The following is a 57,671-nucleotide window of genomic DNA, read 5'->3' as shown; positions in this document are numbered from 1 at the left end:
TGTTATTCATGACGCGAATGTTTTGCGAACTACCGACGGTGAGGGGCTAATTGAGGAATTAACGGTTAAAGACTTAAAAAAACTGGATGCAGGCTCATGGTTTTCTCCCGCGTATGCCGGTGAAAAAATCCCTTTATTGACTGAAGTTTTAAAACAGGCCAGTGGAAAAATAGGAATGATAATTGAGATGAAATCCCCTGAAAATCAGCCTGGCATGACAGAGATTCTCGCAGACTTATTAAACTCTTACAAATCCGAAAGCCAGATAAAAGTCCAATCTTTCCATATTAATGAAATGAAAAAATTTCACAAGTTGGCTCCCCAGATTCCTGCAGGCCTGCTGCTGAGCAAACACCTGGACTTGTTTCATTTGGCATCCTACCGCGATTTTGCCTCTTTTCTATCTGTTCACCATCTCCTCCTTTCCAAGTCCTTCATTAATCAAGCTGAACTATTCGGTTATGAGATCTATTCGTGGACAATCAGCAAACAATACCAATTTGCAGACATGCAGCGGCTTGGTGTTCATGGCATAATTTCCGATGATGAGAAGAGAATCCCGGATTCAATCATGTACGTGCTCATTACCCCCTTTTTAAAGGGACAGGATTTAATTAGAACACTTCTGGCATAACAGCCAAAGCATTCCACTGCTGCAGCCAAATAAAAAAAACGATGGGCATCACCCATCGTTTTCTTAATGAATTAATCATATTTTGCAATGACAGACTGAAGCTTTTGCTGCATATAAGGTATATCTGCATTTGTAACAGTGAAACGGACAAATGTTTCATCCATTTCTAATGCTTCTGCCAGGAATCCGCCAATCCCTCTCGCTTTACGGTCTACTTGCATCATAACCTCGGTCTCTCCGTTTGAAAGTGGAAAAAAGACCACTTCCAGTTCATCAAGTTTTCCTCTGAAAGGGCCGGTGACTGGAACAAATTCAAACTCCTGGATAAACGGAAGTCTTCTGCGAAGTCGGCGCGGAGCCTGTTCACACTCTGCTTCCCTCAAACGGAATCCCATACTTGAAACAGCGTTCAATACAGAATCCATCAGCGGAGTAGCAGCAACACGAATATAATCCTTATCTGCAGGATCCACCGCGTTTTTTATATCCAGTCCTGTCGTCATCCATATTTTCGTTTTGCCAAAAGACAAAGGTGTGTCAGCTGGAAGGTTAAAGGTAAAAGGAATTTCCTTTCGTTCATTGGCTGCCAGGGTAAAAGAATGAGCAAGCCTAAAACGGTCAATCAGACCGGAGACTGTATATTTTTTATCATCTGATTCTTTAATATAAGCAGTATTCAATGAAAGGTATATATCATTAATTTTCTGTTCGGTGCTGCCCCCTGTAATCTCAACCACGCCTCTGAGAGCTTCTCCCGGAACCGCTGAATCCTTTTCAAGTTTCGTATCCACTTTTGCTGATCCAATTCCCACACTTGCCAAAACCTTATTGAAAAATGACATATGCCTCTCTCCCTGTTTCCTTTTTTAATTTGACTGCCATATATAAATACAAAGCACTTATTCACTTAGATATACTTGCTTATTAACAACAAAGTTTCACTTTTTGTGGTGGCAGCACAGGTTTTTTTCGGAAATGCTGCGTCCCCTGCGTAAAATGGGTGTTTTGAAATATGTATGTGTAAGAAGTTCCTGCTGCTCCGCAAAAAAATGACGAGCACCTTTCCTCGCCATTTTTCTATATCAGTCATCTTCAACTTCCTCATCAATGATGCACTTTTGCAGCAGGTACTCAAACGTGATATCTGCAAGTTCATCCAATTCTCCTTCAGTAGGCACATATCCCCTTTTTGCAAGCTCATGAAAGAAAAACTCAGCAATTTCTTCTGTATCTATTACGACTTCTATTTCCTTCACAGCAACGCCCCCTTTGTACAGAATGTATGAAGTACTCCCTGGATTCATGCAGAACAAGCCATATTCTTTATTTTATTTTCAATGCATTTTTCTTCAGTCAGGACATACATATAGGATATACAACAATCCATATTATAGAAATTGAGGAGGCAGCGACATGTCCAGCATATCCAGACTAGCCCTACTAATTAAAGAAGATGTCAATCTTGAAGAAAGCTCCATAATAAATCTTTATAGCAATCTATTAAATGCCTGGTTCAAGCTTGTCATATGGTTTGGCATCCCATTTTTACTGTATCTCCTGGTCACCTGGCTCTAAAAACCGCTGGGACTTCAGTAACTTCTTTTTAGACAGTGCTCTTATCATCATTGTTGGCAATATGCTTCAGCTTTCTGAGTATAACCCGCATGATATGCTTATACTCATCATCGTGAAACATTTCATAAAGAATACGATAATCATTGTATATATCAAGCAAGCCATCAATCAGAACTTTTCTTTCTTTTATCCCATCAAGCAATTCCTTTTCTGCCTTGCGGAATGAATGTGCCGTTTCCCTTAATTCAGGAAGCTTTTCTTTTTTATTGATCATATAGAGGAGCCCCAGCTTTTGAATAAATGCATCAGCACTTTCAGCATCAGCAACGAGTGTCAGCTCTTCTTCCCCTGCTTCCAGCCATTCCCCGTCATTAATCCTTGAAAGCTCATAAATAACATCTTCCCATGCATCTTCTTTGTATCTCCAAATTTCCGTCCTGAAGCCTACGATTTTGAAAAGATCCGAACCATACCCCTTAACATGGACAAGGTCCCCAAAAAAGTATTTATATTCGATGTCAATATGCTCCTTTTCCATAATCTCACCTTCATATTCAGACAGCATTTGAAGGCTGGATTCCATATATAGACCTTCACTTTTATTGACTTCATAGACATACATATCATCTAGCCATTTTACATCTGTTACTTTTCCGACTGTACCATAAATAGTGATCACGACTGTATCACCGATTTTGTACTTGGGTTTTTTCTTTTTGCTCATTTCCTCCATCCTCTCAATGACTGAGTCGTGAGTAGTGAATACAATAGTATATGCACTTTTTATGAAAATCGTCCGTACGTTCATCACAAACAGCCATCTCAAAATAAAAAACACTCCTGTGCCGGAGTGTTTCAATGTGTTCATTCAGCTTTCGGATAGTACATACAGCTGCCAGGCTTCATCGAATATAGACATGGTCTCCAGATAGCTTCCGTTCAGTTCAAGATAAGAGCTGACCTCATCATAATCATAGGCGGTTTTTGGAAAGCTGTGGTCTTCATATGCGTCATTGGCAAAACGGCTGATGTTATCTTTTGGTGCAGGATGTCTGTATTTTATTAAAAAGTGATAGAAAGTTTTTGACATATTAACGCCTTCCTTTTTATTCTGTCGTTCAATAATTTATTTTCTACTATAATCGAATTGTGCCAAGCTCGTCTACTTATACATATCAAAAACAGCCCGCAATCTGCGGGCTGTCCCTTTGCTCACTTATCATAGGAAGAGAAATCAAAATAATTTCGCTTCAGCAACCTTGGCTGCTCCATCAATTTTTCGTAATTTATTTCTTTTCCGATCTTCTTTACATCAATTAAAAATAACTGGTCCTCAATCGACTTAACAAGCTCATCTGACTGGTAAACCATATCACAATCGCTGCAGGTAATGGAGGGTGTCTCATTTATTTGGATGGCTCTTGTTCCATCAGGGAGCTCCCAATAAACCGTTTCACTGCTTTCACTAATATTTTGGCTGTCACACCAGGCACATTTATTTCCCATTCCTGTCCTCCTATTCCTTGGCAGCTGCAGCTTCTGAACCCGCCTCTGCTGCAGGGTTCTGCTTTGTCTGCTGGGCCTTGAATTTCTTTTCCTTTAATTCATCCCTTTTGCCCCGCTTATCTTTCAACGAAATGTGCTCTGGATCGCTGTCATATTTTTCGCGGCGATCTAGCCTTGCCAAGCCTTCAGGCACCAGGTTGAACTGCTGATCATTCATTAGCGCAGCAATGCCCACATTTGATTTTTTCTCATCCATGTCAGGATAGATTTCTTTAAAGTAGCCTTCTGCACGGCCTGGAACATAGTTTTCAGGTTCAGGATACGTGGTGATTACACCTTCGAAATTGCGGAGGACCACTTTGTCTGCACTTTGTGAGATCAAATAATTCGGTTGCAGTGAAATCTTTCCGCCTCCGCCAGGCGCATCGACCACAAATGTCGGAACAGCATAGCCCGATGTATGTCCCCTTAATCCTTCAATAATTTCAAGCCCTTTCGAAACCGGAGCGCGGAAATGGCCAATGCCTTCAGAAAGATCACATTGGTAAATGTAATAAGGGCGTACCCGGATTTTAACAAGATCATGCATTAGTCTTTTCATTATTGGAACGCTGTCGTTTATGCCTGCCAAAATAACGGATTGATTCCCCACCGGCACACCGGCATTTGCCAGCATCTCACATGCTCTCTTAGAATCCTCGGTAATTTCAATGGAAGTATTAAAATGTGTATTTAGCCACACAGGATGATACTTTTTCAGGATATTGCATAAATTCTCGGTGATCCGCTGAGGAAATACAACTGGAGCTCTCGTGCCGATTCTGATGATTTCCACATGGTCGATTTCACGCAAATTTTTCAGGATATATTCGAGAATATTGTCATTGATCAAAAGTCCGTCTCCTCCGGAAATGAGAACATCTCGAACCTGAGGAGCATTCCTAATATAGCTGATCGCAGCATCCAGCTGTTTTTTCGGTACACCCATGCCGATTTGTCCGGAAAATCTTCTTCTTGTACAATAACGGCAATACATGGAACATTGATTTGTTACCAAAAATAAGACACGGTCAGGGTAGCGATGTGTTAATCCCGGAACTGGGGAGTCTTCATCCTCATGCAGCGGATCTTCAAGATCATATTTAGTTTTATAGATTTCATTTGAAATAGGGACGGATTGCATCCTCACTGGACACCGGGGATCATCTGGATTCATTAATGAAGCATAATAAGGTGTAATATTTAATGGTATGGTCTTTGCAGAAATCCTGACTCCTTCCTCTTCTTCAGGTGTAAGATTAATCACCTTTTTCAAATCATCAACAGTCCGAATAGTATTCGTCAGCTGCCAGAGCCAATCATTCCATTGTTCTTCTGTGACGTCCTTCCATAGCTCAATATCTTTCCAATGCCGATCCGGTTTATATAAAAAGTTCTTCATATCTATTCCCCCTATATGAATTTCTATATAATACACATTGCAAGTTTTGTGCCAATTTAGAATATTCCGTACTATCATATGAAATCCCAACCGTATTGGCGATTATTTGCAGCTTAAGGGATACTTTTATTTCCGTTAAACAAAAAAGTGCCGATTATTCGGCACTTTTTTTCACAACTCTGTTATTCATTTCAATATTATACTTGGCCAGTTTATATTGCAGTGTCTGACGGGGCAACTCCAATAGCTTTGCGGCTTTTTTTATATTCCCGTTTGTTTCTTGAAGAGCTTTTTCAATTAACGATTTTTCCTGCCTTTCCATACTCACCCGTAATGGCTGGACTTTTACTGAAAAATCCTGTTTATTCTTTCGAAGCTGCTGTTTCATTATAACGGGCAAATCCTCTGCTCTAAGAAAATCTCCTTCACAGACATTCATCATGTACTCGATTGTATGCTTTAATTCCCTGACGTTTCCGGGCCATGTGTATTGTTTGAAAAAAGCCAGCACATCATCCCCAATTCCTGAAACTCCTTTTTTTAACACGAGATTAAATCGCTTAATAAAATGATTTGCAAGAAATTCAATATCTTCCTTTCTCTCCCTAAGAGGAAGGAGACCAAAAGTGAGAACGTTTAAGCGGTAAAATAGGTCCTTTCTCATTTGGTTCTTCTCAAGTGCTTCCACTGGATGGATATTCATGGCAGCAATCACCCGTACATTGACCAGCGAGCTCTTCGGACTTCCTACTCTTCGGACGACGCCATCCTCAAGCACTCTAAGCAATTTAGCCTGCAGCTCAATCGGCATGGCATGTATTTCATCAAGAAAGAGTGTCCCGCCATCGGCTAATTCAAATAGCCCCGGCCGGTCTACCGCTCCTGTATAGCTTCCTTTAGCAGTCCCAAAAAGAATACTTTCAAGCAAGGACTCCGGAATCGCCGCACAGTTCTGGGCAATAAATGGGCCCTCAGTTCTTGATGAAGCATGATGAAGCCCCTGAACAAAGAGCTCCTTTCCGCACCCGCTTTCCCCAAACACCAGAATGGAAGAATCGGATTTTGCCAGTTTTGCTGCTTCACTTTTAATTTTTTTCATTTCTTTATTCATTGTGAGAAGGCTATCAAGTGTATACTGTACATTATTGACAGCCGCCGTTTTTTTGACTGGCTGTTTTATTTTTTTGCGCAAATCAAGAAGGCTTTCAGAAAGAAGCTTCAATCTGGAATAGTCCTTTGCAATCTCGACAGCTCCCGCTACCTTCCCATTTACAGTTATAGGAAGAGTGGTGTTGATGGTTTCTATTTGTGCACCATAGAGGTTTACGTAGGACTGGGTCTGATTATATATCGGTGTTTCTGTTTTCATAACTTTTAATAAAGTGCTTGTCTCTTTATTTAATGAAGGAAAGACTTTCAGAACAGGTTTTCCGATTACCTCGGAAACTTCAAGACCATCGTGTTTAGCAGCTATTTCATTATAAAAAATGGTCATTCCATTCAAGTCCACTACATGAATCCCTTCATCAATGCCTTTTAATATGGCGGTCAGAACTTCTTTAGAAATACTTTGAGTTTCAATCATTAAATCCCCCCTGCTTATGTATATGACAGGGTGCCGAAAACCTGTCAGTACTATGCCGAAAATTCAGCACTTCTTTTTGAGGGTCCGTTAATCAGAATTGGCTAAATCCCTTACCCAGACATTCATATTTTCAAGTTTATCGAAAATATAGCAGTTGTTAAGAAGACGGCCCCGATAGGAATAGCCAAGCTGATGCAAAACGGCATTCATACCGAATGACTGCGCTCTGGCGATTGAGTAGGCACAGAATACGCCCTGCGATTTTAGATCTTTTTCCAATTTTTCGAGGAGTATTTTCATTAAACCATGTTTACGGTGGGATGGGAGTGTCGCACAATCTGTCAGTTCTGCGTTTTTATAAAAAAGATTGATTTCCGCTGAAGCTGCACTGACAAGGTCATCTTCATACTGAAAAGCGTAATAAATTGTGCCCTCCTGGATTGTCTTTTTAATATATGTGGGATCATGGAGAGGTGTCGGATAAATTTTAAAAACTTCACGGTATAATTCAGCCATTTTTTCAGCATCCTGCTCTGTTATTTTTATAAGCTGATATTCAGGAGGAGGCATTATGACATCCGGGTATCTTTCAAGGGCAGTTACATTTTTAACGATGCTGTCTTCAGAGATCCAGTGCCCATTAGTTCTTCTTTCATCTGAAAAATACTTGCAGAAAAAGTATTGATCAGATCCGTGGAAATACCTGTCAATAACTGCCTCGCACTGAAATCCCAATGAAAGAAGATCTAAATAATTTTCAGCTCTTCCCCTGAAGATTAATTTATCACATTTGTGTTCTTTTGCTGTTTTCTCTGCTTCATGGACCGCACCTGCCAATTCACCTGCATAATTGTCGACCCTTAATCGTTTATTGAATGGGTCCAGGTAGAATTGGGCCGTAAAGTGTTCTTTTTTTAGTGTTTTTACTGAAGCAGTATTATTCATTGCTAAGACCCCCTTCTATTAATAAATTTGCCCGGCCAAAGGGCCAGGCATTATTCTTCCTTTTTATCTTAGTCAATTTTAAAGCTGATCAGCTTCATCTCTGTCATTTCTTCAACAGCATATTTGATTCCTTCACGTCCCATACCGCTCATTTTCACACCGCCATATGGCATGTGGTCTACACGGAAGGTCGGGAAATCGTTCACCATAACCCCGCCGACATGAAGCTCTTTTGCTGCTTTGAAGGCTTTGTTCACATCCTTGGTGAATACACCGGCCTGAAGTCCAAAATCCGAATCATTCACAAGTGCCAGTGCCTCTTCAAAGCTGGTGAATGAATTAATATGAACTACTGGTGCAAATGCTTCTTCACATGAAATTTTTTCAGATTTGTCAACATTCAGCAGGACTGTCGGATACAACGTATTATCTGTAGCATTCCCGCCAAGAGCAAGCTCCGCTCCGTTTTCTACGGCACTCTTAATCCAGGTCTCTGCGCGTTCTGTGTCACTCCTGGAAATCATCGCTGAAATATCTGTATCCTCATTAAGCGGATCGCCGATTTTCAGCTTTTTGGTTTCCTCAACAAAACGCTCGGCAAATGTCTGGTACAGAGATTCATGGACATAGATGCGCTGCACGGAAATACATACCTGACCCTGGAAGGCAAAGGCCCCGGCTGCAATACGCGGGACAATTTTCTCCACTTCTGCATTTTCATCCACAACAACTGCCGAATTGGACCCTAATTCAAGCGTTACTCTCTTCAGTCCTGCATGTTCGCGGATTTGCTTGCCTACTGCCGGGCTGCCTGTAAAAGTAATCATCGATATGCGTCCATCGGCAACAAGTACATCTCCAACGGTTCCGCCACTTCCGGTTACCACATTCAGGGCTCCTGCAGGAAGTCCTGCTCTGTGAAAAATATCAGCAACTTTGTATGCCGACATTGGCGTTTGAGATGCAGGCTTTAAAACAACAGTATTGCCGGAAGCAATAGCCGGTCCCACTTTATGCGCAACCAGGTTCATAGGAAAGTTGAATGGCGTGATAGCTCCAATAATCCCCAGAGGCTCTCGTACTGTATAGGATACCCGGCCTTCGCCTCCCGGAGCCGCATCCATTGGAATTGTTTCTCCATAAAGTCTGCGCGCTTCCTGGGCAGCGAAGGTGTATGTCATGATGGTGCGGTCAACTTCTCCTCTGGCAGCCTTTATCGGCTTTGAAGCTTCGTGTGCAATAATCTTTGCGCACTCCTCTTTTTCCTCCTTCATGATGGCGACCACATTTTCCAGTATTTCCGCCCGTTTATGGGCAGGCATATCAGCCATTATTTTTCTGCATTGTTCTGCCGCATCAATCGCTGACTCCACATCGGAAGGAGCTGCCATGGCAACTTCTGCAATAACCTCCCCGCTATAAGGGCTCTTTAATGCTTTGTAATTCTCTGTTTCCCTGAACTTTCCGCTAATCCATAAATGTTGTTTCAATGGAATTCCTCCTTATGTGCAGCATTCACCTATTACTTCTTCCAATACGGAAAATCCTTCATTGAGCTGTTCATTGGTTGTAACAAGCGGACTGAGCAAACGAATAATATTGCCATATAAGCCGGCGCTCATTACGATGAGGCCGCGCTTGTGTGCCTTCGACAGGATTTCCTGAACGATTTCTTTATTTGGTTCCTTTGTTTCCTGATCTTTAACAAATTCAATGGCACACATTGCTCCTAAAGAACGTACTTCACCCACTTGCTTATATTTTAAAGGAAAACCGGAAAATTTTTCAGTGAAAAGGCTTCCGATTTCATTTGCTCTTTCTAATAATCCTTCTTCCTCAATTGTCCGAATCACTTCTAAGGCAGCTGCACACCCTAGCGGACTGCCTCCGTAAGTTCCGCCGATTTCACCGATATTCGGTGAATCCATTATATCTGCCCTTCCAGTTACAGCACTGATCGGCAATCCTGCACCGATTGATTTAGACATGGTCATAAGATCCGGCACAACATCATAATGCTCCATGGCAAACATTTTGCCTGTCCTGCCAAATCCTGTCTGCACCTCATCAGCGATAAATAGGATTCCATGTTTTTCACAAAGCTCTTTAACACCTTTTACAAAATGGGACGACGGCATGACAAAACCGCCTTCACCCTGAACAGGTTCCATAATGATAGCAGCTATTTCTTCAGGCGGCACCTCGCTCAGAAAAAACGTTTCGAATTTTTTAAGCAGGACATTATCATGGGCTTTATCCTTCAGCCCCTCGCTGCGATAATAATAAGGATAAGGCCATTTATACGTTTCCGGTGCAAATGGCCCGAATTCATATTTATACGGTTTTACTTTACTCGTTAAACTCATGGACATATAGGTACGGCCATGAAAGCCCCTTTCAAATGATATAATTCCTTTTCTGCCTGTAAATTTCCTTGCTATTTTAACCGCATTTTCAACTGCCTCTGCTCCGGTGCTTAAAAAGAAGGTTTTTTTGCTGTGATTGCCTGGTGTAATACTGTTTAGTTTCTCTGCCAGCTTGATATAAGGCTCATACATCATGACATGGAAGCACGGGTGAAGATATTGGTCAATTTGGGCATGCAGCGCTTCAATAACCCTTGGCGGACAATGTCCAACATTCAGTGTACCAATGGCCCCCGCAAAATCAAGAAACGTATTTCCATCTATATCTGTCAGAAGTGCTCCAACCCCTTTAACAGCAAATGTCTGCATCGTGTTAAATGGCCCCTTTGGAACATTCTTCTCCTTTTTAGCCAATAATTCCTTCCCTTTTGGTCCCGGCAGCTCTGTTCTTATATTAATTGATCCCATTTTTATTTCCCCTCTCCCTGATTAATACCGCACCATTCCAGTATGGCCAGAGCAATAATTTCAGCCGCATCAAAAACTTCCCCTAAAAAAATAAATTCGTTTACATCATGGGCGGCTTCCGTTACACCTGGCCCAAAGACAACAACAGGTGTATTTCCTACTTTGGATAATATGCCTCCATCCGTTCCCCAAGGTGATGCTTCAACTGCCGGCTGTTTTCCTTTTACTGTTTCAAAGGATTCAGATAATACAGCCATTAAAAGATGATCCTGCTCCAGATCACCAGGCAGCCAACGTCCGCCAAACCATTCAACTTGAGGAGGATTCCTTTTAAGCCATTCATCATGTTGGACCGCTTCCTTCAGGCAATCCTCCAGCTCTTTTTCGGCAGATTTCATCTCTTCATCCGGGGCTACCCCCATCCTTCCCTCTATGACAGCTATATCCGGCACGGAAGATGGCCATTCTCCGCTGTATATTTTTCCTATATTAATAGGAATCGGAATCGGGATATTTGAATAAAGCGGGTCTTCAATTTTAAGGTTCCTTACCTTCTCAAGCTCCTGAAGCTTTGTTATCACATAAATGGCTTTTTCAATGGCATTGATGCCCTCATATCTGGTTCCTCCGTGTGCTGAACGTCCTTTGACTGATATCCGAAACCACATTGAGCCCTGCTGTTTTGGGAACAGTTTCATATTAGTCGGTTCAGGAATGATTGCCCCATCGGCAGAATATCCCCTGAGGACTGCTGCCAATGTTCCAGCCCCGCCGCTTTCTTCTTCTATGACACTTTGAAAAATCACATCGCCTTTAAGCTTGATTCCAAGCTCAATAATGGCTTCCATGGCAAGCAGGAGCGAAACGGTGCCGCCTTTCATATCGGTTGAACCCCTGCCAAATAGCTTTCCATCTTCAACCCTGCCGCTAAATGGATCATGTTCCCAATCATTTCGGTCTCCTTCCGGAACGACATCAATATGGCCATTGAGGATGATGGACCTTCCTCCGCCTGTTCCTTTCAAAACAGCCACCACATTGGGGTTTCCGGAAAAATCCTTTCGATCTGAACAAAAGGCAGGATGCATTATCAATTGTTCCTTGCCGATTTCCCAAATATCAAGGGTTAGTCCAAGTTTGCGGCATTTTTCTATGATGATGGCCTGTGCACTGCTTTCATTTCCGCGGATGCTGCCTTCCTGGACCAGTTGCTGGAGAAGCCTTGTTCCTCTTTGCTTATTTTCTTCCAACCATTGTTTTATCTTTGCATGAGCATTCATATTCTCACTCCTTTTTATAGACCAAGGGAAATAAATCTATCAATTAATCACTCTCACATTCTCAGCAATTGTAAAACTGCAGCCAGTCTTTGCCCTAACTTCATTTATAGAGTACGGTGTAAACAAGTCAGTCAGTGTGAGTCCATGAGATGATATTTGAAAGACAGCCATCTCTGTAATAATCATGTTTACACAGCGTGCTGATGTAAGAGGAAGGGTGCACTCGTCAACAATTTTGGGGTTCCCGTACTTGTCTGTCTGGTTCATTAGGACAATAACTTTTTTGGCTTTTTGGGCAAGCTCCATTGCACCGCCCATGCCGGGAACTTTTTTTCCCGGCACAATCCAATTGGCCAAATCTCCTTTTCCGCTTACCTCCAGGGAGCCAAGAATTGTCATATCAACCCGACCTCTGCGTATCATCCCGAATGCAATGGTGCTGTCGCAATATGAAGCACCTTTTACAATTGAGACCGGGAAACCTCCTGCATTGCAGAGATTCTCATCTTCCTTCCCTTTCTCCGGACTTGGCCCCATACCTGTAATGCCATTTTCCGCATGAAACATTACATTTGTCCCGGCAGGCAAATGATTGGGGACAAGCGATGGGATTCCAATACCGAGATTTACAATCATCCCATTCTTTATTTCCTCCGCAGCACGTTTGGCAATACGATTTCTAATCTCTACTCCCATGCCCATTTCCAATTCACCCCTTTGGATGGAACGATATAATTAACGAAAACGCCCGGTGTGATAATTTCATCCGGATCCAGGCTGCCAAGCGGGACAATCTCCTCCACTTCCGCAATTGTCATATCACCAGCCATGGCGACAAGCGGGTTTGTGTTTCTGGCACTTTTGTCAAAAACTAAGTTCCCGTAAGGATCAGCTTTTTTAGCAAAAACAATCGATATATTTGCAGTCAGTGCCGTCTCGACAAGATACTTTTTTCCGCCCATAATGCATGTTTGCTTATTGCCGGTCACTATGTCGTTATCAAGTCCAATGTCTGAAAGGATGGCAGGTATTCCGACTCCTCCAGCGCGTATTCTTTCTGCCAATATCCCCTGGGGTGAAAATTCCACTTCCATCCTCCCATCTGTCATTAGTTGGCCGGCAACGGGATTTGATCCAATATGAGAAGCAATCATTTTCTTTGCCCTTCCTTGGCTTACCACCTTCCCGATCCCAATATGGGGAAAGCCTGCATCATTTCCAATAAGTGTTAAATCTTTGTATCCATTATCCAATATGCCGTCAATAAGGGTCGGAGGAGTGCCAATTCCGCCGAAGCCGCCAAACATAATGATCATGCCGTCCCGAAAATGCTTCATTGCAACATCAAGTTCAATAATCTTATTAAATGTGTTCTCCATTGTTATTCATCCTCTCCCTCAACAGGGATCAAATGATTTTCTAAGAAAACCTGCAAAGTCTTTTCAAACCTTTTTACCAGATCATCGATTTCCCTTTTGGTAATAGTCAGCGGCGGTGCAATCAATACGGCATCCCCGTCAGTACCATTTGTGCCCGCACCAGCTGGATAAATAAGCAGACCTTGGTCCTGTGCTTCCTGTATTAGTCTCTGGGTCAAACCGAAGCTTTTTGTATACGGCTCTTTTGTCAGAGGGTCCTTTACAAATTCAAGTCCGACCATCAGCCCTTTTCCCCTTACATCACCAATAAAGGAAAATTTGGATTGCAGCTTAGTCAATTTATTACTCAAATACACACCTTTGCTCTCCACTTCAGGAATGATGTTATTTTTCTCGATGTATTCAAGCACTGCCAGCGAAACTGCACATGACTGCGGATTAGCACTCAAGGTATGACCACTCATTATGCTCTTTGACCCTGCCAATATAGGTTTCATAACCTCATCGCTTACAAGGGCAGCCGCTATCGGTGCATACCCGGCTCCCATTCCTTTTCCAAGGGCCACAATATCAGGCTTTACATTCCATTGCTCGCAGGCAAGCATTGTCCCCGTTCTGCCAAACCCAGTCATAACCTCATCAGCAATAAATAAAATGTCATACCGGTCACAAATTTCTTTGATTATCCGGTAGTAATCCTTTGGAGGGGTAATAGCACCGCCTGCAGCGCCAATGACTGGTTCTGCGATAAATGCAGCAATATTCTCTGACCCTATTCGTTTAATGACAGTTTCAAGTTCATGGGCACACAAATAACCGCATTCAGGCGCTTCAAGACTGTATGGGCACCTATAGCAATAGGGCGGATGAACGACTGGAAAATCCTCAAGCAGCGGTATGAAGCGAGCCCTTCTGCCCGTATGTCCTGACATTGATAAAGCTCCCAGGGTTATGCCATGATAGCTCATCCATCTTGAGAGCACCTTTGTTTTTGTCATAATACCTTTTTCCTGCCAGTACTGAATCGCTATTTTCATAGCTGTTTCAGTTGCCTCAGACCCGCTGTTCACAAAAAAGCTCCAATTCAAATCACCAATCGCAGCCTCCGCTATTTTATGGGCAAGCTTTTCAGCTGCCCCGCTCGTAAATTGCGATCGATACACAAAAGAGACTTTCTTAGCCTGTTCATGCATTGCCTCAATGATTTCCGCCACACCATGGCCAATATTAGCTGTTATCGCACCGGATGATGCATCCAGGTATTTCTTTCCGTCCGTATCATATAGATAAACTCCCCTTCCATAATCTATGATGGGGTACTGTGCATCAAGCATCGGCTTAATTAAACTCGATTGGTTCATCAGCGTACTCCCTCCAACTATAATTGCGAAATTTGCCTGCGGCTAATCATTATCCGCCGATGGCTCATGACCTTTCACAGCAAATCTTCAATTCTACAAGGCAGATATTCTCTACCAAATGGCAATATAGTAAATTGTATGAAGTCACTTAAGAAATCTTTCATAAAAGAATTTTGCAGAGTGATCTATTTTTGCCGAAAAAAAAACAGCCGCTGGATAGCGGCTGCCCAAGAATCATTTTCCTCATTCTGTTCAATCCATATTATACTTCCAAACCTTTGTACTTTTATACCAATGCAGGTTCTCTTTCTGGTGCATGACTTGTCTTTTTGATAATATCCCTTGCAATCCAAACACCGCAGGCACCTGCTTGTGCAAGTCCCCTCGTAATTCCTGCTCCATCCCCGCCAACATAAAGCCCGCTGATTTCCGTTTCGAAACGGTCATTCAATTTCGGACGTGCAGAGTAGAATTTTGCCTCCACACCATAGAATAAAGTGTGTTCTGATGCAAGACCAGGAGATACATGATTTAAAGCCTCTGTCATTTCAATCAGGCTTTTCATTGTATTATATGGAAGGACAAGGCCCAGATCGCCAGGCACCGCTTCCTTTAAAGTTGGCTCAAGGAACCCTTCCTTAATCCTCTTTTCGGTAGATCTTCTGCCTTTTAATATATCTCCATACTTTTGAACAATGATTCCGCCGTTTGATAGGCTGTTGGCAAGCCTGGAAATCTCATGAGCATATTCATTCGGCTTATCAAACGGTTCTGAAAATGTATGGGATACAAGCAGAGCAAAGTTGGTATTAGTGCTTCCCAGCTTAGGGTCTTTGTAAGCATGGCCATTTGCAAGCATGATTCCTGAGTGGTTTTCCACTACAACATGCCCGGAAGGATTGCTGCAGAATGTCCGAACTCTTGTACCGACAGAGGTATTAAATGTGAACTTTCCTTCGTAAAGATGTTTATTAATCTCTTCCATAACAATATCCGAAGTTTCAACCCGCACTCCAATATCGACCTGGTTATTGATCATTTTCAGGCGGCGAGACTTGAGGAGGTTTGCCAACCAGACTGATCCATCTCTCCCTGGAGCCACAACTACCTTCTCCGCATGTACTTCATTTCCGGACTTAAGCTTGACTCCCATAATCCGATGGCCATCAGGGGTTCTTTCTGTTATAAGATCTTCAACCTCTGTCTTATAGGACATATCAATTTTTTTACGCAGATATTCATAAATGCTCTTTAGGATTTCAAGATTCTGCTCGGTGCCCAAATGTCTGACTTGCGCACGAAGCAGTTTAAGTCCTGCTGCATACCCGCGGCGCTCGATATCCCTCACTTCATCTGTCATTGGGTCTGTAATGCTTTCAGTCGCGCCATGCTTCAAATTGATTTCGTCTACATATTTTATCAAATCAACAACCTGGGAGTCAGGAAGATAATCGGTCATCCAGCCGCCAAACTCACTAGTTATATTGAATTTTCCATCTGAATAAGCCCCTGCTCCGCCAAATCCATTCGTGATAGAGCAAGCCGGCAGGCAGCCAGCAAATTCTTTTCTTCCTGCTGCCGGCGGGCATTTCGAAATCTTTTTCTGTAAAATCGGACAATTTCTTTTATAAATATCGTGCCCTTTATCAATTAATAAAATTTTTGCTCCAGGCATTTTCAATGTTAATTCATAACAAGTAAATATTCCAGCCGGTCCAGCACCGACCACAATCACATCATAATTCGCATTCATCGCCCTATTCCCCCAGACGCATTATTCGTTAATATCACTAACCATAGGTAACTATATCAAATTCAGAGGATGCGGTCAATATTTTTACGAACTATTATTTAGTTATATCAAAAAATGTTCGGTTTTTATAAAATTCATGTAAAATTCCGTTAATAACACCCTGCCCAATAAATAAAAGGCTGCTCATTACGAGCAGCCTTCACAAGATCCAATTATATTACCAATTTCCGCAGCAGCATGCTCCGATAATAATCAATAGAATGAACAATACGACGATCAATGCAAAACCGCCATATCCTCCTCCATAATGAGCACCAGCAACAGGATAGCCATATCCTGGATAACATTGGTCGTAGCCAGCACCGGCAACTGCACCTTTATACATCATTAATCACTCCTCAACAAGATTTCTTGGGCATTTTCAATATTAATGTATGTACGGTGAACTTGACCCGCATGTGCATATGCCTATTTTTTTCAAAAAACTCTCTAACTCCATTTTAAAACCTTCCCCCTTTGTCATTAATGGGGTACGATAAACGTAAGAGAAAAGAAGCGAGGGATTCAAACCAATGAAGAGAAGGAAGATTGGCATATATTTTATTATCATCACTTTTATATATGGTTTGTATCATTTATTTGATAGCCTTTCTAAAGTTGAAGGGGCAAATCCAACAAACGTGTATCAAAAACTGTCGTCAAAAGAGAATATCAATTACCTGATTATCGGGGACAGCATTGGCAGGGGGTCAGGTGCAACATCCAAATCATCAGCATGGTTTACAAGGCTTGAGAAGCAACTGCATAGTGAATTTGGGAGTAAAGCCAAAAGGCATTCCATCGTCCAAAGTGGGGCCACTGCCTTTGAAGGTTTATATAAACTTCAGAAATCCGAGCATTTAGGGAAAATCGATTTAACTTTTATCGTATTTGGGGAGAATGACCGCAAATATATGGATGAAAAGCAATTTTCTTATTTCTACGAAGGGCTTATCCGGAAAACAAAACAGCTATACCCTGACACAGAGATCATAACCATTACAGAAAATCCGCTGGATAACGAAGAGTTTGTTCAGGCGATTTCTTTTATTTCTAACCATTATGGCGCTAAAAACGTGGATATGAGAAACCCTTTTGAACTATCCGGATTACCAGCAGAGGAACTGACAAAAGATTTGGTCCATCCAAATGATCACGGATATAAAATCTATGCAGATACCTTAATAAAGAAAATAAGAGAGTTAGCCAGCAGTCAGGCAGAAATTGCTGAGCTTTCTGCTCCCATTCATGAAAATGCGGACATAGAAATAGCAGCCATCCCTCATGTTACAGATATATCTGGCTCATTTATTCACAAAAACGGCATTTGGGAGAGCCGCAAGGCGGGTGACAGTCTTGAATATCAGTTTAGCGGCACTTTCCTTGGGGTCGATATGATTCGCAGCGAAAAAGGCGGGAAGATGAATGTTTTCATTGATGATGTCTATATTACATCCTTATCTGCCTGGTGGCCGCTGACTAAAGGAAGATATCAATATATTGTCAGCGGTCTCGAAGACCGTCAGCATTTAGTGAAATTTATTGTGACAAATGAAAAATCAGTGAATAACAGTTCAGATGATGCCGTTATTCAAATATCCTCCATCCTCACCAGGGCAGAACAGTGAAGAATAAAAACAGAAGAAGAATGATAAAAACAGCTCGAAAAAAGCCGCGAATAATATCAGCGGCTTTTTCTCATTATTTCGCAGTAACTGTCAGTACTGTTGAAGTGCCTCTAGTAACAGCTCCTGCTGCATTTTTCTCAAGAGAAGCGACCTGGTCGCCATTAGTAATTATCATAGGTGTTATTGTGCTCTTTGCTTTTTCTTTAACCAGCTCTAAATCAAATGTGACAAGCTTATCACCTTCACTGACCTTTGAACCCTCAGAAATATGTGTCTCGAATCCTTCCCCTTTCATGGAGACCGTTTCAAGGCCAATATGGATCAAAATCTCGGCACCATTCTCAGCACGAATGCCAATAGCATGCTTGGTAGGGAACACTTGAACTACTTCACCATTTACCGGGGAAACAACCACCCCTTCCGAAGGCTCAATTGCAATTCCGTCCCCCATCATTCTTTCTGCAAATACTGGATCAGGTACCTCTTCTAAATTAACTGCCGTACCTGTCAAAGCAGCCTTAATCTCAATTGCTTTGACCGTTTCCTTTTTACCAAATAATTTCTTGAACATAAAAACACCATCCATTTCTTAATTTTCGTTATTAAATAATTTCAGATATTCACCATAGCCTTCTTCCTCCAGTTTTTCCTTAGGAATAAACTTGAGTGCAGCAGAATTAATGCAATAACGGAGCCCAGCAGGTCCCGGCCCATCATCAAAAACATGGCCAAGATGGGAATCAGCTGTTTTACTTCTCACTTCCGTTCTGACCATAAAGTGGGTGCGGTCTTCTTTTTCCTCAATTTCCTGATCCTCTATGGGCTTAGTGAAGCTGGGCCAGCCGCACCCTGCATCATATTTATCTTTTGAGCTGAAGAGAGCCTTGCCGGATACGATATCGACATAAATTCCATCTTTAAATTCATTCCAATATTCGTTCCGGAACGGCGGCTCTGTGCCATTATTCTGAGTTACTTCATATTGCATGGGATCGAGTTTCTGCTTTAATTCTTCCCTGTTTTTTGCCATTATTTTTCACCCCAGTGGTTGTTTATAAATGCCTTTCTTCCAGAGCCGGTCTGATAGGCATCGTATCTTTCCGGGTTCTTTTTGTAATAATGCTGATGATAATCTTCTGCGGGATAAAAGTCGGAAGCAGGCAAAATCTTTGTAACAATCGGTTTTCTAAATGGACCGGTTTCTTCAAGCTTTTGTTTTGATTGTTCTGCAGATTGCTTTTGTTTTTCATTGTGATAGAAAATCGCAGTCTGATAGGATTGCCCGCGATCGTAGAACTGCCCGCCTTCATCTGTTGGGTCAATCTGCTGCCAATATAATTCAAGCAGCGTTTCATATGGGAAGACCTCAGGATCATATGTGATTTGAACCGCTTCGTAATGGCCAGTTGTTTCCGAACAGACTTGCTGGTATGTCGGATTTTTCACATGACCTCCGGTATATCCGGACACTACTTCTTTAATTCCAGGCTGTTCATCGAAAGGCTTTACCATGCACCAGAAGCAGCCTCCTGCAAAGGTTGCCTTTTCGTATTGTTTTTCTGTCACTCTGCTCCACCTCTTTCCGGCACTTTTCTATCTTTTACTTTTCCCCTTAAAAAGATGATTTAAAGCTATATACATAAGATTAATGAAAAGAATGAATATATGCAAAAGAAACCTCTTCGCAGAAGAGGTTTCTGAATACTTAGATTCTTTTATTCTTTGCTCCGGCACTTAGTTTTTTCCAGCGTTTACGTTCTTCTGCTTGTGCCCGTTTATTCTGCTTTCTATCCAAATAGGCGAGTTCTTTGAGAAGCTTTTTATAGCTGTTAAGACGTGCCGCTGATATGCTTCCTTCTTCTATTAGCCTGAGTACAGCACATCCAGGCTCGTTATCATGTGTACAATCCCTGAATCTGCAATCGTGAGCTGCTTGCTCAATGTCTGTGAAGCTCTCTGAAAGTCCACTTTCGCTTTCCCACAGCTGAAGCTCTCTCATTCCTGGATTATCAATCAGGATAGCACCATCAGGAAGAAGGATGAGTTCCCTGTGAGTAGTTGTATGCTTACCTTTGTCATCACTTCTAATCTCCTGGACCCTTTGTTTGTCCGCGCCAAGAAGATAATTGGTAAGTGTGGACTTTCCAACACCTGAAGAGCCGAACAATGCGATTGTTTCTCCAGGCTCCAAAAACGGCTTAAGCAGTTCAATTCCCTTCTCTTCCATCACGCTGATAGAGATAACAGGAACACCCATGGCAACGGTCTCCACCTCAGCAAGCTTTTTCTCCGGATTCTCACAAAGGTCAGCCTTGGTAAGAACAATCACAGGAGCTGCTCCGCTTTCCCATGTTAAAAGCAAATAACGTTCCAATCTTCTTAAGTTTAGATCCTCATTAAGTGAATTAACCAGAAATATGGTGTCTACATTAGCAGCTACAATTTGTTCTTCCGTATTCACCCCTGCTGCCTTCCTTGAAAACTTGCTTTTTCGGGGAAGGACAGCATGAATAGTTCCCCGTTTTTCATCCGCTCTTTCCTTGATGACAACCCAGTCACCTACGGCAGGAAAATCCTCCCTTGATGATGCATCAAAAGAAAATTTCCCTGATACTTCACAGAGCATTTCACCCTTATCTGTCCAAATACGATACATTCTTTTATGCTCTAAAGCCACCCGGCCCATTTGATATTCTTTTTCGTCATACGCTGAAAAAGCTTCTTTAAAAAAGTGATCGAATCCAAGTCTATTAATTGTCAATGCTTGTTCCTCCATGCTTACCGAATATTTTTACATACAAAAAACCATAGGCAATCAGCCCATGGTTTGATCATGCAAAGTTCAATAAGCAGAAAAAAACAATCTGGTCCGCTCGATTAAACGAATTCCATTAGGGCTGTGCCTGAATTATTTACACTGAACGTATTGGCATAAAGTTCTCTTCTCATAGCACATCACCCGCTTTCGTTTATTTGTTTATATTATATGGAATATTGCACCAGAAGTAAAGCCCTTTATATTCCTCAGGTGGCATTCAGCCGTGGAGAAGCATATGGTATTAAAGCAGATTTTAGGAGGGGGAATTATGCCTACTGAGAGAAATCAGCAGTGGTATTTACAAAGAGCGGCAAAATATGATCGTCTGGCTCAGTACTTTAAATACATTGATGCTGCACAGCATATTGCTTATTATCATAAACATCTGCATTGCCTAAATCAGGCTTGTCAATTAATGCGTACAAATAACACGGCGCCTTTTGCGGATACCCAACAGGGACACCAGGCAAGAGTAAGGATTTTCCATGGTTCCCCTGATGCTGGTCCAATTGATATCTATATAAACGGCACGAGAATTTTAAAGGACTTCTCATATAAAGGTGTAAGCAGTTATGCAACACTTCCTGCCGGATCTCATCAGATAGACATTTATCCGGCCGGCATGGTCTCCGCACTTGTAAGCAGACCATTCATTACTGAAGCAGGTAAGGTGTATACAATTGCAGCTGTGGGGATTGAAGCAAACTTTAAGCTTGCCCTATTAGAAGATCATCCTGAAGTGTCTCCTGGGGAAACCAAAGTCAGATTTGTCCACCTGTCACACGATTCACCAGCAGTTGATATTGCCGTAAAAAACCGGGATGTGGTTTTCCCAAATATCGCATTCAGCCAGGCAAGCAAGTACATCGCTTTAACCCCAATGACTGTTGACTTAGAAGCCAGGATTGCCGGAACTCAAAATGCGGTGCTGTCCTTCCCCCGAATGCAATTTAAAACAGACCAGGCATACACTTTGCTGGCAGTAGGTTTCGTTGCCAAAGAGCCTGAACTCGAAGCAATTATCATTGCAGACTAATCCTTTCATGCTTATTAAATATCAAATAGGGAACCCTTCCAAAGCTGCGGAAGGATTTCCTTTTCTCATTTAACAGGAACAAGAAGGGTAAAACGAATATCATCCTGTTTCAGATTAAATTCATCCACTTTTACTTTAACATCACTTTTCAGCTTCATTTGCTGCAGTGACACATAGATTCTTTCTTTCTGCGGCTGAATGGTAACACCTTCCGGAAGTTTGTAGCGGTCTTTTACCAGCTTCAGGACATGTGAAACCGGAAGATTCATCTGCCCAACAGATATTGACTTTTGCTGAAGGACAACATCCCCATTATTCAAGGCTTCTGGTTCAAATGACAATTTCATTTGCAGATCCTGACTGAAGAAAGGGATTGTGCCATACAAATCAACTTCATCGTTTAGGAGGACTTTGTAATCTATTGCTCCTGTCAGCCCTTCTTTTTCAAGGTAGTGGTTAATGATTCTATTCAAATCCTCTTTGTTGGCTTTTATGTTAAAAGGAACGTAATCATCACTATTCTCTGTGATCGCTGTGTAGTTTTCGTCATCTGCCGGTATACTGATAAAAATAAACAGCACAGTTATAATGAGTGCATTAATTGCCAGCAGTGTAAAAAACAGCTTTTTCCATTTTCTATCTTTCAATCAACTTCTCTCCATTTCCTTCAGCTTTCCTTTTATACGGAATATCTTTCAGCACTTCCTCTCTGAGTATTTGATGGACCCGTCCAGCTATTAATTCATAGCCTTTATCATTTGGATGAAAATAGTCAGTAAATAAAAGATTATCATCGGTATTTTCAAATATATCATCTATTTCAACAAAATAAGTCCCTGAGTAATTTCTCAATATTTCCTGGCTAGTGTCATTCCAATCTCCAACAATAGCATTAATTTCCGTTATTTCAGAAAACCATTTTAAAAAGGGGTTATATAAGCCTATTAAAACAATTTTACTATTTGGGTTTACCTCTTTTATCGAATCTAAAACCTCAGTCAGATTTTGTTCATAGGTTTCTTTTTCCTTGGCAAAAGCTCTCAGCTTTAGGTTTGAAAAATTCTCACGGACTACTTTCATAACGTCATTGCCGCCAATGGTTATGATCACCGCGTCTGCTTTCTTCACAACATCTTTTACTTCATCTGTCCCCAGCTTCTTCAATAATTGATCGGAACGATTGCCTTTTACACCGAAATTGTAAAAAACAGCGTCTTGAACACTTTTGTCTTTTTCCAGTGACTTTTCAAGATATGGCACGTACCCTCCACGTTCAGTACTGTCTCCAACCCCCTGGGTTAAAGAGTCACCTACTGCAGCAACAGTAAGGTTTCGAGGAAAAAAATCCAATGGAATTTCTTCTTTAACTGTCAGGCGGGATTCTTTTTCAGAATGAATGATTTCGCTGTGGTTAACTGAACTGCAGGAGGCGAGAAGCAGGATGATCCAAAAGATGAGGGTGAGTTTTTTTACCATACTATCACCTGCCCATTTTTTCTCATTCATATTATAACATGCAGCACAAATTTAAAAATATTTAGCATTATCCGTGCCGTATTCAAACGCTGAAAAAAAATAGACCCTGTTCCAAGGTCTATTGCAATGCTTTAATATCATTCATAATCTTATCTAATGGAATTTCATTAAGACCAGTATAATATTTCATAACTTTTCCATTCTGATCAACAAGATAAAAATCTGTTCCATGGATTACCTGATCACCTGTTTGCGGCTTTTTCACAATGGTTTTGAAATATTCCATAGCATATTTCTCAATATCTTCCTGTTCATATCCGGTCAGAAAATGCCAATTGCTGAAATCTGCATTATAAGTAGATGCAAATTCCTTTAAAACTTCAGGTGTATCCACTTTGGGGTCTACACTGAATGAAACAAATTCAATATTTTTTATGCCTTCCTTTTCAGCCAAATCCTGAAGCTTCTTCATATTAGCTGTCATGGGCATACATACATCTTCGCAATTGGTAAAAATAAAGTCGGCTACCCAAACCTTGCCCTCAAGATCCTTTAAACCAAATTCTTTATTATCCTGGTTTGTATACGTAAAATCAGCCAGTTCCCAATTTAACGCGTCCTTTAAACCGCTCTGTCCGCATGCAGCAAGAACTGCAAGCATAAAAGCAGCAGCCATTACAGCAAAAAATTTTTTCCTCATACATTCACCTGCTTTGATTAGTTACGATGCTAATTTTAGCAAATCTTCATGAAAGAAGAAAGAAGTACTTATGACAAACTTGTGAATAGTATCTCGATCTAATGGATGATAAAAATTATTGAGTTGATTTCGTTTTATTGTTAGTCATAATTTCATAAAATGTCCTGATGAAATTTGAATAATTAAATTGCACAGCAATCCGGTGTATCCGATATTTCATCTTATTTTCGGGAGGGACATTTCTAAAGTCACCAATGCTCTGTCCAAATGCCTCCCCTTTGTCAGTTATTATTTTTACTGGTACATCCAGATACTGAAGGTCCGCCCCGTCAAGCATTGCCCACAAGGTAAATAAATCGTGCATGGGGCTTCCACTAATGCCAAGGTAGGTTTCCTTGTAAAAATTGAAATAATAATCAACCATAGGCTTAAGAATTAAGCCGACTTTATTTTGCACTTTCTGATAATAGGCATCAAGAGAGTCGATAAGTGCCGGAGTAATAATTGCAGACATCGTTACATCCAGAGGAAAGACATGAATTTTCTTCGGCGCATTAGCAAACACAACATTAGCCGCATATGGATCCCCAAAAAAGTTTGCTTCAGCCATTGGAGTCACATTGCCTGGAACATTGAAAGCCCCGCCCATAATATAAAAGTCACTGACTTTACTCATAAGTGCCGGATAAAGGATAAAGGCCGTTGCCAATGAAGAAAGTCTGCCTACATTAACGATTGTTATATTATTTTCATACTTCTCGATCAGTTCCTTAAAATCATCGAAGTTTTCAAACATGTTATTGGAGTTCTCCAGGGTAGGAATAATCGGACCGAGCCCTTCAATGCCATGAACATCCGGGTAAAACACCGGAACATCGCCGGTTAAAGGCAATACAGCTCCGCTGAATACAGGAATATTTTTTTTTCCGGTTAATTCACGAAGGTAAGCAGCATTTCGGACGGCATCCTCCCTTGAAACATTTCCATAATCCGCAACAATTCCAACGATATTGATTTCCTCTGAGAAAAAGGAAAATATAACCGCAACGAAATCGTCAATTCCGAAGTCACTAAAAAGCAAGACATTTTTCCTCTTCAACCCTACACCCCCATAATTCATTTTATTCCGGGGATAATCAAGAATGGCAAATATTTTCAAATAGGATAAAAGTCTTTAATTTTACTATTCTTAACAGTGTTTAAAGAAAAAATTGATTTCGCAAAAAAACGCATAGCCTGATTGCTATGCGTGCTTTTTATTTATCTTCCAGGTGATACATGAATCCTATTGCACCGGGTCCTGTATGTGTACTGACAATTGGAGTGGTTTCTTCTATTTCAATTTCCGCACCGGCATCCATTTCTTCAATCATCGTTTTCAGTTTAGTAGCTAAATCCAGACCTTCTGCATGCACAAGGCCTACCCCTTTTATTGTTTTCCCTTTAATATCTCCGGCAAATTGTTTAGCCAAATATTTGGCAACCTGAGTATGGCTTCTTACTTTAGCAACAGGGGTGTAAACCCCGCCTTCAAGAGATGCAATTGGTTTAATATTCAGCAAAGATCCGATCATTGCTTTCCCTTTGCCGATTCTACCGCCTTTAACGAGGTTTTCCAGTGTATCCACTACTACAAACAATTTAGTGTTAGCGCGGACGGTTTCCAGACGGCTGACAATCTCCTGAATACTTTTCTCATCCCTGGCCATTTTCGCAGCCTCCAAGACTTGAAAGGCCAGTGCTTTGGAAATAAATCTGGAATCTACCACTGTAACATTTGCATGTGACATAGCTGCCGCACTTTCAGCTGATTGAACAGTTCCACTCATTCCGCCAGTCATATGGATGGAAAGAATTTCATAGCCCTGCTCACCCAACCTGTCATATACCTCTGCAAAGACACCTGCTGGAGGCTGTGAGCTTTTTGGCAGTTCGTCAGATTCCTTCATCTTTTTCATGAATTCAGCTGGAGTAATATCTACCCGATCCAAATATGTATCCCCATTAATGTGAATTGATAAAGGAACGACTTCAATATCGAATTCTTCAATCAGTTCTTTTGATAGATCCACTGTAGAATCAGTAACAATTTTTATCCTAGCCATTAGTCCTTCACTTCCCTGCATTTACAATTAGTTCATATTATACATTTAAGCAAAATACAAATAAAGCAAAAAATATAAAGCTTTTCTTACTTAGCCTTAATTGGCTAAAAAAATGCCGGCAGGCAGCCGGCATCAATGTTGTTAAGCATTATTTTTTAATTCTGGAGTCTTAAAAATCTCTTCATAGACCGGCCATTTTAGGACTCGTTTAAGATATTCCCTGAAGGAATGATTCTTACATGTCTTTTCATTGGCATTAATGGCCGCAATAAATGTTTTCAAACGGACTTGGATCATAAAATAATAAGGGCTATCTTTTGCCAATACAGGAATTTCAGTAATTTTTACCTTCTGTCCAACAGCATTTTTGAACTCTAGGCTTTTAAATAGCAAAATATCAATCCTCTTTTTCACCCGTTTGTTACTATTATACCCCAAATACGGCTCGAAATGTGTCTGATTATGCAATCGAATTAATTTTTTTATGAAGATGCCTCTCCTGTATTCTCTTGCTTTTTTAGCTTTCTTTTATAAACAATTTTTGATAAATTGATGCTTATTTCATAAAGCAGCAGCAAAGGAATGGCCACAAGAATATCAGACATAAAGTCTGGAGGTGATATAACAACCGAAATTACGATAAGACCAAAATAGGCATATTTCCTGATTTTAGAAAGCACATACGGATTAAGGATCCCTAGTGAAGTCAGGAACATGATGACGACTGGAAGTTCAAATAAAACTCCAAAAGGCAAAGTCATATTCATGACAAAGCTGAAATATTTATCCGCAGTAAAATTGGCCTCAAACATTTCTCCCCCAAGCTCTACAAGAAAGCTTAATACAGTGGGGAAAATGACAAAATAACCAAAGCAAAGGCCTGTAATAAACAAAATAAACAATGCCGGTACATATGAAAGTGAAATCTTCCGCTCATACTCTGTCAGGGCAGGCTTGACAAATAGCCAAATCTGCAATGCCAGAACAGGTATTGTCGCTGCAATCGCAATAACTGTAGCAAGCATAAAGTAAACCCAGATAATATCACTGGGACCCAAAACGATCAATTTAACGTCCAGGTCTCTTACAAGCCACTTATAAATATCCTCAACAAACACAAAACCTGCTATAAAAAACAGGATAAATGCTGACGCAATTATGATGAGTCTTTTTCTTAATTCATCCAGATGTTCGACTAAGTTTAATTCATTTTCTCCCATACAAATCTCCTGCTAATTTTTTAAAAAGCGGCTTGGCCAGCCAGATTTTTTAAACCAAAACAAAAAGGTGCAAGAAGAATATCCTTACACCTTATTTAACCGTTTTTTTCTTAGTATCCTGTTCAAGCTCATCCATCACGTCACTTGTCAGATCCCGGGTGGATTTTTTAAATTCTCTTAGTGTTTCACCAAACGCACGGCCAATTTCCGGCAGCTTTTTTGGACCGAATATGATTAACGCCAAAACAAGGATTAAAATCAATCCTGGTACACCGATATTTGATAGCATATTCACATCTCCTTTAAAGTACTTCCCTTTTGAATCTATTACGATTATAGTACTTTTCAAAGGAAATGTCACAGATATCATAAAAATTCATATTTCAGCCACATATCTTATTACATAACAGAGATTCTGCAACCCATCGGATGCTTATACGAGCAGATGAAAAAGGTTGCTGTCTTTGTTGATTTCTTTGTATGTGAATCCCTTTTTATTCATTCTCACAATGAGGTCGCTATAATCCTCCCTATGCTTCAGCTCAATTCCTACAAGGGCCGGACCATTCTCTTTATTATTCTTTTTCGTATATTCAAAACGTGTAATATCGTCCGTCGGCCCAAGCACTTCGTCCAGGAACTCTCTTAATGCCCCTGCCCTTTGAGGGAAATTCACAATGAAATGGTAAAGCAGGCCTTCATAAAGCAGGGAACGCTCTTTAATTTCCTGCATGCGGCCAATATCATTATTTCCCCCGCTGATTACACATACAACATTCTTTCCCTTAATTTGATCCCTGCACATATCCAATGCAGCAATCGGCAAAGCACCGGCTGGCTCTGCGACTATCGCATGCTCGTTATATAGTTCAAGGATTGTCGTGCATACTTTCCCTTCAGGTACCATGAAAATATCATCAATAAGCTCATTGCAGATGTCAAAGGTCTTTTCACCTACACACTTCACTGCCGCTCCATCTACAAACTTATCAATCTCTCCAAGCGGTGAGACAGTTTGTACCCTGATGGCTTCGCTCATAGAGGGGGCACCTTCAGGTTCAACTCCAATCATCTGCGTTCCCGGCGAGATGCTTTTTATATACGTACTGAGTCCAGCCATCAATCCGCCTCCGCCAATACTGGCAAAAACAAAGTCCACTTGCTCTTCACAATCGTTGAGCATCTCAACCGCTACTGTTCCCTGTCCCGCTATCACCATTTCATCATCAAACGGATGAATGAAAGCCCTGCCCTCCTCTGCGGCACACTTAAGAGCTTCGTGATAGGAATCATCAAACGTGTCTCCTACCAGAATGATCTCCACTGAATCTCTCCCAAACAGCTCTACCTGGCTCACCTTCTGTCTCGGTGTAGTTGCCGGCATAAAGATCTTTCCCTGCACTCCCAGGTGTCTGCATGCATAAGCAACACCCTGCGCATGATTTCCAGCACTTGCACAGACAATCCCATTTTCAAGCTCCTCCGAAGTTAAAGATTTAACTTTATAGTAGGCGCCTCTTAATTTAAATGAGCGGACATGCTGAAGATCTTCTCTTTTCAAATAAACATTGCACTCATACTTTTCTGATAGGCGTTCATTTTTCTGTAAAGGTGTATGGGCAACAATATCCTTTAGCTGCTGGTATGCAATTAAAATATCTTCCAACTGCACCCATTTTTTTGTCATTAATTTCTGTTCCATTTTGCCACCCTCTTCTTTACAAGTTATTAATTTGTACATTATACCATGACAAATCGCGATTTCAATCCGATATTTTTAAAATTTACATTTTTCGAATTATTTTATGGATAGAAATAGTTTAAACTGACATATAATAAGCAAAAGTTAATTTATATTTATAAAGGGGTGCAGTAATGGAGTTTTCTTTATGCAGTCTGGATAGCGCTTTGCCTGTGGAGGTAACAGTGGATGAAGACAATGGCAGATATATGATTCGGAAAAGCGACACAAGTGGAGAATACTTCAACAGTGCAGATGAATTAATAGAGTGGGTGAAAGAGAACTTTAACGCAGAAGAATTTTGCGATCCCAGGGAATACCACGGCATGATTCAGAAGCTCACAGATTATTTAGTGAATCCAAATTTATAGTTTACTTTATGAAAAGGCCCCTGACTGACTGGGGCCTTCTTTTTATGAAGCAATTTTCCTATCCGAAAGACTGCTGCAGATTATCCTTCTTACTTCCTGTGCAAGAAACTTCGCATCCATATCTTTAACAATCCTTGCATTCACAGGCTTGCACACCCTGATTTCAATTTTAGCCGGCTTTATGAGCCTCCCATTCTTTTCAAAGGCATCTGCTGTCCCTTTTATAGAAATTGGCACTATCGGAACACCTGCATCCTGTGCAAGCCTAAATCCGCCTACTTTAAAAGGCGCTACCTGCCCACCCCTGCTTCTCGTTCCTTCGGGGAAAATCAGGAGAGAGTGCCCCTGTTTTAATAGCAATGCAGCATTCTTTAAAGAATTGATGGCACTGCATCGATTGCTGCGATCAATAAAGACACAATTCATGACTTTCATCCATGAAGAGATTATGGGTGCTTTCCTCACTTCAACTTTCGATATAAAACCAAAAGGTTTATTAATAGCTGTAAGAAGTGCTGGGATGTCGAAATCCCCTTCATGGTTGCAAACAATGACGACAGGCCCTTCTGGAATAAACTCCTGCCCTGTAATTTTCACTTGGGAGCCCGATATTTTCATTACTGTCCTGGACCACTTTTGGGGGACATTATGAATGATGCGGTCGCGTTCCTCAACAGGGAGAGCTGAATTCAGGTTTTTCATACGTGATAAGGCAGGAAGGCTATAAATTAAATACCCGCCCGTATAAAGAAAAAAGAATACCAATCGAAACATACATACCTCCAGTTATTGGAATGGTTTTCATTATATAATAATCATTACTCTTTCACTATATGTCAGCAGTTTAAACGGTCAAAAAAGCAGCCCGCACCAGCAGGCTGCTTTTAAGATTATTTTCTTTTATAGATAAGGAATTCAAAATCATACCGATTTTTCTCATCCCTTGTGCCCTTCTCCCTTGAAAGGAGTTCCCATTCTGACATATCCAATTCAGGAAAATATGTATCTCCTTCAAACTGGTCATATATCATAGTCAGATATAGACGGTCAGCTGCAGGAAGAATGGCTTTAAAAATCTCGGCGCCGCCAATGACAAAAATCTCATCTTCCTTCTCTCCGCTGTATTTCAGCAGCTCCTCAACTGTATGCACTACTGTGCACCCTTCACAGGAAAAGGATTTATTCCGGGTTATAACAATATTTTCTCTTCCAGGCAGAGGTCTCCCGATTGAATCCCAGGTTTTGCGTCCCATGGCAATCGGATGCCCCATCGTCGTTCTTTTAAAAAACTTTAAATCCTCAGGCAAATGCCATGGAAGCTTATTATCCCTGCCGATCACACGATTCTCATCCATTGCCCACATTAAAGAAATCATACACTGACAACTCCTTTAATATGAGGATACGGTTCATAGTCTTCAAGCTGGAAATCGTCAAATTTAAAGCTGAAAATATCTTTCACATCTGGATTAATCTTCATTATTGGAAGCTTTCGTGGATTGCGGCCCAGCTGGAGGTTTACCTGTTCAAGATGATTCTGGTAGATATGCACATCCCCGAAAGTATGAATAAATTCACCAGGCTCCAGATCACAAACCTGCGCAACCATCATGGTCAGTAAAGCATAGGAAGCAATATTGAACGGCACGCCGAGAAAGACATCTGCAGATCTCTGATAAAGCTGACAGGATAGCTTTCCATCTGCAGCGTAAAACTGGAACATGCAGTGGCAAGGCGGCAAAGCCATCTTTTCAATTTCTCCAACATTCCATGCATTAACAATCAGGCGGCGGGAATCAGGATTTGTTTTGATTTGATTAATCAGGTCCGTGATCTGATCAACTGTATTACCATCAGCACCTGTCCATGATCTCCACTGATGTCCATAAACAGGTCCGAGATTCCCCTCGTCGTCTGCCCACTCATTCCATATCCTCACACCATTGTCCTGAAGGTATTTCACATTTGTATCTCCATTTAAAAACCATAATAGCTCATGGATAATAGATTTCAAATGTAATTTCTTAGTAGTAACAAGCGGGAATCCCTCTTGGAGGTCAAAGCGCATCTGATAACCAAACGTGCTTATTGTACCCGTGCCTGTGCGGTCTTCTTTCTTTTTGCCATTTTCAAAAACATGCCTGCAAAGATCCAAATATTGTTTCATATTCAACCCAACCTTTTTAAAATACTCATTCTATTGTACACAATTTTTGTTCGTTTCACATTAGAGAAATATTATATAAAAACGCGTAAAATTATTTTAATTCTTTAATAAAAGAATAGGTTTTCGGAGCATTCTCTCTTAATAATTCCCTCGTTTCGCCTTCTGCAAAATACATCGCAAAAGCCTCAGCGAAATATTCTTCCGGAAAGGAAAGCAGATAATTATGTCCCGGGAACAATTTAGCTTTTTCCGCTTTCCACACAGAGAGAAACTTCTGATTATATCGAATGCCATCGTACACATGACGATCAACAGAATGGGCAAGTTCATGAAGTTCCAGATTAACGGATCCATGGCCTTTCCCCTTCTCACTGAAGCCTATTTTTACAAGGACTGTTTTTGCCCCTCCAATCCCGGGTACATCATCCCAAGTGGTATCCCCTGTGTAGCCTCGGGGAATTACCCCTGTGAGATGCTGAGCTGTAGGATTATCAGTCAGTTTTCCCGTAAATAATTTCACCCTGATATCTTCATCCTCTATTTTGGCGAGCAGGGAAACGGGCAGATGATCCACCCGGGAAATCATCTCTGCAGCATCTCTCTCATCAAAAGGTTCGAGAGGCACAATAAAGATTTCACCAAGCTGGCGTGGAGAGTTCAGACTGAGTAACTGTTTAAGCTGGGAGGAATGCGGGTAATCTTTTAATTTTATACCGCCCATTGCAGCCTGAGAATTCCCAAGCAGTGCAAGGGAAACGATTATAAGTGTAAATGCAAGTACTTTTTTGCGCATGTTAATAGCCCCTTCTGCTAATCTGAGATGTATAATTTGCGGTCAACAGAGCTATTTGAAGTGCATAGCTGCGGAACTGCCTGATTGGAGAAAAAATCTTTAACCGATCTGTTAATCTATTAAAATTATAACATATGAAAGAAGGGTTAAAAGGAATCAAATGATGGAAAAATTTTATGAAAATTCAAAAAGGGCCCGAGTAATTTCGGACCCTTAGAAGTTAATTTTATTAAGAATAAGAGCGCACTACATCTGAAAGGCCAGGAGAAGTCGTTCCAGTTCCAACTGCTGCAAATTTCCAGTCGCCTCCATGCCGATAAATCTCTCCAACTATTATGCTGGTACTTCCGCTGTAGTTGTCAGTCAGGTTGTAATGAATCAGTTCCTGATTGTTGCTGGAGTTTACCACTCTGATAAATGCATTCTGAATCATGCCGAAATGCTGCTTTCTCTTAACAGCGTCATAAATATTTACAACGAAAACCATTTTGTGAATATGAGCAGGCACTCTGCTTAAATCAATCAGCAACTGCTCGTCGTCTCCGTCACCTGCTCCTGTGAGGTTATCTCCAGTATGCTGAACACTTCCATCTGCACTCTTTAAATTGCCGAAGTAAATGACATCTTTATTGCTCTTTAGCTTTCCATTTTCACCAAGCATGATTACAGAAGCGTCGCAATCGATATTTGCTCCGCCGCCTCCGCCGAATAAAGATCCTAGGAGACCACCGCCTCCGCTTTTTTGCACTGGATCCCAGCCTAATCCTACCATAATTTTAGATAATCCCGGATTTCCTTTAGTTAAATCAACACGCTGGCCTTTTTGAAGATTTATTGCCATATCAATTCCACCTCGTCAATAATTTATATTTTATTAAAAATGATCAGCTGACTAACCCTGCTGCTTCATTTTTTTAAAATTGTCCTGGAGCTGTTCCAGTCTCCTGGTTCCTTCTTCACGCAAACGTTTGTTTTCTTCTTCTATTGATTTTGTCTCCTGCATACCTTTCATGATGATATTCCAGGATTCCTCAATCGTTTCAATTTTAATGCTTGGACCGCCTGCCAATCTTGCAATATCAGCACTTTGGTTTGAAATATTCTGGGCATTGCGCACCAGCATTTCATTTGTCCGTCTGTCCAGCTCGCTCATAGAATCAGCAACAAGTTTTTGTCTTTTGGCTGCGACTGCCTGAATCAGACCGTTTTTAAAGATTGGAATAGTGGTTACAAAGGCAGAATTAATCTTTCCGATGAGCTTGGTATTTCCTCTCTGAAGCAGCCGGATTTGCGGTGCTGTCTGAAGGGCAACCATTTTAGCCATTTCAAGATCATAAACTCTTTGCTCGAGTAAATCGACAGCATTTCTTAATGTATCAAGCTGCATCGAAGCCATCTGATCTCCCTGAGCTGCCCGCGCTTCCAGCTGTGGAAGCTGATTTGCCTTTAAATCTTCAGCTTTCATCTGGCCTGCAACAGCATATTTTTCGAGAGTCAGATAGTACTGATAATTCTGCTCATACATTTGTTCAAGCATGGTTGTAGAATCGACCATTTCACTTTGATATTTGGAAATCTCAACATAGACCTTATCAATTTCCGCACCCATTGTCTGGTATTTTCCGAAAAGCTTCTCAATCATTTTTTCTCCTCGCTTGAAAAGTTTTCCAAATATACCTTTAGGTCCCTGCTCGAAATCCTTCTTGTCAAACTTGTCCATAATCCTTCCCAGCTGCTTTAAAAGTTCACCTGAATCTTCAACCTTCGTCGTTCTCATATTGCTCAATATTTGGTCAGAGAAGCGGGAAATCTGAACAGCAGGCTCTTTGCCGAATTCAAGTATTTGAATTTGATCCTTCTCATCAATGGACCTGGCCAGATTTTGCACCTCAGGCTCCTGTCTTAAAGCAAGCTTAATTTCTGAAACGTTATTTTCGGTTAATTTATCATCCTGCATCTCAGCTGTTAAATTTAGTTCTGTTGATTTGGTCGGATTCATTTTCAATCACCCTTTAAATTTTTTAATAATCCTTGAAAGAGAACCTTTTTTAGAAAGGATGGTTCCTTAAATTCTTGTTCAAACACAACATCCTCGAGCCAGTGAACATCATATAAATCATCCTCAATGAAGTTTTCAATGTCATTATGGCCCGGCGGATTATAAAGTACAATATCTATGCCAAACTGATTAAGCAGCAAAAGGAGTGCTGTATCCGATCTTACCATTGTCCCGTTCAGCTCGTTATTATAGAGGATAATCTTAGGGACTTCCTGAGAGTAATCAAATTGCTGCATTAATTTTAGAATGCTCGGCGGAATTTGCAGACTTTGGCTGAACAGATAAATCTTCAATTCTTCTTCCGATTCACCAGGCAGCGGCTTTAATCGCGGGCGATCACATATATTTCTAATGGCCTTTGCAATTCCATGTTGAAGACCGCCAGGAAGCTGCTGATATCGCCAATAGTGCCCTGAAATTATTTTTTCAGGGTCAAGCTTTCCTTCCCCGTCCAGTGCATTGCGATAATGGAAACGAAAATCATTACTGACGCTATTGGTGAAAGGGAACCTTTTTATCAGCAGACTTTCTTCATATTGGCTGATCGTTTGTATTCGATCCCAGTATTCCTTGCGATTCCTGCTTACTCCCTGAATCTTTGAAAAAATGGAAGGTATCATAACACTTCCATCCCTCACCTCAAAGTTTGGACGGATCATGGCTTTCTCTTTAATTAGAATAAAAAGTTCATCATAAGTGGTTTTCAAAGTCACAGAAGAAGGAGTATACTCTCTAAGCTGCCACGGTTTATAAAGTCCTGAACCCTCATGGTTAAGAATGGTTTCTATTTCCCTGGAAGCCCTATAGGCGACTGTAGCACTCCTTCGTCTTTTTTCCAGCGGGAAAGATTCTGGCTTTTTCTTTTCAGGATAATGATGTACAAAAGAATCCTGAACTTCCTGACCCATTTCTGAAAGAACGTCTTCTCCCGAAGGAGAAAAATAAAGTACATCGCATCCCATTTGGATTAGATAGTACAAAAAGTAATAATGACTCTTTTTCCCATTTCCGTACCATAGGATTTTTGGCATGCCTGCTTTCGGGTCAATATCTTTAAGATCTGCACCTAAATGATTAGCGGTCCACTTAATCACATCTACAAGCACTCTTCTTATATCCTGGTTTTTCAATCCGTCTGATTCTTTTTGAGAAAACAGATTCAGCATACTGATCATCGCTTCTCTTATTTTTCTGTGCATGGCCGGTGAGGAAGATTTGAGCAGCAGCTGTTCTCCATCTAGAAAAGCAGCAAATCGGTTTATGGATAAATTCTGTTCCCGGTTAATATTTAGGACTTTTTGTATCGACTGAAACTGCTGGTTATTTATGGTTTTATCCAGATGTTCTTCACTGAGGAGGAGAAGCCCTGAATTCTGTGTATGAATTAGATCAAAAAGACGATTATAATATTCATCTTCATCAAGGGGAACTCCAAGGAATCTGGCAACAATTTGGCTAACATGCAGCGTTTTCTGTTCCTCTTTGTAACTTTCACGTTCATGATTAGGCTTTGTTAACTGAGAGCTCCAGTTCTCATATGTAACTTTTAAGATATGAGTTTTAATTTGACTGTACGACAAGTTCAATAGTTATCCCTTCCCTCTATGAGCGAAAGATGCATTCTTATCATTTCATTCAAAAATTGCGTTTCGATTCCCGGGTAATGGCACGGGACAAAAGATATGTAAACTTATTACCATCATATCATAGGAATACAGCCTTTTTCTAAAATGGTTTACTTTCTTTACGAATTAACAGTAAGAAAGTTTCATTTCAGCATTATTTTTCATTGCTGAATGACCTCAGATGGACTTTTTCACCTTTATTCCTGTCTCCGCATAAAGTGGAGTACTCTGTAAGAGGAAGGTGAAACAGTATGAGGCTGCTTTTTCGAAGAGTGAGATATCGGGGAATCGATCATGATTTGGATATTATCAGGAATACGTTATGTTCAAGTTCCTTTGTATTTATAGACATTTTTTTCCTGTCAACGATCCTTGCCGTCTTCTCTTTTGCCCATAACCAGTCTATTTCCATTAGCAGCTTAATCTTTACAGGAAGCTATACCTTTTGCGTCTGTTTATTTATCGTTTTAAAAAAATGGCTGAGGGACCAGCCGGGCTAAACTCTTTCTTTAATACTATTTAAAATATTATTTAGAATTTCTTCCCCTGCCGCGGTCCCTATATTTGCAGAAGTCAAATAATGAGATGAGATAGACTTTTCAGCAGCCAGTTCGCCATGGGCTGGGACGTATGCATAATCGCAATACTTTAAAAAGTCATGGTCAAGCATAGAGTCTCCTGCTCCAAATACCATACTTGCACCTTCACGTTCCTGTATAAACTTCACAGCCTCTCCCTTACAGATGGGATTTGGCATAAAATACAGCTTTCTTCCCTGATGAGATATTCTCCACCCACAAGATTCCTCAAGTTCAGCAATTGTTTTTTTGGCTGTATCTGTCAGTTTCTCTTCAAGAATATAATAAAAGAAAAGATTTTCTGCCATTTTTATTTGCCCATTCAGCTCCAGGCTTTGTGATTTGTCCATCATTTCCTCAAGCAAAGCACATTCTGCCTTCAGCCGCTTTCGAACTCTATCCGACCAATCTTTGAGAGTTTTTCCATGATAATGGATGTTTGCGCCATTGGATGTGACAGTGTATGGAATGTTAAGGTCATCCTGAAAAATAAAAATACGCCTATATTGTTCATACGTTCTTGTTGTAACAGGCACAAAGAGCATTTGAGCAGATAGCTCTTTCAGTAATTGCCGAGCTTTGTCTGACATAAAGGCAATTTCCCTGCCATCTTTACACTCTGCACTTATTAGACCTTCTCCTGACTCCCCAAAATCAGCAAGTGCTTTATTTGAGTAAATGAGTGTCCTGTCCAAATCTGACGCAAACATCCTCATGATTTTTCTCCTGCCTTTTTAATTAATCCGCAGCAGGTATAACTCATATCAGGATAGTGAATAATCTCGACATTCCTCTCCCTGGCCAGCATGACAATATGGCCAACATATGGACTTTCCGGATCCTTCATCAGAATTTTCCACGGAAGCCTTCTCAGAAGAACTCTGGTAGTTTCACCAACTCCCGGTTTTACAAAGTTAATGTTTTCAATATTAAATTCTTCTTTTATTCTCTGAATCTCTTCCATCCCTTTAAAGCTAACTCCCCCAGGGTTTTCCATAACCCTTTTAGCAAGCTCGAAAGCTTCCTGCTTAATTGCCGGGAACTCTTCTGTTATGCTTGAGAGATATAGGTTTGAAACATCTGATTCCTCCAGCTCACTGTAATATTTGGCTCCATGGAAATCTTCCGGTCCTATTAGGGATTTATTTAATACTGTTCTGCTGACCAATCCTGAAACTGTTGAATTGAGGCAAGCACTTGGAATGAGAAAATCTTCCCTCGTTCCATATAAAGTGGTGCAATAACCAGGATCAGCGAGAACGGCCAGCGTATCATCAAGGGGAACACCATAAGCATCATGGAATTTTCTGCAAGCCTTTGTTAATTCAATGGAAATAGCCCCTTTTCCTGTCCACCCATCCACAAACTGAATTTCGCAGCCGGGATGTGACTTTAAAATATGTTTTATCGCATTTTCGTCAATCCCCCGATCCCTGATTATAGAAATGCTGTAGTGCGGCAAATTCACACCATATACTTCAAAAAGATACCTCTTAATCAGGATTCCTACAGGTGTCCCTGCCCTTGCGAGGGACACCAGCACAGTATTCCTGCCTTTTTGCATCCAAATCTGCTCAGAGACCGCTCCTGCAGACAAAGCGGTTTTCCGTTTGTACTCATCAAGTGTTTGCCAAAACAGGGTGAGATATTGTTCAGGCGGCTGGTACTCAATAGGAAGTGTTTCACTATAATGCTGGCCTGATTGAATGTTTTTTTCTCTTTGCTCAACCGTACCTTCTAGTGAATATCCGCTTAAATCCTTCAGTAAAAATACAACATCATCTTTACTATATGAACCAAATTTATCAGCAATTCTATTCATTTCTTCCACCTCCGTTAAAGCAGACAACTTTAATGTTCTGTATATATTTACTTAATTGATTGATAAAAGGCATTAGCGAATCTTTTTCCGGTTCTCTTTCAAAAAACAGGAATGCTTCTTCATAATAATTCTCTGGAACGTTATAAATGAATTGTGCCATTTCAGAGTCTTCAGGATTTTGAAAGGATATCCCGTATTGCGCTCCATAGTCTTTAACATTTCTGACAAAAATAGGACTGCGTGTTGTTGAGTGAAATTTTATGCCTTCACCCATTAATGAAGCTAACTTCATTGGGATATACATGAACTCCCCGGTTCCAAGACACAGCGTTTTCCTTCCATCCCGTCTTTGAGATAGAGATTGGCCGATCTCGTCTAATGTCACTTCCAGTTCAGCCTGGCGTTTGGCATCCAGCCCGAAACGGCCAGAATCTTTTAAATAAGCAGCATTTCTGATTTCGCCATTTAAAGTAACCGATGGTTCATTCACCCTGCTTAATAGTTCAGGGAATTCTTTGTTTATATGAATATAGGAAATCTTTGCAGTATGTCCTTTCGGTTCGTCCTCTGACTGGCCTATGTGCACTTCCGGGGTCCCCTTAACTTCGATCTCCCCTTTTAGCAGAGACACATTGTTAATAATAATGTTCAGCTCTTTTTCCAAATCATCAAAGTGCATCTGATCGCTCTGGGAACGCCAGTCCAGGATGGAGACGACTGTATACACTCTTCTGGGAAAGCGTTCATGAATGGAGCGGATGATATTAATGGCTGTTTTTCCTGTTGTCATCTCATCATCAACAAGAATAATCTCTCTCCTATTATCCAAAAGATCTGCATCAGCATAGCATCTGTGTGACGTAGCATGAGAATGTTCTTCTTCAAATGTTATAACTGAATTCTGATTTGCCAGCTGCTCTCTTGTTGTATGAAAATAATCAGCACGTTTAAAAGATTGAAAGAAAGCATGTCCAAGTGCAGTTGCAGTTTCGGCGAATCCGATAATTACCGGGTTATGGTCTTCTGTAACAAAAGGACTGCTGCTCCTTTTCCTTGAGCCTTTTTTATAAGCTGATAAAAGCTCTCGGGCCATTCCCGTCTCCTCTTTCTTAACCTTCTCTATATATCGGCTGGCAAGCAATTCTCCTGTCAGAAGTCCAATCTTCGGTTCAATAGGTATATGTTTCCCGAGTACTTTGCTGACAAATAAGAAAGACCTTTTCTTATTTATTCTTGCAGCCATGACAAATAAATCTTCAGGGAGCAGCTCATAAGGATTTTCAGTTATATGAATATCAACGGTTAATGAGTTGAGTATCTGAATGGAATGTTTCGTTTTTGAGTAGGTCAATGTATGTGATCTCATCCTGCAGCACCCCGTATACTTCTGATTTCAATAATATTTTTTTAGCCCAATATAAATGTGGTTTGATTTCATTCATTTTGTTCTGGTAATCGCTTTTCATAACCCCTATTTCCCCCCCGGCCTGACGGGCGATGCTCTGTGCATCCAGGTACTCTTCAAGTGTTACAGTATTCAATGCCTGTACAGCTCTAATATGGGTTGGATGGATAATGGTTTTTCCAGTCAGACCATTTGAAATGTCCATGGCAATTTCTCTAATGAATCCATCCATATGCCGATCAATTAATTCTGTTCTCATTTTAAGGCCATCCTGTCCCAGACGCTCCCTGAACGGCGTTTGCCTGATCTGAGGCTTAAGAAGACGCTCTTTTGAAGAAAAATATTCCCAGACCGGACCTGAAATGACATATGGCTGCTCCGCTCGCAGAAAAATATTAATAATATCTGATATGCAATCTCTAATAACAGCAATATCGTAAACTGTGGTATCAGAATTTCTTCGTATTCCATAAAGTCCACTAAAATCCGTAGCTCCAATCCTCACATTTAAAATCAGCCCAAAATATTGGTCAAGCACTCTCTTTATGCCGACCAACTCTTCAAGCCTTGTTTCTTTTTGGATAATTTCCTTCGTTTCCAAAATTGGCATAGCATATAAACAATAACCATTAGAATTTAGTTCTTTAATTTCTGTTAAAATTTTGCGTCCTTCAGCTGGGGAAAACTTAGGCAGGACAAAACCGGTCAGGACATGCATTCCATTCGGGATTCTGATTTTGAGTCTCATAAGCTGATCATAGCTTCTAATTCGCACAAAAATCAAAGGGAGATCTTCTTCATCACAAAGACCTTTCACAAGGTCTGAACTCAAATTTTCCAGTTCCGAACAAAGCAGATCCTCTGCCTTTTCCACTTCTTCATCACCAATTGCATCTTCAAGGCAAATAACCATGGATGAAAGACCAGCATGCTTTTTTGACAGCAGATCCTGGTGAATATTAGGCCTTGTCGCCGGCATATATAAAGTTGCCCCAAGAGCATATGATAATAGCTCTCTGTCGGATCTCTTGTTAAAATAGCCAGGCTTTTTATAAAACATATTATTTATTTTTTCACCCGGAAGATCGGAAAATAGTCTCATTTTCGCAGCTCCATTCCTTCACTAAAATACTACTTTCTTCCTTTTTCATCCAAAAAAGATAAAAAGAAAAGGGAGCGGACAAGTGTCTGTTCCCTTTCAAGATCTATGCAGTTACCTATTTAGTTTGACCCTTGATCTGCAGCTTCTTTTTTGGCATTCCTCGCATGTACAATAAAAGTAATAGCAAACACGATAACCAATACGATAAAGAAGTAAATATGGTCAATGTGAATACCAGCCGCACTCGCAATCATCTTTGCAGCAATAAGAAGGATCAGAATATAAGAGCTGGTTTCAAGCTCTGGTACCCTGTCGATCAGCTTCAAAAATACGCCAGCTACACCACGCATCATGATAATACCAAGCATACCGCCTATTAACAGCACCCAGATTTCCTGGCTGACTCCTAGTGCAGCCAAGATACTATCGATTGAAAATGCAATATCCATTAATTCAACTGCAATGACTGTTCCCCAGAAAGTACCGAAAAGGCGGATTAATAATCCTCTTTGATTGATGCCTTCTATAGCATCTTCATCGCCTTCTTCCTCAGCCTGCCTCTTATCAATAAAATACTTAATGGCAAGCCAGGCCAGGTAGGCAGCACCTATAACCTTGATATACCAGAATTCAATTAAAAAGACACCGATGCCAATTGCAATAAATCTGAAGAAATAAGCACCTAAAAGACCGTAAAAGAGAGCTTTCTTCCGCTGTTTTTCCGGCAGATGTTTTACCATTACAGCAAGAACAAGCGCATTATCAGCAGATAATAGCCCTTCCAGAATGACAAGTGTACCTATCAGTGCCCAGCTTTCGGGCTTTGATAAAGCTTCAACCCACATTTCCCAGTTAAAAAACTGGGAATATGTATGTAAAATAGATTCTAATATTTCCATATCAAATTATTCCTCCCACTGATGATTGCTTTCATATAAAAGACCCGGCATTGCCGAGCCTTATTAAGCAAATATACCTCTTATTTATCCAACCTGTAAACCGAAATCTTTTGCCAGTGCAGCCAATCCACCTTGATATCCGCTTCCAATTGCACTGAATTTCCATTCTCCGTTATGTCTGTATAACTCTCCAGCTACAAGTGCAGTTTCAATAGAGAAATCTTCGCCAAGGTCATAGCGGATCAATTCTTCACCTGTGTCTTCATTCAGAATTCGTGCATAGGCATTTGATACCTGTCCAAAGTTCTGATTTCGGGCTTCCCCGTCATGGATAGTGATTGTAAATGTTATGCGCTGAATATTAGCAGGCACACTCGACAGGTTAATTTTCACCTGCTCATCATCACCATCCCCTTCGCCTGTACGGTTATCACCTGTATGTACAACAGCACCATCAGCACCTTTTGTATTATTGTAGAAGACAAAGTCGCTTTCAGAAGTTACTTTTCCAGTATCTCCAAGCAGGAAAACGGAAGAATCCAAATCAAAGTCATTTCCGCCATCATATTTGTTTGTATCCCATCCAAGTCCAACTACTACCTTACTCATTCCAGGATTTGTTTTTGTTAAGTCAACTTTTTGCCCTTTTGATAAGCTTACTGCCATCCCAATTCAAACCTCCATTATGTAGAATAAATGTATTTACGTTATAAATCATGGAAAGTTTCATAATCCATAAAAAATTTTTTTCACATTCGGGGTTTATTTCAATTTTTTAACTCATCCATTTTGGTGGAGTGTTTTTGTTCCAGTAAATTGATCCGAGTTCATGGTGAGCCTGAAATTGATCATGGTGTGTGTGGTAATGAAAATTAAACCAGTACCCCTGTTGAGGTGGCTGGTCCCTTCGTACATGGAACCGAATCACATCTTTATTCGTCATGCTATTGGTGATATGGAAGATTTTTTCCGATAATCCACCTCCTGGAGTTTCTGTAACTTTTAATTGTGCAAGGCTTTCCTCAGGAAATTGTAATGCCACCGCCTGGATGGCTTTCTGAATTTCCGGAAGGATAACCTCGTTAAATTCATCTTCGATAACTGGACCTATCTTTGCACCAAATTTCTCATACGATTGTGACTCAGCCTCTGCAAGCATTTGCCTGACAAAGTCCTCTTTATCAAAATTACTATTTTCCTCTTCAGCAAGTTCTGCGCCCTTCTCTGAGCTTTCCACATCAGAAGCTCTGGAGGATTTTAACTGATTCGTATTTTCATAAAGGAATGCTTGAGAAGGTGTGACGAGGCCAAACGTTAAAATGGTAACAAGAACAACAAAGGATTTCCTCAGCCAATTCGGCATCTTTTACGCCCTCCTTCTCCTAAGTAATAAAGATTTTTTTAAATATGCCGCTGACTTCAATATTAAGGGCAGCTTGTCTTAAAACATCTTCGGGCTGTACAAGAGCAATCCGGACGTACCCTTCTCCCCATTGCCCAAATGCATTTCCAGGAGTTACGACTACACCGGCCAGGTTAATTAAGTCAATCGCAAAATCCCTGGAGCAGCTGTAACCGGATGGGACCTCGGCCCATAAAAACATCGACCCCTCAGGTCTGCCGATGTCCCACCCAATCGTTCTCAGTTCTTTTATTAATACATCTCTTCTTTTTTTATATGTCTCTCTCAAATCCTGCAAAAAACAAGATTGATCTTTCAGTGCTTTCACCGCAGCTGACTGAACCGGCAGGAACACCCCGTAATCCAAATTGGATTTGAAATTGGCCAGCAGCGCAATAAGATGCTGATTACCCGCTGCATATGCCACCCTGCAGCCGGCCATATTAAAACTTTTTGAAAGTGAATTCATTTCAATCCCTACATCAGCAGCACCTTCTACAGCCAAAAAGCTTAAAGGCTTTTTTTCATAATAAAGTTCCGAATACGCAAAATCATGCAATACAGCAAAACGGTATTTCTTTGCAAGCTGGACCGCTTGAAGAAAAAGATCCTCCGTTGCCATCGCGGGAACAGGATTTCCGGGGAAGTTTAATATCATTAATTTCGTGTTTACAAGGATTTCTTCCGGGATCTCATTAAAATCAGGGAGGAAGCTGTTCTCCTTTTTTAAGGGCATTCCGTACATTTTTGCACCAGCCATTGCTGCACCTGCTGAATAAGCAGTGTACCCGGGGTCAGGAACTAGGATATAATCCCCTGGATTACATAGAACCATCGGCAAATGAACGAGCCCATCTTGGGATCCCATTAAAAGCTGCACCTCTGAAACAGGATCGAGATCCACTTTAAAATTTCGTTTATAATAGCTGCTGACTGCGGTATGAAATTCATTTGTACCTGCTAAAGAGTACCTGTATTGCTGTGGATCACGGGTTCCTCTTGATAATTCCTCCATTACAAAAGCAGGAGGGGGCAAATCAGGACTGCCAATACTCAAATCAATCACCGGAAGACCGTCTGAAAGTTTCGAATTTTTAAGTTGGGCCAATTCGGTAAACACACTCTCTGTGAAAGAAGCCATTCTTTTTGAAATAGGAAATTCCATCTTATCATTCCTCGCTATGTATCTCGATTCTATTTTTTTATTATACTTCTTTTTCAACTAAATTTAAATTGATTTCATGAATCGGCAAGAAGAACAATAGAAATGTAGTAATACATTAATTGGCGGATTAATATGCAGCAAAGCGGGGAATAATAAAACAAATCAAGTAAGAAGAATGAAAACGAATAAGGGGGAAATGATCATGGATTGGTCTGTATTCTTTGTCATTGCAAGTCTTTTACTGATGGCTTACTTTGTTTATTTGGCCATTGTGGATTAAATAAGAAGGTGCCAAAATTATCTGGCACCTTCTCTTACCCTTCAATAACGCCAAAATGAAATTTCGATGACTTTCTTTCAATTACTTTGAAGCCATATTGAGCAAATCTGGAGCTTCTAAAGTGATCTTTCAGGATCACCCTTTGCCTTGCTGCCCGTTTTGCATGAAATATAATTTCCTCCGACAGATCCTCATAGACAGCAAAGTTCCTTAAAGCTTTAATCCCTTCTGATTCAAAGATTTCTTCTTCAAACATAGGATCAAAATAGACAACATCATAACTGTCAGATGGCAGTTTTTTTAAATAAGAAAGGGCCATTGAGGCTTCCACTTTTATTCTTCCCATAGCCTGATTCATACTCTCTAGCCCGGAGTCCCATTGCCTGAGCCCGTTCGCAACGAGAAAGGAAAGGTATTTATTTCCTTCAAGTCCTGTAACTTTACCTTTTTTGCCAACAGCAAAACTGGCTGTTATGCTGTCAGAGCCCAGACCGAGGGTACAATCAAGAATACTGCTGCCTTCTTTAAGACTTGCAGCCTCAAGAAAAGGATCACTTTCTCCTTTGAGGAGGCGCTTCACTCTGAACATTGCTGAACTGGGATGAAAGAAGAACGGCTGGCTTTCACCAATCGGATAAAGTTCCAGCCGTTCTTTTCCAACTACTATACAGTCTTCAGCAACTTGCTTTTGAATCGCTTTTACAGATCTTTTATTCCTGTCGATGTATGTTGCTCCTAATTGTTCTGCAATGTTTCTTGCTTTTTCTTTCATCACTTCAGTGGTGCGCCCAGAAGTTGTAATAATCATTTATGTTCACCTGATTTTCCTATGATTGCTATAAAAAAAGGGTGCCAGCAGACACCCAGTTTTGTTTAATCTAATTCTTTTCAAGGATTATTGTTTTTTGTTTATGAATACAGCCCTAAACAAATATTCTCAGCAGTTCGCCTCAAAAGCTGCAAGAAGGTTCTCCATGATTCTTTCCATAGAGTGGTCTTCGATATCATGGCGGTGAATGAAGTGCACAACTTCCTTCCCTTTTAAAAGAGCCATAGAAGGTGATGAAGGCTCATATCCATCAAAGTACTCGCGCATTTTAGCTGTTGCTTCTTTGTCCTGTCCGGCGAAAACCGTCACCAGGTGATCAGGTTTCTTTTCACTTCTTAATACAGCCTGTGTTGCTGCAGGGCGGGCAAGACCAGCCGCACAGCCGCAAACTGAATTCACGACAACAAGAGCTGTTCCTTCAAGCCCTTCCATGAATTGCTCTACATCTTCTGAAGCCGTAAGCTCTTTAAAGCCTGCCTGTACAAGCTCCTCACGCATCGGCTTCACCATTTGTTTCATATATTCTTCATATGCCATTGACATAAGATTCGTATCCTCCTTAACGTGCAGTTTGTAAAGTAAGCATACTATATCGTATGATCTTAATGCAATTTTTCTATGCCGGTTTTCGTATATGGCAGCTAATTCAAAGAAAAGCCGGTCTTTTTAGGACCGGCTTTCTAAATATACTTAAATTTTCATAACGCCGCCTGTGCTGGCGTTCGTCACAAGCTTCGAATAACGGGCAAGATAGCCTTTTTTAACCTTTGGCTCGAAGCCTTTCCAATTGGCTTTGCGTTTTTCAAATTCTTCATCTGAGATTTCCAGATTAATTGTACGATTATTCAGATCCAGTTCAATGATGTCTCCATTTTCTACAAATGCAATAGGCCCGCCTTCAGCAGCCTCCGGTGATATGTGCCCAATACTGATGCCGCGTGAAGCACCCGAGAAACGGCCATCTGTAATCAGGCCAACTTTTGCACCCAGGCCACGGCCGACAATCTGTGAAGTCGGTGCAAGCATCTCCGGCATTCCAGGGCCACCTTTTGGGCCCTCATAACGAATGACAACAACATGCCCTTCCTGCACCTTGCCAGTAATGATTCCAGACAGTGCATCTTCCTGTGAATCAAAGCAGATGGCTGGTCCTCTGTGATATCCGCCAACTGACTCATCTACTGCTCCCACTTTTATAATGGATCCCTCAGGAGCTAGATTCCCAAATAAAACCGCCAGCCCTCCGCGTTCAGAGTGGGGATTCTCAAGCGTCCGGATTACATTCTTATCCTGAATCTCACTGCCGGCTACATTCTCCCTTAGCGGCTTTCCGGTAACTGTCAGACAGTCACCATTCAAGGCGTCCGGCTTTTTAAGCAATTCATTGATAATTGCACTCACCCCACCCGCATTATGAACATCTTCAATATGATAATCTGATGCTGGAGCGATCTTGGCTAAATGAGGAACCCGATTGGCAATCTCATTGATTCGTTCAATCGGATATTCAATTTCAGCTTCGTGGGCAAGCGCCAATGTATGAAGAACTGTATTAGTTGACCCGCCCATTGCCATATCCAGCGCAAATGCATTGTCAATTGCATCAATGGTAACAATATCACGCGGTTTGATGTCTTGCTTGATTAATTCCATCAGTTGCTTGGCTGAACGTTTAACAAATTCCTTTCTTTCTTCTGATACAGCCAGAATTGTGCCATTTCCAGGAAGTGCAAGTCCCAGTCCTTCTGCAAGACAATTCATTGAATTCGCAGTGAACATTCCTGAACAGGAACCGCAAGTCGGACATGCTACCTGTTCGATTTCCAGGAGCTTTTGTTCGTTTATCTGGCCGGATTCAAAGGCGCCCACACCCTCAAAGACCGAGCTTAAAGATAATGGGTTACCGTCTGAATCAACGCCGGCTTTCATAGGGCCGCCACTGACAAAAAGGGTTGGAATATTAACCCTTAATGCACCCATCATCATTCCGGGTGTGATTTTATCGCAGTTCGGAATACAGACCATTCCATCAAACCAGTGGGCAGAAACAACTGTTTCAAGTGAGTCTGCAATGATTTCACGGCTTGGCAGAGAATAGCGCATGCCGATATGGCCCATCGCAATTCCATCATCAACACCAATGGTATTAAATTCAAATGGAACGCCACCTGCTTCACGGATTGCTTCTTTTACAATTTTACCGAATTCCTGCAAATGTACATGTCCAGGAACGATATCAATATAAGAATTGCACACAGCAATAAATGGTTTTCCGAAATCTTCTTCCTTTACTCCGGCAGCACGCAACAGGCTGCGATGCGGAGCCCGGTCTGTGCCTTTTTTGATCATATCACTTCTCATCTGTGAGCCAGTCATAGTATGTACCTCCCGTTTTACCCTAGATTCATAATCTCTTATTCTTTGGAAAAGATTAACTTACCTCCTGTCCCCTCCAAATATTTTCTTTCCAATATAGACCCTTTTTCGGATAATTTCAATAATTATTACAAATTTAATTTATTTTTTCGCTTTAAATGGATGAAACTGTAATGCGTGTAAGTTTTAAATTAATCATTTCCGATTAAAAAACCGCTGCAGATTCTGAAATCTGAGCGGTTTACTTAAAATTATTCCTCACCTTTGTTCCGGGATTCAGTCATTTGTTTCCAAACAGAACCTTTTGCTTCTTCTCCCTGCTCAATTCTCTCAATAGCCAATTTAATCTGCAGGCTGACTTCAAATTCCGGGTCGTCTTCTGCAGCCTTCAGAGCAGGCAGGGCACTATCATCACCCACTTCGTAAAGGAACATGGCTGCACGCCAGCGTACAAGCTTACTGTCATCCTTCAGAGCTTCCTTCATGGCGTCCATTGCTTCTGCAAACCCTATGTCTGATAAACAGTCTCCGGCTGTTCGCCTTACCGTGACGGTTTTATCCTTCAATGCTCTATACAAAAGCGGCAGGACTTTTTTATCCTCAATCATCCCGAGATAAACTGTCGCAAGTCTCCTTATTGAAGCCTTCTCGTCATTGAGAGCTTTTTCCAGAACAGGCAGGTCCTCCAGTTCTGGATTATCCATCTGTTCGAGTTTTTGGTAACGCTCCCGCCAATCCGGGGAATCCAAATCTTCGACTGAAAGTTTCAGAAGAGCACGCACATGCTTATCCTCCGCTTTATCCGGACTTTTAGCCATTGTCACAAGGGTCTGGAGTCTTCCCTCAGGATAGGCAGCCATTAATTCCTCTACAATATCATGACCAACTTGGTCAAAGTCTCCGTAGCGGACCCCAAATTCCTTCCACTTGCGGACCATCACAACATTATCGGCAGGATCCTGAGCTTTTGCAACAGCATTAATAAAGTGTTCAGGAAGTCCGAAGCGCTTTTCTTCCGTGCCGTCAGTCAGCTTCACCTGCATCGGAATTCCTTTGTACATTTGGACTAATACTTGCACTTCACCAAAATGTTCATCAATGCTGTTTTCTTTAGTGCCATCATTTTCCACGTCTTCGCCAAATGCAGATCGAACTTGAGGAAGCAGCTCCTTCCAGTCATATTTAGCATTTCTTTCTACTGCCAGGAAATCAGCAACATGGTAAACTCCTTTTATGCCATCGATCTCAAGAATATCAAGGATGATCTGGGGAGCTCCTTCATATTTATCTTTTTTATAATTATTGGCTTTCCCCATTGGAAGCTCTTCATCAAGAATAACCTTCATTGTATTAGGACTTGGTGTTGGTTCGATTGCTTTTATTCTCAAAAGTATCACCCTTTTTTATATATTCACGCTGGTAACTGATTTTATTTTAACATAAGGAATATTTCGAGGCATATCAGCTGTTTTAAATATGAAAATAACCCGGAGATTTCCCCGGGCATATCATTATTCACTTTCTGCTGCTTCTGATAGATAGCTCCATCTCTCTATCAGATGTTCCAGTTCTTCATTCAGTTTCGATTCCTCTTCTACTAATGCCTGGCCTTTTTCAAAGTCACTGCCGATGCTTGCCATCTCTGAGGCAATCGCTTCGAGACGCGTTTCAGCAGACTCAATCTTTCCCTCTATTTCTTCCCATTCCTTTTTCTCTTTATAGCTCATTCTCTTTTTCTTCGGTTTCGTTTCCCTCTTTTTTTTAGGGGCATTGTCTATTTCCTGAACCGGTTTGGCATTTACGCTTTCAAGAAATTCACTGTAATTTCCGTAGTAGGAGTCAATCTCGCCTTCTCCCTTTAACACAAGCAGCTGTTCAGCCACTTTATCCAGGAAGTAACGGTCATGTGAAACAGTAATGACTACGCCAGGAAAATCATCAAGATAATCCTCGAGAACCGTCAGGGTTTGGGTATCAAGGTTATTGGTTGGCTCGTCAAGAAGGAGAACATTTGGTTCAGACATTAAGATTTTCAGTAAATAAAGCCTCCGTTTTTCCCCGCCGGAAAGCTTGCGGATAGGGGTGCCATGAGTATATGGCTGAAATAGGAAACGTTCCAGCATTTGAGCTGCAGAAATAGTTTTTCCATCTGAAGTTTCAACTACTTCAGCTGTTTCTTTGAGATATTCGATCATACGCTTACTCTCATCCATATCTTCGCTTTCCTGGGTATAGTAAGCTACTTTTACTGTCTGACCAATAATACGCTCACCTGAGTCCAGCGGAATCCTGCCTGCCAATATGTTAAGGAGCGTGGATTTCCCTGTCCCATTTCTTCCAATAATCCCTATTCTGTCCCCTGGTTTTACGAGAAGATCAAAATGATCCAGAATTGTATGGGAGCCATATTTTTTTGTTGCGGCTTCGAGTTCAAATACTTGTTTTCCGAGACGGCTGCCGCTTAAGGACATATCCAATTTTTCAGAGGATTTAACTGAAGCAAGCTGGCTGTCAAGGGCATCAAATCGCTGGATCCTTGCTTTTTGCTTAGTGGTACGGGCTTTTGCACCTCTCCTGATCCACTCGAGTTCCCTTCTGAACAGATTTCTCTGCTTTTCAATAGTGGCTGATTCATTTTCCTCTCTTATCGCCTTGGCTTCAAGGAATGCAGCATAATTCCCCTTATAGCTGTAAAGATTTCCGCCCTCAAGCTCAAACATTTTATTGGTAACCCGGTCCAGGAAATAACGGTCATGTGTTACTAGCAGCAGTGCTCCCCGATATTTCCCCAGATATTCTTCCAGCCATTTAACCGATTCAAAATCAAGATGATTGGTCGGTTCGTCAAGAATCAGCAAATCTGGTGACTGGATCAATGCTTGCGCCAGCGCAACCCGTTTTTTCTGACCTCCTGAAAGCTCACCGACTTTTCTGCTGAAATCCTCAATGCCCAGTTTAGTAAGAATTGTTTTGGCATCGGTATTAACTTCCCAAGCATTAAGTGTATCCATTCTTTTTTGAAGTTCAAAAAGACTTTCCTGGACAGATAAATCTTCAGGGTGCAGGCTAAGCTCCAGCAGTGCCTGTTCATATTCTCTCTGCAGCACAAGAATTGGCGCATCTCCTGCAAATACCTGCTCGAGAACGGATAAATCATGGTTCAAATCAGGCTGCTGTGCTGAATATGAAATGGTGTAATCTTTCGGTTTGACTATTTCGCCGGAGTCTGGCAGGTCAACTCCCGCAATCACCTTCAAAAGGGAGGATTTTCCTGTACCGTTTACTCCGATTAGCCCTGCCCTTTCTTTTTCGGCTATTGTAAAGGATATATTCTTAAAAAGTTCTTTCTCCCCATATGTTTTTGTTACATTTTCCACAGAAATCATCTTCATGCTTGACCATTCCATTCTTTAAAAAATTGATGCAGAAACCGCTCCATTAGCTCGTGACGCTCTTCTGCCAATTCCATAGCAGTGTCCGTATTCATCAGATCTTTCAGCTTCAAAAGCTTTTCGTAAAAATGATTGATGGATGACGATCTGCCATTCCGGTATTCATCTTCAGTCATTTCATTTCTTATTTCAAGAACAGGATCATAAATCAATTGTCCTTTTTTGCCTCCGTAGGCAAATGCTCTTGCAATTCCCACTGCACCGATTGCATCCAATCTGTCCGCATCCTGTACAATTTGGGCTTCTGCGCTTAAGATCCTGGTGTTATGGCCGCCTTTAAAGGAAACTGCATCAATAATTTCCTTAATGGAGCTGGACGCATCGTCTGTGATTCCGAGTTCCTTCAGAAAGTCAGACAGTTTCCTGTCACCTGCTTCCACGGTAATGTTCAGCTTTACATCAGATATATCATGAAGCAAGGCTGCCATTTCAATTAAGAATGGATCTCCTTTTTGTTCCTTTTCCGCTATGTAAAGAGCGTTTTTTCGAACCCGCTCAATATGATGCCAGTCATGACCGGTTGAATCATCCCCGAGTGTATCCCGGACAAATTTTTCAGTTATATGTATAATATTTTCTTTCATTATTTCACCCGCTTTCAAACTCCACTGTCCATTTTAACATTAGTGTCAAAAAGAAACGATAGCAATGGATCCCCCTTTCAACGTTGCCCGTTAATTGCAACGAGAGGCTGCTCACTCCAATCAACACAGTAAATAATATTCAACTAGCAAAAACCTTACTAAAACAGCCAATTTAAATAAAAAACAAAAAAGTGCAGAAAACCAGTATTTGATTTCCTGCACCAGAGCTTATATTAATTTATTACAGGCCATTCAGCCAGCTGATGCCGAGTGTATGCTCTCCTGCGTGGACGCCAATGGTGGCTCCTAAGGAGTAGCAACCAAATTCAACCCCCAAAAATTCTTCCTGGAGTTCATTCTTCCATATATCCGCTTCTTCAGGATGCAAACCGTATAGGATAAATACTTCCTTCAGCGGTTCTCTCTCATGAGCGCTCTTCAAAAGCTTCACAATTTTATCTTTTGCTTTTCTCTCACTTCTTGCCTTCTCCCTGACGCTTAATTCTCCATCATGAACTGAAATAATCGGCTTTACATTAAGCATGCTTCCCAAAAAGAATTGAACTCCGGACATCCTGCCGCTTCTGTGAAGCTGTTCAAGACTGCCGATCAGGACATAGGTTTCTCCTGTATCGCGGAGCACCTTAAGCTCGTTGATAATGTCTTTAGTATCCACTCCGGCCTCTGCCAGTTCCATCCCCTTTAGGATCAATCTTGTTAAAGGATATGATAATATCTTGGAATCCAAGCTGTATACCGGTATATCAACCATCTGGGCAGCCTGTTCACTGGAAGAAACCGTTCCGCTTAGCTTTGCCGATACAAGCACAGCGATGATACAGTCATAATCCTTCTGCAGATTTTCGTATAAGTCCCTGAAAGCACCAATGGATGGCTGGGAGGTTTTAGCCGGCGTTTCCAAGTTTTTTAACCTTGCATATAGTTCTTCAGGTGTTAAATCAACACCATCTGTGTATTCACTTCCATCCATAATGATCGTCATTGGAATCTGGTACAGGTCTGGGTGGTTTCTTAACTCATTATTCAAAAAAGCCGTGCTGTCCGTTACCCATGCAATTTTAACCATTAAAGATGCCCCCTTTATGATATTTATACGTATATGTATGTAAATAAGACTATTTGAAAGGCTGGAATTGAAAGTTTTCTCTCCCAGCCCCCTTGTTCTATGGCAGAAAAGGCTCGATTTTAGGAAAAACCTTTATAGCAGTATTATAGAAAACATCCTCATGATACTCTGCAGGGATGAGCTCTTTTATAAATTCGATATAAGGGCCTACAGGCGCAAGCGGCCAATCGGTTCCAAAAAGCAATTTATCGTAAGAATCCGCGAACACTAAAGCATGCCTAAGATGGTCCAAAAATCTACCTTCACTGTACTTCTTCAATTCTTTCACCGTTCCCACAATAAGGCCTGAAAGATCGGCAAAGACATTCGGATTTTTATATATGATTTCTGCTCCGGTCAGCGTCCATGGATCTCCAAAATGAGCCATCATGAAATTGATATTCCGGTGTTTAACTGCAACCTCGTCAATAGCCATGGGATGAGAATACTTAAGCAATCCCCTTTCCGAATAAGTATCACCTGTATGAAATACAACAGGAACTCTATATTTTCGAGCGAGCCCATACACAGGTTCGTATACTTCATCATAGGCGTAGAAAGGATAATACCCAAGATAAATTTTAATACCCACAACAGCAGGCTTTTGCAAATCTTCTTCAAGCCTTTCTAAAGCCTCTTCATTGAGATCATATGGATTGACGCCGGCACAGTAAACAATATTAGCCGGCGTCTTGTCTTCCAGATCAATCCCCATCGGTGTTCTTGCTTCATAATCCGGAAAGCCCATCTTATCTGTTTCAGTAAGTCCCATGGCGATGCTCAGAACTACATTGGCATCACGGAAATCCTTCTGGTGCCCATTATATGAATAATCTACAAATGAGAGTTTCTCGGCAGTATGATGGAATGATTTTATATCAGAAAAATGAATATGTGCATCTATGATTTTCATAATTTCTCCTTAGCGAAATTCCAAATAATGCAGGTTATTAAGGGTTCTGCCCTCGAAGCTTCTTTCATCAAAGACAACAAATCCCGGTTTGGCCAATGGTGCTGCACTCCTTTCAGAAATAACTTCGAAAGCTTCTTTATTCATGTATGCCCCCAGTAATTCTGCATCTTTACTTTTTATTACATACATTTTTTCAGAAGAGCAGGAGCTGCTAATATGGGATCCGTCAATATTAACAAAAGATTGCTCCTCGACGCCAGCCTGATAGGCTGATTCAGCACCTTTGTCACTTATTGTAAGAGTTAGATCCTTCAATGAGCTTCCTGATATAAATATATCTGTTATCCATTTTTCATTGAACAGATACTTTCCTCCTGCATCGATCACTTTTACCCAATAAGCAAGTATTGGCACTCCCGGCAATAGCGCGAAATACTGTGTATATTCAAGGCCTCTCCAAATGGAGTGCTGAGCAACTTTAGTATGAATGGCCAGTACTGACCATTCATTGTCATACGAATCTTTAACATTGATAAATTCAGCAGAAGATTTCTCCTTTAAGAGCGAAAACACACTCATTTGCGATGGAATAGTTTTCATGCCGCCAGCCCATGGATTCCACCATCCCTTTGCAACCGGTTCAGGAAAGGAAGAATCCAGCCATTCATTTTCTTTATAAGATAATGAGAATAATCCAGGATAAAAGTCTGGTGCTGCTTTTAAGCTAATAATGCCGTTATCCATTGAATATACAGTCTTGCCGCTCTGCTTTTCGGTTACTATACGGATTGCACCCCTGGGCATCAGCAGCAAATCATTTGCATGCGTCTTACCACTATCAAGTTTTATCTCGGCTTTCACAAGAGATAAGGGTTTTATGCCTTCAATAGGAAAATTAGCTCTATATTCCTTCAGTTCCTGTTCCTGGCTGAAAGCTGCAGATAGTTTTTTATCTTCATTTAAATAAACATCTATAGTGCCGTTGAGATAACTCGAACGATGAGTTTTAAGAGTAAACTCCGCTGTTTCCTGGTCCTTTAAAACTGGATTTCCCCTATTGATAACTAGCGTTTTTTCATTCTTTACTATTTTTTCAGGTTCAGCAGTCACACCTGCAAATTGCTGCATTTCTTCCCATGTTCGGAAGGCTCCTATGGATAAATAGCAAGGGGCCAATACCACTTGCTGCCCCGGTTCAAGACAGCCAGTTTCCTGCTGATAATAAAATTGCCACCCATCCGGATTCGACTTCGCACTATTTGGCCAGCAGAATCCAATCGGCTCACCATTATGATTGTCGAAAAACCAATTTCCGGTTATACTTTCAGCTGATATCTCCATAAACCCCAATTCTTTCACATTAGAAAACTCTATCACTTCATTCTCTAGCGGAAAATATGGATTCTGCATTTCATGATATAAGGGCTGGCTTAAGAACAAGTTTTCATATCTTTTACTCCCTTCATTTGTCAGTTCAGACCAAATTTTCACAAGGCCTTCACCATAAAGGGAGGTATACAAGGCTGCAAGAATTCCTGGAAAAGCTTCAGACTTGAAAACCAATTTAAAAGTGATGGCCGTATCATCTGTGAACCACTCTGCTTCCCGAGGCTTTGCCTTTGAAAACTCAGTAGAATAGGGCTTGCCAAGCTTAGGAACAAAGAACGAAAAAGGCTGGTTAACACTATCGTTCCTGCCGGCTGTTATTTTATAATCCAATTTCCGGATATTTATCTGGCAGATCCCATTGCAGATATGCCAGTAATCTTTTGACTCTCCTCCAAATTTCTGACCGAAGCTTTTAAGGGGAATGCCCACCGGCCTGCAAGTAAAAGAGAGTTCTTCCCCATTCTGTGTTAATGCCGAGATAGACATTTCCGGCTGATAGAAGCCATATTTTTTCACAATAAAAGGCACCTTCAGCAGCTTACGTTCTTTGTTGCGGAGCTGTATTCGATATTCCTGCTTTTCTAATTCAACCAGATCACATTCAGGAAGAGAAAGATGAAATACTGCGTCTTCCTCCAGGTTGTTTTCTACTTCCATTTCCAATTCTGATTCCTGATTTAAATAGCTAAGATTCACTTTAGAAGCTCCTGTTATTTTGGCTGGCTGCTTAGGAAGAAGTCCAAGGCGCAATTCACATTCCTCACCATTTACCCAAACCTTTACATCCAATGAAGGGTGAGTTTTCCAGACACTGGGCTCTTCCCCTTCGTGCACAATGAATTGTCCGGCAAATACAGCATCGCTCTCAGCTGTCAAATCGTGTTCGAATATTGCTTCAACTCTGCCTTGATTATTCCCTTCGGCCTTAAACGAAGCTGGATTTCCTGTTTTATTTACAAGTTTGAGCTTAAAGTTTTGAACTGCATTTTCTATAACTTCATGATTATCCATAGATAATTCTATAAGATAATCATTTGTTTCTATTAAACTGATTCCTCTGCCAGTCCTTTCAAATCTCACTCTTGCAGATGCTTCCCCGCTTTGCCATTTATACTCGTAAAATGTAAAGCCATTTTCTTTGATCCCATCCGGCTTCACATCGATATCTCTCAGACTGCTGCTATACCAATCAAGCTTCTCCAGGATAGGCTTTAAAAGCGGCGTCTGGTGAACAGCGGGAATGAAATTCATTAAATGGGTTGTATCATCCCGGTCTTCCCAGAAGAAGCCGCATTTTTTGTAAAGCGGAACAGCTTTCACATTTCCAGGCCATGTATATAAATCAAGGCGCGGCCAGCCCAATTCAATAGTCTTTTGCAGCGCTTTAAGCACTAGCATCTTTCCGATTTTCCGGCCGTGGTAATCCGGCCTTACATTTAATAATGGGATATACAGGGATCCCCCATCCTCTTTATATTCCGATAGTCCGCAATAGCCTACGACCTCTTCACCATCAAGGGCTAGGTATAAGGTAATATTTCCGTTATTCGCTTCCTTTGTTTTTACTTGCTCTTCTGTCATTACACTAGTATCTCCGCCCCAGCTGTCTCTGCTCAGGTTCCACATTTTCGCAATTCCTGCAGCAAATCCCTCATGATACTCTGCAATGATTAATTTGTCTGTGTCTTGAATCATTCCTTCGTCCTCCTGACTAGGTTACGTCTTCTCTACCCTTCTCCAATTCTTTTTTCGCAGTGATAACTTTAATCATTTGCCTCTCCTCCTTTTGATTGTATTCGGAATGTTTTTCCATTCCTTCTTAATCGTATTATCAGAGCATTGGAATGTAAATATAAACTTGAATTTTTTGTAAAAATTCTAATACATAAGGTTCTTTTCGATTATTGTTTACGACTATCAATCTTGCCGTTGATTTCCGATCCAATCAACTCAATAATAAGGTACAAAAAGCTACAAACCTTGTAAAAACAGTCATACCAAAAAACGCCTTGCTTTAACTAGCAAGGCGTTCAGACTGTCGACAAACTCGATGAAAATCGTACTTGTCGACAGTCTTTTTTGATTTAAAATAGAAGTAATACAATGCTTGAGGTGATTAATATGCTTTCTAAACATAATCCAATTCAACGAGATCAAATTGAAATGATTGCACTAGACGAACTTGTACCAGCGGATCATTTGGTTCGCAAAATTGAGGCAGCGATTGATTTCTCATTCATCTATGACTTGGTAAAAGATATGTATTCAGAAGTAGGGC

At 41.0% G+C, this 57,671-nt stretch carries 59 protein-coding genes and 1 pseudogene (1 of these 60 running past the window's edge); 7 read left to right on the top strand and 53 right to left on the bottom strand.

Features of this window, described 5'->3' with window-relative positions; all coding sequences use genetic code 11:
• Positions 1–634 carry the 3' portion of a glycerophosphodiester phosphodiesterase gene (locus M3205_RS04175; protein ID WP_251168784.1) on the top strand. The gene continues 224 nt to the left of window position 1, outside the view, so 634 of the gene's 858 nt are visible here — the last part of the coding sequence; its start codon lies beyond the left edge, outside the window; its stop codon occupies positions 632–634.
• A 71-nt stretch (positions 635–705) separates the two neighbouring features.
• Here the strand turns inward: M3205_RS04175 and M3205_RS04170 are convergent, their stop codons facing one another.
• Positions 706–1,476 carry a sporulation protein gene (locus tag M3205_RS04170; RefSeq protein WP_251168783.1) on the bottom strand — a complete coding sequence of 257 codons (771 nt, stop codon included), beginning with the start codon at positions 1,474–1,476 and terminating at the stop codon, positions 706–708.
• 240 nt (positions 1,477–1,716) lie between these two features.
• Entirely contained in the window at positions 1,717–1,890 is a 174-nt protein-coding gene (locus tag M3205_RS04165; RefSeq protein ID WP_095244549.1) for a YozD family protein, read from the bottom strand.
• A gap of 157 nt (positions 1,891–2,047) precedes the next feature.
• Here M3205_RS04165 and M3205_RS04160 point away from each other — a divergent pair, with 157 nt between their 5' ends.
• Positions 2,048–2,209: a hypothetical protein gene (locus tag M3205_RS04160; RefSeq protein WP_179289022.1), complete on the top strand. Its 162-nt coding sequence runs from the start codon at positions 2,048–2,050 to the stop codon at positions 2,207–2,209.
• A 28-nt stretch (positions 2,210–2,237) separates the two neighbouring features.
• Here the strand turns inward: M3205_RS04160 and M3205_RS04155 are convergent, their stop codons facing one another.
• From M3205_RS04155 to M3205_RS04090, 14 genes are all read right to left on the bottom strand, one after another.
• Positions 2,238–2,933 carry a hypothetical protein gene (locus M3205_RS04155; protein ID WP_251168830.1) on the bottom strand — a complete coding sequence of 232 codons (696 nt, stop codon included), beginning with the start codon at positions 2,931–2,933 and terminating at the stop codon, positions 2,238–2,240.
• Between the two features lie 144 nt (positions 2,934–3,077).
• Positions 3,078–3,299, bottom strand: a complete 222-nt coding sequence (locus M3205_RS04150) for a YozE family protein (RefSeq protein WP_251168782.1) — start codon at positions 3,297–3,299, stop codon at positions 3,078–3,080.
• A gap of 122 nt (positions 3,300–3,421) precedes the next feature.
• Positions 3,422–3,715: a YokU family protein gene (locus M3205_RS04145; RefSeq protein WP_251168781.1), complete on the bottom strand. Its 294-nt coding sequence runs from the start codon at positions 3,713–3,715 to the stop codon at positions 3,422–3,424.
• 10 nt (positions 3,716–3,725) lie between these two features.
• Positions 3,726–5,156, bottom strand: coding sequence for a lysine 2,3-aminomutase (gene kamA, locus M3205_RS04140; protein WP_251168780.1), 1,431 nt, complete (start codon positions 5,154–5,156; stop codon positions 3,726–3,728).
• Between the two features lie 154 nt (positions 5,157–5,310).
• On the bottom strand, positions 5,311–6,741 hold the full coding sequence (locus M3205_RS04135) for a sigma-54 interaction domain-containing protein (RefSeq protein WP_251168779.1): 1,431 nt from the start codon (positions 6,739–6,741) through the stop codon (positions 5,311–5,313).
• A gap of 87 nt (positions 6,742–6,828) precedes the next feature.
• Positions 6,829–7,686: a putative beta-lysine N-acetyltransferase gene (gene ablB, locus M3205_RS04130; protein WP_251168778.1), complete on the bottom strand. Its 858-nt coding sequence runs from the start codon at positions 7,684–7,686 to the stop codon at positions 6,829–6,831.
• A gap of 68 nt (positions 7,687–7,754) precedes the next feature.
• Entirely contained in the window at positions 7,755–9,176 is a 1,422-nt protein-coding gene (locus M3205_RS04125) for an aldehyde dehydrogenase family protein (RefSeq protein ID WP_251168777.1), read from the bottom strand.
• A gap of 12 nt (positions 9,177–9,188) precedes the next feature.
• Positions 9,189–10,520 (bottom strand): 4-aminobutyrate--2-oxoglutarate transaminase, encoded by a 1,332-nt coding sequence (gabT, locus tag M3205_RS04120; protein ID WP_251168776.1) that lies wholly within the window; start codon positions 10,518–10,520, stop codon positions 9,189–9,191.
• A gap of 2 nt (positions 10,521–10,522) precedes the next feature.
• The gene (locus M3205_RS04115) at positions 10,523–11,800 is read right to left on the bottom strand and encodes a peptidase (RefSeq protein ID WP_251168775.1); all 1,278 of its coding nucleotides are present in this window, start codon (positions 11,798–11,800) and stop codon (positions 10,523–10,525) included.
• Between the two features lie 39 nt (positions 11,801–11,839).
• A complete protein-coding gene (locus tag M3205_RS04110; RefSeq protein WP_251168774.1) occupies positions 11,840–12,502 on the bottom strand; it encodes a 3-oxoacid CoA-transferase subunit B in 663 nt (220 codons plus the stop codon).
• The gene (locus tag M3205_RS04105) at positions 12,487–13,179 is read right to left on the bottom strand and encodes a CoA transferase subunit A (protein ID WP_251168773.1); all 693 of its coding nucleotides are present in this window, start codon (positions 13,177–13,179) and stop codon (positions 12,487–12,489) included. Before M3205_RS04105 ends, M3205_RS04110 begins: the two co-directional genes overlap by 16 nt.
• 2 nt (positions 13,180–13,181) lie before the next feature.
• Positions 13,182–14,540: an aspartate aminotransferase family protein gene (locus M3205_RS04100; RefSeq protein ID WP_251168772.1), complete on the bottom strand. Its 1,359-nt coding sequence runs from the start codon at positions 14,538–14,540 to the stop codon at positions 13,182–13,184.
• 286 nt (positions 14,541–14,826) lie between these two features.
• The gene (locus M3205_RS04095) at positions 14,827–16,293 is read right to left on the bottom strand and encodes an NAD(P)/FAD-dependent oxidoreductase (protein WP_251168771.1); all 1,467 of its coding nucleotides are present in this window, start codon (positions 16,291–16,293) and stop codon (positions 14,827–14,829) included.
• A gap of 217 nt (positions 16,294–16,510) precedes the next feature.
• Positions 16,511–16,678: a YjcZ family sporulation protein gene (locus M3205_RS04090; RefSeq protein WP_095244565.1), complete on the bottom strand. Its 168-nt coding sequence runs from the start codon at positions 16,676–16,678 to the stop codon at positions 16,511–16,513.
• A gap of 187 nt (positions 16,679–16,865) precedes the next feature.
• Here M3205_RS04090 and M3205_RS04085 point away from each other — a divergent pair, with 187 nt between their 5' ends.
• A complete protein-coding gene (locus M3205_RS04085) occupies positions 16,866–17,960 on the top strand; it encodes an SGNH/GDSL hydrolase family protein (RefSeq protein ID WP_251168770.1) in 1,095 nt (364 codons plus the stop codon).
• A gap of 73 nt (positions 17,961–18,033) precedes the next feature.
• Here M3205_RS04085 and M3205_RS04080 read toward each other — a convergent pair whose 3' ends face one another.
• The 4 genes from M3205_RS04080 to rsgA form a co-directional block, all read right to left on the bottom strand.
• Positions 18,034–18,531 (bottom strand): PTS sugar transporter subunit IIA, encoded by a 498-nt coding sequence (locus M3205_RS04080; RefSeq protein WP_251168769.1) that lies wholly within the window; start codon positions 18,529–18,531, stop codon positions 18,034–18,036.
• A gap of 18 nt (positions 18,532–18,549) precedes the next feature.
• Entirely contained in the window at positions 18,550–18,990 is a 441-nt protein-coding gene (gene msrB, locus M3205_RS04075) for a peptide-methionine (R)-S-oxide reductase MsrB (protein WP_251168768.1), read from the bottom strand.
• A complete protein-coding gene (msrA, locus tag M3205_RS04070; RefSeq protein WP_285886081.1) occupies positions 18,990–19,472 on the bottom strand; it encodes a peptide-methionine (S)-S-oxide reductase MsrA in 483 nt (160 codons plus the stop codon). Before msrA ends, msrB begins: the two co-directional genes overlap by 1 nt.
• 193 nt (positions 19,473–19,665) lie before the next feature.
• Positions 19,666–20,721 carry a ribosome small subunit-dependent GTPase A gene (gene rsgA, locus M3205_RS04065; protein ID WP_251168766.1) on the bottom strand — a complete coding sequence of 352 codons (1,056 nt, stop codon included), beginning with the start codon at positions 20,719–20,721 and terminating at the stop codon, positions 19,666–19,668.
• Positions 20,722–21,046: 325 nt separating this feature from the next.
• Here rsgA and M3205_RS04060 point away from each other — a divergent pair, with 325 nt between their 5' ends.
• On the top strand, positions 21,047–21,814 hold the full coding sequence (locus tag M3205_RS04060) for a DUF4397 domain-containing protein (RefSeq protein ID WP_251168765.1): 768 nt from the start codon (positions 21,047–21,049) through the stop codon (positions 21,812–21,814).
• A 65-nt stretch (positions 21,815–21,879) separates the two neighbouring features.
• On the opposite strand, the gene M3205_RS04055 is transcribed toward M3205_RS04060, so the two are convergent.
• The 9 genes from M3205_RS04055 to ilvA all read right to left on the bottom strand — a co-directional run bounded on the left by M3205_RS04055 (position 21,880) and on the right by ilvA (position 29,017).
• Positions 21,880–22,461: a YpmS family protein gene (locus M3205_RS04055; RefSeq protein WP_251168764.1), complete on the bottom strand. Its 582-nt coding sequence runs from the start codon at positions 22,459–22,461 to the stop codon at positions 21,880–21,882.
• Positions 22,451–23,290, bottom strand: coding sequence for an SGNH/GDSL hydrolase family protein (locus M3205_RS04050; RefSeq protein WP_251168763.1), 840 nt, complete (start codon positions 23,288–23,290; stop codon positions 22,451–22,453). The genes M3205_RS04055 and M3205_RS04050 overlap by 11 nt, the downstream gene beginning before the upstream one ends.
• Positions 23,291–23,408: 118 nt before the next feature.
• Positions 23,409–23,990: an SCO family protein gene (locus M3205_RS04045; RefSeq protein ID WP_251168762.1), complete on the bottom strand. Its 582-nt coding sequence runs from the start codon at positions 23,988–23,990 to the stop codon at positions 23,409–23,411.
• 115 nt (positions 23,991–24,105) lie between these two features.
• Positions 24,106–25,089: a nucleoside hydrolase gene (locus M3205_RS04040; RefSeq protein WP_251168761.1), complete on the bottom strand. Its 984-nt coding sequence runs from the start codon at positions 25,087–25,089 to the stop codon at positions 24,106–24,108.
• Positions 25,090–25,246: 157 nt separating this feature from the next.
• Positions 25,247–26,095 carry a DegV family protein gene (locus M3205_RS04035; protein WP_251168760.1) on the bottom strand — a complete coding sequence of 283 codons (849 nt, stop codon included), beginning with the start codon at positions 26,093–26,095 and terminating at the stop codon, positions 25,247–25,249.
• Positions 26,096–26,236: 141 nt separating this feature from the next.
• Positions 26,237–26,488 carry a DUF2535 family protein gene (locus M3205_RS04030; RefSeq protein WP_251168759.1) on the bottom strand — a complete coding sequence of 84 codons (252 nt, stop codon included), beginning with the start codon at positions 26,486–26,488 and terminating at the stop codon, positions 26,237–26,239.
• Positions 26,489–26,577: 89 nt separating this feature from the next.
• Complete coding sequence (tatC, locus tag M3205_RS04025; protein ID WP_251168758.1) at positions 26,578–27,315, bottom strand: twin-arginine translocase subunit TatC; 738 nt, start codon at positions 27,313–27,315, stop codon at positions 26,578–26,580.
• A 91-nt stretch (positions 27,316–27,406) separates the two neighbouring features.
• Positions 27,407–27,604 (bottom strand): twin-arginine translocase TatA/TatE family subunit, encoded by a 198-nt coding sequence (locus M3205_RS04020; RefSeq protein ID WP_035331398.1) that lies wholly within the window; start codon positions 27,602–27,604, stop codon positions 27,407–27,409.
• 144 nt (positions 27,605–27,748) lie between these two features.
• A complete protein-coding gene (gene ilvA, locus M3205_RS04015) occupies positions 27,749–29,017 on the bottom strand; it encodes a threonine ammonia-lyase IlvA (RefSeq protein ID WP_251168757.1) in 1,269 nt (422 codons plus the stop codon).
• A 173-nt stretch (positions 29,018–29,190) separates the two neighbouring features.
• Here ilvA and M3205_RS04010 point away from each other — a divergent pair, with 173 nt between their 5' ends.
• Entirely contained in the window at positions 29,191–29,427 is a 237-nt protein-coding gene (locus M3205_RS04010; RefSeq protein ID WP_251168756.1) for a hypothetical protein, read from the top strand.
• A gap of 42 nt (positions 29,428–29,469) precedes the next feature.
• Here M3205_RS04010 and M3205_RS04005 read toward each other — a convergent pair whose 3' ends face one another.
• The 7 genes from M3205_RS04005 to M3205_RS03975 form a co-directional block, all read right to left on the bottom strand.
• Complete coding sequence (locus M3205_RS04005; RefSeq protein WP_251168755.1) at positions 29,470–30,201, bottom strand: lysophospholipid acyltransferase family protein; 732 nt, start codon at positions 30,199–30,201, stop codon at positions 29,470–29,472.
• Positions 30,202–30,317: 116 nt separating this feature from the next.
• Positions 30,318–30,803 (bottom strand): dihydrofolate reductase, encoded by a 486-nt coding sequence (locus M3205_RS04000; protein WP_251168754.1) that lies wholly within the window; start codon positions 30,801–30,803, stop codon positions 30,318–30,320.
• On the bottom strand, positions 30,800–31,594 hold the full coding sequence (locus M3205_RS03995; RefSeq protein WP_251168753.1) for a thymidylate synthase: 795 nt from the start codon (positions 31,592–31,594) through the stop codon (positions 30,800–30,802). Before M3205_RS03995 ends, M3205_RS04000 begins: the two co-directional genes overlap by 4 nt.
• Positions 31,595–31,685: 91 nt before the next feature.
• Positions 31,686–32,387, bottom strand: coding sequence for an anthrax toxin lethal factor-related metalloendopeptidase (locus tag M3205_RS03990; protein ID WP_251168752.1), 702 nt, complete (start codon positions 32,385–32,387; stop codon positions 31,686–31,688).
• Between the two features lie 229 nt (positions 32,388–32,616).
• Positions 32,617–33,228 (bottom strand): TerD family protein, encoded by a 612-nt coding sequence (locus M3205_RS03985; RefSeq protein ID WP_251168751.1) that lies wholly within the window; start codon positions 33,226–33,228, stop codon positions 32,617–32,619.
• Positions 33,229–33,279: 51 nt separating this feature from the next.
• Entirely contained in the window at positions 33,280–34,386 is a 1,107-nt protein-coding gene (locus M3205_RS03980; protein ID WP_251168750.1) for a toxic anion resistance protein, read from the bottom strand.
• Between the two features lie 2 nt (positions 34,387–34,388).
• Positions 34,389–36,032, bottom strand: coding sequence for a YceG family protein (locus M3205_RS03975; RefSeq protein ID WP_251168749.1), 1,644 nt, complete (start codon positions 36,030–36,032; stop codon positions 34,389–34,391).
• 311 nt (positions 36,033–36,343) lie between these two features.
• On the opposite strand from M3205_RS03975, the gene M3205_RS03970 reads away from it, so the two are divergent.
• Positions 36,344–36,571: a hypothetical protein gene (locus M3205_RS03970; protein ID WP_251168748.1), complete on the top strand. Its 228-nt coding sequence runs from the start codon at positions 36,344–36,346 to the stop codon at positions 36,569–36,571.
• Here M3205_RS03970 and M3205_RS03965 read toward each other — a convergent pair.
• From M3205_RS03965 to M3205_RS03885, 17 genes are all read right to left on the bottom strand, one after another.
• Complete coding sequence (locus tag M3205_RS03965) at positions 36,568–37,365, bottom strand: HAD family hydrolase (protein ID WP_251168747.1); 798 nt, start codon at positions 37,363–37,365, stop codon at positions 36,568–36,570. The two genes, M3205_RS03970 and M3205_RS03965, sit on opposite strands and share 4 nt — an antisense overlap.
• The gene (locus M3205_RS03960; protein ID WP_251168746.1) at positions 37,362–38,471 is read right to left on the bottom strand and encodes a cysteine protease StiP family protein; all 1,110 of its coding nucleotides are present in this window, start codon (positions 38,469–38,471) and stop codon (positions 37,362–37,364) included. Before M3205_RS03960 ends, M3205_RS03965 begins: the two co-directional genes overlap by 4 nt.
• Complete coding sequence (locus M3205_RS03955; protein ID WP_251168745.1) at positions 38,464–39,837, bottom strand: phosphoribosyltransferase family protein; 1,374 nt, start codon at positions 39,835–39,837, stop codon at positions 38,464–38,466. The genes M3205_RS03960 and M3205_RS03955 overlap by 8 nt, the downstream gene beginning before the upstream one ends.
• Entirely contained in the window at positions 39,767–40,978 is a 1,212-nt protein-coding gene (locus M3205_RS03950) for an HpcH/HpaI aldolase/citrate lyase family protein (RefSeq protein ID WP_251168744.1), read from the bottom strand. The genes M3205_RS03955 and M3205_RS03950 overlap by 71 nt, the downstream gene beginning before the upstream one ends.
• A gap of 119 nt (positions 40,979–41,097) precedes the next feature.
• A complete protein-coding gene (locus tag M3205_RS03945) occupies positions 41,098–41,877 on the bottom strand; it encodes a TerC family protein (RefSeq protein WP_251168743.1) in 780 nt (259 codons plus the stop codon).
• An 84-nt stretch (positions 41,878–41,961) separates the two neighbouring features.
• A complete protein-coding gene (locus M3205_RS03940) occupies positions 41,962–42,543 on the bottom strand; it encodes a TerD family protein (RefSeq protein WP_251168742.1) in 582 nt (193 codons plus the stop codon).
• Positions 42,544–42,652: 109 nt separating this feature from the next.
• On the bottom strand, positions 42,653–43,240 hold the full coding sequence (locus M3205_RS03935) for a YpjP family protein (RefSeq protein ID WP_251168741.1): 588 nt from the start codon (positions 43,238–43,240) through the stop codon (positions 42,653–42,655).
• Between the two features lie 19 nt (positions 43,241–43,259).
• The gene (locus tag M3205_RS03930; protein WP_251168740.1) at positions 43,260–44,444 is read right to left on the bottom strand and encodes an LL-diaminopimelate aminotransferase; all 1,185 of its coding nucleotides are present in this window, start codon (positions 44,442–44,444) and stop codon (positions 43,260–43,262) included.
• A 314-nt stretch (positions 44,445–44,758) separates the two neighbouring features.
• On the bottom strand, positions 44,759–45,532 hold the full coding sequence (locus M3205_RS03925; RefSeq protein ID WP_251168739.1) for a class I SAM-dependent methyltransferase: 774 nt from the start codon (positions 45,530–45,532) through the stop codon (positions 44,759–44,761).
• A gap of 129 nt (positions 45,533–45,661) precedes the next feature.
• Entirely contained in the window at positions 45,662–46,096 is a 435-nt protein-coding gene (locus M3205_RS03920; protein ID WP_251168738.1) for a BrxA/BrxB family bacilliredoxin, read from the bottom strand.
• Positions 46,097–46,243: 147 nt separating this feature from the next.
• Complete coding sequence (ilvD, locus tag M3205_RS03915; protein ID WP_396105131.1) at positions 46,244–47,914, bottom strand: dihydroxy-acid dehydratase; 1,671 nt, start codon at positions 47,912–47,914, stop codon at positions 46,244–46,246.
• A gap of 266 nt (positions 47,915–48,180) precedes the next feature.
• Positions 48,181–49,317, bottom strand: coding sequence for a conserved virulence factor C family protein (locus M3205_RS03910; RefSeq protein WP_251168736.1), 1,137 nt, complete (start codon positions 49,315–49,317; stop codon positions 48,181–48,183).
• 123 nt (positions 49,318–49,440) lie between these two features.
• Positions 49,441–51,321: an ABC-F family ATP-binding cassette domain-containing protein gene (locus M3205_RS03905; RefSeq protein WP_251168829.1), complete on the bottom strand. Its 1,881-nt coding sequence runs from the start codon at positions 51,319–51,321 to the stop codon at positions 49,441–49,443.
• Positions 51,318–51,965, bottom strand: coding sequence for an HD domain-containing protein (locus M3205_RS03900; RefSeq protein WP_251168735.1), 648 nt, complete (start codon positions 51,963–51,965; stop codon positions 51,318–51,320). Before M3205_RS03900 ends, M3205_RS03905 begins: the two co-directional genes overlap by 4 nt.
• 241 nt (positions 51,966–52,206) lie before the next feature.
• Complete coding sequence (locus M3205_RS03895) at positions 52,207–53,052, bottom strand: DegV family protein (RefSeq protein ID WP_251168734.1); 846 nt, start codon at positions 53,050–53,052, stop codon at positions 52,207–52,209.
• A 97-nt stretch (positions 53,053–53,149) separates the two neighbouring features.
• A complete protein-coding gene (locus M3205_RS03890) occupies positions 53,150–54,004 on the bottom strand; it encodes an amidohydrolase family protein (protein ID WP_251168733.1) in 855 nt (284 codons plus the stop codon).
• A 9-nt stretch (positions 54,005–54,013) separates the two neighbouring features.
• On the bottom strand, positions 54,014–57,088 hold the full coding sequence (locus tag M3205_RS03885) for a GNAT family N-acetyltransferase (RefSeq protein ID WP_251168732.1): 3,075 nt from the start codon (positions 57,086–57,088) through the stop codon (positions 54,014–54,016).
• Positions 57,089–57,514: 426 nt separating this feature from the next.
• Between M3205_RS03885 and M3205_RS03880 the strand changes: the two are divergent.
• Positions 57,515–57,671 (top strand): annotated as a pseudogene (locus M3205_RS03880) (IS5/IS1182 family transposase); the annotation flags it as partial.

This window comes from Cytobacillus firmus, assembly GCF_023715565.1.
Lineage (GTDB): Bacteria > Bacillota > Bacilli > Bacillales > Cytobacillaceae > Cytobacillus > Cytobacillus firmus_C.
This window is presented reverse-complemented; position numbering and strand designations above follow the sequence as displayed.

What these genes read in the sequence shown, in the direction of transcription:
- M3205_RS04170 (WP_251168783.1), bottom strand. Translation starts at nt 1,476, where the DNA reads ATGTCATTTTTCAATAAGGTTTTGGCAAGTGTGGGAATTGGATCAGCA.
- M3205_RS04160 (WP_179289022.1), top strand. Translation starts at nt 2,048, where the DNA reads ATGTCCAGCATATCCAGACTAGCCCTACTAATTAAAGAAGATGTCAAT.
- M3205_RS04155 (WP_251168830.1), bottom strand. Translation starts at nt 2,933, where the DNA reads ATGAGCAAAAAGAAAAAACCCAAGTACAAAATCGGTGATACAGTCGTG.
- M3205_RS04150 (WP_251168782.1), bottom strand. Translation starts at nt 3,299, where the DNA reads ATGTCAAAAACTTTCTATCACTTTTTAATAAAATACAGACATCCTGCA.
- M3205_RS04145 (WP_251168781.1), bottom strand. Translation starts at nt 3,715, where the DNA reads ATGGGAAATAAATGTGCCTGGTGTGACAGCCAAAATATTAGTGAAAGC.
- kamA (WP_251168780.1), bottom strand. Translation starts at nt 5,156, where the DNA reads ATGAAGAACTTTTTATATAAACCGGATCGGCATTGGAAAGATATTGAG.
- M3205_RS04135 (WP_251168779.1), bottom strand. Translation starts at nt 6,741, where the DNA reads ATGATTGAAACTCAAAGTATTTCTAAAGAAGTTCTGACCGCCATATTA.
- ablB (WP_251168778.1), bottom strand. Translation starts at nt 7,686, where the DNA reads ATGAATAATACTGCTTCAGTAAAAACACTAAAAAAAGAACACTTTACG.
- gabT (WP_251168776.1), bottom strand. Translation starts at nt 10,520, where the DNA reads ATGGGATCAATTAATATAAGAACAGAGCTGCCGGGACCAAAAGGGAAG.
- M3205_RS04115 (WP_251168775.1), bottom strand. Translation starts at nt 11,800, where the DNA reads ATGAATGCTCATGCAAAGATAAAACAATGGTTGGAAGAAAATAAGCAA.
- M3205_RS04110 (WP_251168774.1), bottom strand. Translation starts at nt 12,502, where the DNA reads ATGGGCATGGGAGTAGAGATTAGAAATCGTATTGCCAAACGTGCTGCG.
- M3205_RS04105 (WP_251168773.1), bottom strand. Translation starts at nt 13,179, where the DNA reads ATGGAGAACACATTTAATAAGATTATTGAACTTGATGTTGCAATGAAG.
- M3205_RS04100 (WP_251168772.1), bottom strand. Translation starts at nt 14,540, where the DNA reads ATGAACCAATCGAGTTTAATTAAGCCGATGCTTGATGCACAGTACCCC.
- M3205_RS04095 (WP_251168771.1), bottom strand. Translation starts at nt 16,293, where the DNA reads ATGAATGCGAATTATGATGTGATTGTGGTCGGTGCTGGACCGGCTGGA.
- M3205_RS04090 (WP_095244565.1), bottom strand. Translation starts at nt 16,678, where the DNA reads ATGTATAAAGGTGCAGTTGCCGGTGCTGGCTACGACCAATGTTATCCA.
- M3205_RS04085 (WP_251168770.1), top strand. Translation starts at nt 16,866, where the DNA reads ATGAAGAGAAGGAAGATTGGCATATATTTTATTATCATCACTTTTATA.
- M3205_RS04080 (WP_251168769.1), bottom strand. Translation starts at nt 18,531, where the DNA reads ATGTTCAAGAAATTATTTGGTAAAAAGGAAACGGTCAAAGCAATTGAG.
- msrB (WP_251168768.1), bottom strand. Translation starts at nt 18,990, where the DNA reads ATGGCAAAAAACAGGGAAGAATTAAAGCAGAAACTCGATCCCATGCAA.
- msrA (WP_285886081.1), bottom strand. Translation starts at nt 19,472, where the DNA reads ATGGTAAAGCCTTTCGATGAACAGCCTGGAATTAAAGAAGTAGTGTCC.
- M3205_RS04060 (WP_251168765.1), top strand. Translation starts at nt 21,047, where the DNA reads ATGCCTACTGAGAGAAATCAGCAGTGGTATTTACAAAGAGCGGCAAAA.
- M3205_RS04050 (WP_251168763.1), bottom strand. Translation starts at nt 23,290, where the DNA reads ATGGTAAAAAAACTCACCCTCATCTTTTGGATCATCCTGCTTCTCGCC.
- M3205_RS04045 (WP_251168762.1), bottom strand. Translation starts at nt 23,990, where the DNA reads ATGAGGAAAAAATTTTTTGCTGTAATGGCTGCTGCTTTTATGCTTGCA.
- M3205_RS04035 (WP_251168760.1), bottom strand. Translation starts at nt 26,095, where the DNA reads ATGGCTAGGATAAAAATTGTTACTGATTCTACAGTGGATCTATCAAAA.
- tatC (WP_251168758.1), bottom strand. Translation starts at nt 27,315, where the DNA reads ATGGGAGAAAATGAATTAAACTTAGTCGAACATCTGGATGAATTAAGA.
- M3205_RS04020 (WP_035331398.1), bottom strand. Translation starts at nt 27,604, where the DNA reads ATGCTATCAAATATCGGTGTACCAGGATTGATTTTAATCCTTGTTTTG.
- ilvA (WP_251168757.1), bottom strand. Translation starts at nt 29,017, where the DNA reads ATGGAACAGAAATTAATGACAAAAAAATGGGTGCAGTTGGAAGATATT.
- M3205_RS04010 (WP_251168756.1), top strand. Translation starts at nt 29,191, where the DNA reads ATGGAGTTTTCTTTATGCAGTCTGGATAGCGCTTTGCCTGTGGAGGTA.
- M3205_RS04005 (WP_251168755.1), bottom strand. Translation starts at nt 30,201, where the DNA reads ATGTTTCGATTGGTATTCTTTTTTCTTTATACGGGCGGGTATTTAATT.
- M3205_RS04000 (WP_251168754.1), bottom strand. Translation starts at nt 30,803, where the DNA reads ATGATTTCTTTAATGTGGGCAATGGATGAGAATCGTGTGATCGGCAGG.
- M3205_RS03995 (WP_251168753.1), bottom strand. Translation starts at nt 31,594, where the DNA reads ATGAAACAATATTTGGATCTTTGCAGGCATGTTTTTGAAAATGGCAAA.
- M3205_RS03990 (WP_251168752.1), bottom strand. Translation starts at nt 32,387, where the DNA reads ATGCGCAAAAAAGTACTTGCATTTACACTTATAATCGTTTCCCTTGCA.
- M3205_RS03985 (WP_251168751.1), bottom strand. Translation starts at nt 33,228, where the DNA reads ATGGCAATAAATCTTCAAAAAGGCCAGCGTGTTGATTTAACTAAAGGA.
- M3205_RS03980 (WP_251168750.1), bottom strand. Translation starts at nt 34,386, where the DNA reads ATGAATCCGACCAAATCAACAGAACTAAATTTAACAGCTGAGATGCAG.
- M3205_RS03965 (WP_251168747.1), bottom strand. Translation starts at nt 37,365, where the DNA reads ATGAGGATGTTTGCGTCAGATTTGGACAGGACACTCATTTACTCAAAT.
- M3205_RS03960 (WP_251168746.1), bottom strand. Translation starts at nt 38,471, where the DNA reads ATGAATAGAATTGCTGATAAATTTGGTTCATATAGTAAAGATGATGTT.
- M3205_RS03955 (WP_251168745.1), bottom strand. Translation starts at nt 39,837, where the DNA reads ATGAGATCACATACATTGACCTACTCAAAAACGAAACATTCCATTCAG.
- M3205_RS03950 (WP_251168744.1), bottom strand. Translation starts at nt 40,978, where the DNA reads ATGAGACTATTTTCCGATCTTCCGGGTGAAAAAATAAATAATATGTTT.
- M3205_RS03945 (WP_251168743.1), bottom strand. Translation starts at nt 41,877, where the DNA reads ATGGAAATATTAGAATCTATTTTACATACATATTCCCAGTTTTTTAAC.
- M3205_RS03940 (WP_251168742.1), bottom strand. Translation starts at nt 42,543, where the DNA reads ATGGCAGTAAGCTTATCAAAAGGGCAAAAAGTTGACTTAACAAAAACA.
- M3205_RS03935 (WP_251168741.1), bottom strand. Translation starts at nt 43,240, where the DNA reads ATGCCGAATTGGCTGAGGAAATCCTTTGTTGTTCTTGTTACCATTTTA.
- M3205_RS03930 (WP_251168740.1), bottom strand. Translation starts at nt 44,444, where the DNA reads ATGGAATTTCCTATTTCAAAAAGAATGGCTTCTTTCACAGAGAGTGTG.
- M3205_RS03925 (WP_251168739.1), bottom strand. Translation starts at nt 45,532, where the DNA reads ATGATTATTACAACTTCTGGGCGCACCACTGAAGTGATGAAAGAAAAA.
- M3205_RS03920 (WP_251168738.1), bottom strand. Translation starts at nt 46,096, where the DNA reads ATGTCAATGGCATATGAAGAATATATGAAACAAATGGTGAAGCCGATG.
- ilvD (WP_396105131.1), bottom strand. Translation starts at nt 47,914, where the DNA reads ATGAGAAGTGATATGATCAAAAAAGGCACAGACCGGGCTCCGCATCGC.
- M3205_RS03905 (WP_251168829.1), bottom strand. Translation starts at nt 51,321, where the DNA reads ATGAAGATGATTTCTGTGGAAAATGTAACAAAAACATATGGGGAGAAA.
- M3205_RS03900 (WP_251168735.1), bottom strand. Translation starts at nt 51,965, where the DNA reads ATGAAAGAAAATATTATACATATAACTGAAAAATTTGTCCGGGATACA.
- M3205_RS03895 (WP_251168734.1), bottom strand. Translation starts at nt 53,052, where the DNA reads ATGGTTAAAATTGCATGGGTAACGGACAGCACGGCTTTTTTGAATAAT.
- M3205_RS03890 (WP_251168733.1), bottom strand. Translation starts at nt 54,004, where the DNA reads ATGAAAATCATAGATGCACATATTCATTTTTCTGATATAAAATCATTC.
- M3205_RS03885 (WP_251168732.1), bottom strand. Translation starts at nt 57,088, where the DNA reads ATGATTCAAGACACAGACAAATTAATCATTGCAGAGTATCATGAGGGA.